The 55019-nt window shown below is 55.6% G+C and carries 60 protein-coding genes and 2 tRNA genes (2 of these 62 running past the window's edge); 32 read left to right on the top strand and 30 right to left on the bottom strand.

What is annotated here, in order from left to right:
* Both dtpA and gstA read left to right on the top strand, forming a co-directional pair.
* On the top strand, positions 1–746 hold the 3' portion of the coding sequence (dtpA, locus tag HB664_RS12520; RefSeq protein WP_033145330.1) for a dipeptide/tripeptide permease DtpA. Its footprint begins 763 nt before the window's first position; only the last 746 of its 1509 coding nucleotides appear in the window; its start codon lies beyond the left edge, outside the window; the stop codon is at positions 744–746.
* Positions 747–851: 105 nt separating this feature from the next.
* The gene (gene gstA, locus HB664_RS12515) at positions 852–1457 is read left to right on the top strand and encodes a glutathione transferase GstA (RefSeq protein ID WP_219939532.1); all 606 of its coding nucleotides are present in this window, start codon (positions 852–854) and stop codon (positions 1455–1457) included.
* Between the two features lie 60 nt (positions 1458–1517).
* On the opposite strand, the gene pdxY is transcribed toward gstA, so the two are convergent.
* From pdxY to anmK, 5 genes are all read right to left on the bottom strand, one after another.
* Positions 1518–2378, bottom strand: coding sequence for a pyridoxal kinase PdxY (gene pdxY / locus HB664_RS12510; protein WP_039262324.1), 861 nt, complete (start codon positions 2376–2378; stop codon positions 1518–1520).
* A 66-nt stretch (positions 2379–2444) separates the two neighbouring features.
* Positions 2445–3719, bottom strand: a complete 1275-nt coding sequence (gene tyrS, locus HB664_RS12505) for a tyrosine--tRNA ligase (protein ID WP_033145328.1) — start codon at positions 3717–3719, stop codon at positions 2445–2447.
* A gap of 125 nt (positions 3720–3844) precedes the next feature.
* Positions 3845–4501, bottom strand: a complete 657-nt coding sequence (pdxH, locus tag HB664_RS12500; protein ID WP_024909355.1) for a pyridoxamine 5'-phosphate oxidase — start codon at positions 4499–4501, stop codon at positions 3845–3847.
* A gap of 57 nt (positions 4502–4558) precedes the next feature.
* Positions 4559–4882, bottom strand: coding sequence for a C-type lysozyme inhibitor (gene mliC, locus HB664_RS12495; protein ID WP_023311369.1), 324 nt, complete (start codon positions 4880–4882; stop codon positions 4559–4561).
* A 93-nt stretch (positions 4883–4975) separates the two neighbouring features.
* On the bottom strand, positions 4976–6100 hold the full coding sequence (gene anmK / locus HB664_RS12490) for an anhydro-N-acetylmuramic acid kinase (protein ID WP_087822440.1): 1125 nt from the start codon (positions 6098–6100) through the stop codon (positions 4976–4978).
* Between the two features lie 255 nt (positions 6101–6355).
* Here anmK and slyB point away from each other — a divergent pair, with 255 nt between their 5' ends.
* A complete protein-coding gene (gene slyB, locus HB664_RS12485) occupies positions 6356–6823 on the top strand; it encodes an outer membrane lipoprotein SlyB (RefSeq protein WP_023311367.1) in 468 nt (155 codons plus the stop codon).
* Between the two features lie 199 nt (positions 6824–7022).
* Positions 7023–8384: a GGDEF domain-containing protein gene (locus tag HB664_RS12480; RefSeq protein WP_087822439.1), complete on the top strand. Its 1362-nt coding sequence runs from the start codon at positions 7023–7025 to the stop codon at positions 8382–8384.
* Positions 8385–8420: 36 nt separating this feature from the next.
* Here HB664_RS12480 and slyA read toward each other — a convergent pair whose 3' ends face one another.
* Complete coding sequence (gene slyA / locus HB664_RS12475) at positions 8421–8861, bottom strand: transcriptional regulator SlyA (RefSeq protein WP_033145325.1); 441 nt, start codon at positions 8859–8861, stop codon at positions 8421–8423.
* Positions 8862–9047: 186 nt separating this feature from the next.
* Between slyA and HB664_RS12470 the strand changes: the two genes are divergently transcribed.
* From HB664_RS12470 to HB664_RS12460, 3 genes are read left to right on the top strand one after another with little or no spacing between them, the layout of a single operon-like run.
* Positions 9048–9284, top strand: a complete 237-nt coding sequence (locus tag HB664_RS12470; protein WP_032657739.1) for a DUF1656 domain-containing protein — start codon at positions 9048–9050, stop codon at positions 9282–9284.
* 2 nt (positions 9285–9286) lie between these two features.
* The gene (locus HB664_RS12465; RefSeq protein WP_219939531.1) at positions 9287–10147 is read left to right on the top strand and encodes an HlyD family secretion protein; all 861 of its coding nucleotides are present in this window, start codon (positions 9287–9289) and stop codon (positions 10145–10147) included.
* On the top strand, positions 10147–12180 hold the full coding sequence (locus tag HB664_RS12460) for an FUSC family protein (RefSeq protein ID WP_375156332.1): 2034 nt from the start codon (positions 10147–10149) through the stop codon (positions 12178–12180). Before HB664_RS12465 ends, HB664_RS12460 begins: the two co-directional genes overlap by 1 nt.
* Here the strand turns inward: HB664_RS12460 and sodC are convergent.
* The 3 genes from sodC to HB664_RS12445 form a co-directional block, all read right to left on the bottom strand.
* Complete coding sequence (sodC, locus tag HB664_RS12455) at positions 12159–12677, bottom strand: superoxide dismutase [Cu-Zn] SodC (protein WP_045887807.1); 519 nt, start codon at positions 12675–12677, stop codon at positions 12159–12161. The two genes, HB664_RS12460 and sodC, sit on opposite strands and share 22 nt — an antisense overlap.
* 81 nt (positions 12678–12758) lie before the next feature.
* Positions 12759–13655, bottom strand: a complete 897-nt coding sequence (locus HB664_RS12450; protein WP_032657749.1) for an aldo/keto reductase family oxidoreductase — start codon at positions 13653–13655, stop codon at positions 12759–12761.
* 48 nt (positions 13656–13703) lie between these two features.
* On the bottom strand, positions 13704–13943 hold the full coding sequence (locus HB664_RS12445; RefSeq protein WP_008500587.1) for a DUF1289 domain-containing protein: 240 nt from the start codon (positions 13941–13943) through the stop codon (positions 13704–13706).
* A gap of 148 nt (positions 13944–14091) precedes the next feature.
* On the opposite strand from HB664_RS12445, the gene eptA reads away from it, so the two are divergent.
* The 5 genes from eptA (at position 14092) to rnt (ending at position 18763) form a co-directional block, all read left to right on the top strand.
* On the top strand, positions 14092–15717 hold the full coding sequence (gene eptA / locus HB664_RS12440) for a phosphoethanolamine transferase EptA (protein WP_219939530.1): 1626 nt from the start codon (positions 14092–14094) through the stop codon (positions 15715–15717).
* A 41-nt stretch (positions 15718–15758) separates the two neighbouring features.
* Positions 15759–16358 (top strand): TetR/AcrR family transcriptional regulator, encoded by a 600-nt coding sequence (locus HB664_RS12435; protein ID WP_047061657.1) that lies wholly within the window; start codon positions 15759–15761, stop codon positions 16356–16358.
* A 53-nt stretch (positions 16359–16411) separates the two neighbouring features.
* Positions 16412–17509, top strand: coding sequence for an alkene reductase (locus HB664_RS12430; RefSeq protein ID WP_219939529.1), 1098 nt, complete (start codon positions 16412–16414; stop codon positions 17507–17509).
* A gap of 100 nt (positions 17510–17609) precedes the next feature.
* Positions 17610–18017, top strand: a complete 408-nt coding sequence (gloA, locus tag HB664_RS12425; RefSeq protein ID WP_013096923.1) for a lactoylglutathione lyase — start codon at positions 17610–17612, stop codon at positions 18015–18017.
* A gap of 95 nt (positions 18018–18112) precedes the next feature.
* A complete protein-coding gene (gene rnt, locus HB664_RS12420; RefSeq protein WP_023311355.1) occupies positions 18113–18763 on the top strand; it encodes a ribonuclease T in 651 nt (216 codons plus the stop codon).
* Between the two features lie 44 nt (positions 18764–18807).
* Here rnt and grxD read toward each other — a convergent pair whose 3' ends face one another.
* Positions 18808–19155, bottom strand: a complete 348-nt coding sequence (grxD, locus tag HB664_RS12415) for a monothiol glutaredoxin 4 (protein WP_003832760.1) — start codon at positions 19153–19155, stop codon at positions 18808–18810.
* Between the two features lie 338 nt (positions 19156–19493).
* Between grxD and HB664_RS12410 the strand changes: the two genes are divergently transcribed.
* Both HB664_RS12410 and sodB read left to right on the top strand, forming a co-directional pair.
* Complete coding sequence (locus tag HB664_RS12410; protein ID WP_023311354.1) at positions 19494–20267, top strand: C40 family peptidase; 774 nt, start codon at positions 19494–19496, stop codon at positions 20265–20267.
* Positions 20268–20389: 122 nt separating this feature from the next.
* Positions 20390–20971, top strand: a complete 582-nt coding sequence (sodB, locus tag HB664_RS12405; RefSeq protein ID WP_219939528.1) for a superoxide dismutase [Fe] — start codon at positions 20390–20392, stop codon at positions 20969–20971.
* 38 nt (positions 20972–21009) lie between these two features.
* Here sodB and HB664_RS12400 read toward each other — a convergent pair whose 3' ends face one another.
* The gene (locus HB664_RS12400) at positions 21010–22176 is read right to left on the bottom strand and encodes an MFS transporter (protein ID WP_033145318.1); all 1167 of its coding nucleotides are present in this window, start codon (positions 22174–22176) and stop codon (positions 21010–21012) included.
* A 163-nt stretch (positions 22177–22339) separates the two neighbouring features.
* Entirely contained in the window at positions 22340–22429 is a 90-nt protein-coding gene (locus HB664_RS12395; RefSeq protein WP_008500596.1) for a YnhF family membrane protein, read from the bottom strand.
* A gap of 297 nt (positions 22430–22726) precedes the next feature.
* On the opposite strand from HB664_RS12395, the gene purR reads away from it, so the two are divergent.
* Positions 22727–23752 (top strand): HTH-type transcriptional repressor PurR, encoded by a 1026-nt coding sequence (purR, locus tag HB664_RS12390; protein WP_023335431.1) that lies wholly within the window; start codon positions 22727–22729, stop codon positions 23750–23752.
* A gap of 17 nt (positions 23753–23769) precedes the next feature.
* Here the strand turns inward: purR and punR are convergent, their stop codons facing one another.
* A complete protein-coding gene (punR, locus tag HB664_RS12385; protein ID WP_219939527.1) occupies positions 23770–24681 on the bottom strand; it encodes a DNA-binding transcriptional activator PunR in 912 nt (303 codons plus the stop codon).
* Between the two features lie 114 nt (positions 24682–24795).
* Here punR and punC point away from each other — a divergent pair, with 114 nt between their 5' ends.
* Both punC and cfa read left to right on the top strand, forming a co-directional pair.
* Positions 24796–25995: a purine nucleoside transporter PunC gene (punC, locus tag HB664_RS12380; protein WP_219939526.1), complete on the top strand. Its 1200-nt coding sequence runs from the start codon at positions 24796–24798 to the stop codon at positions 25993–25995.
* Positions 25996–26293: 298 nt separating this feature from the next.
* Positions 26294–27442, top strand: coding sequence for a cyclopropane fatty acyl phospholipid synthase (gene cfa / locus HB664_RS12375; RefSeq protein WP_069302699.1), 1149 nt, complete (start codon positions 26294–26296; stop codon positions 27440–27442).
* Positions 27443–27473: 31 nt separating this feature from the next.
* On the opposite strand, the gene HB664_RS12370 is transcribed toward cfa, so the two are convergent.
* Positions 27474–28118: a riboflavin synthase gene (locus HB664_RS12370; protein WP_023311347.1), complete on the bottom strand. Its 645-nt coding sequence runs from the start codon at positions 28116–28118 to the stop codon at positions 27474–27476.
* Between the two features lie 225 nt (positions 28119–28343).
* On the opposite strand from HB664_RS12370, the gene mdtK reads away from it, so the two are divergent.
* The 4 genes from mdtK to HB664_RS12350 all read left to right on the top strand — a co-directional run bounded on the left by mdtK (position 28344) and on the right by HB664_RS12350 (position 31742).
* Positions 28344–29717: an MdtK family multidrug efflux MATE transporter gene (gene mdtK / locus HB664_RS12365; protein WP_219939525.1), complete on the top strand. Its 1374-nt coding sequence runs from the start codon at positions 28344–28346 to the stop codon at positions 29715–29717.
* A 153-nt stretch (positions 29718–29870) separates the two neighbouring features.
* A tRNA-Val gene (locus HB664_RS12360) sits at positions 29871–29947 on the top strand.
* Between the two features lie 4 nt (positions 29948–29951).
* Positions 29952–30028 (top strand) — tRNA-Val (locus HB664_RS12355).
* Positions 30029–30146: 118 nt separating this feature from the next.
* Positions 30147–31742, top strand: a complete 1596-nt coding sequence (locus HB664_RS12350) for an FAD-NAD(P)-binding protein (protein ID WP_219939524.1) — start codon at positions 30147–30149, stop codon at positions 31740–31742.
* 28 nt (positions 31743–31770) lie between these two features.
* Here HB664_RS12350 and HB664_RS12345 read toward each other — a convergent pair whose 3' ends face one another.
* Positions 31771–32406 (bottom strand): carbonic anhydrase, encoded by a 636-nt coding sequence (locus tag HB664_RS12345; RefSeq protein ID WP_023311344.1) that lies wholly within the window; start codon positions 32404–32406, stop codon positions 31771–31773.
* Between the two features lie 72 nt (positions 32407–32478).
* Positions 32479–33261, bottom strand: a complete 783-nt coding sequence (locus HB664_RS12340; RefSeq protein WP_219939523.1) for an MBL fold metallo-hydrolase — start codon at positions 33259–33261, stop codon at positions 32479–32481.
* 125 nt (positions 33262–33386) lie between these two features.
* Between HB664_RS12340 and HB664_RS12335 the strand changes: the two genes are divergently transcribed.
* Positions 33387–33527 (top strand): hypothetical protein, encoded by a 141-nt coding sequence (locus HB664_RS12335; RefSeq protein ID WP_003857665.1) that lies wholly within the window; start codon positions 33387–33389, stop codon positions 33525–33527.
* Positions 33528–33619: 92 nt separating this feature from the next.
* Here HB664_RS12335 and HB664_RS12330 read toward each other — a convergent pair whose 3' ends face one another.
* Positions 33620–33787, bottom strand: coding sequence for a hypothetical protein (locus HB664_RS12330; RefSeq protein WP_014831607.1), 168 nt, complete (start codon positions 33785–33787; stop codon positions 33620–33622).
* Positions 33788–34032: 245 nt separating this feature from the next.
* Here HB664_RS12330 and HB664_RS12325 point away from each other — a divergent pair, with 245 nt between their 5' ends.
* Genes HB664_RS12325 through HB664_RS12310 form a run of 4 tightly spaced genes read left to right on the top strand, consistent with a single transcriptional unit; the run spans position 34033 to position 37127 of the window.
* On the top strand, positions 34033–34863 hold the full coding sequence (locus HB664_RS12325; RefSeq protein WP_120785284.1) for an ABC transporter substrate-binding protein: 831 nt from the start codon (positions 34033–34035) through the stop codon (positions 34861–34863).
* Between the two features lie 2 nt (positions 34864–34865).
* Positions 34866–35681 carry an amino acid ABC transporter ATP-binding protein gene (locus tag HB664_RS12320; protein WP_039262344.1) on the top strand — a complete coding sequence of 272 codons (816 nt, stop codon included), beginning with the start codon at positions 34866–34868 and terminating at the stop codon, positions 35679–35681.
* Entirely contained in the window at positions 35681–36457 is a 777-nt protein-coding gene (locus tag HB664_RS12315; protein WP_039262345.1) for an amino acid ABC transporter permease, read from the top strand. Before HB664_RS12320 ends, HB664_RS12315 begins: the two co-directional genes overlap by 1 nt.
* Positions 36441–37127, top strand: a complete 687-nt coding sequence (locus tag HB664_RS12310) for an amino acid ABC transporter permease (RefSeq protein WP_219939522.1) — start codon at positions 36441–36443, stop codon at positions 37125–37127. Before HB664_RS12315 ends, HB664_RS12310 begins: the two co-directional genes overlap by 17 nt.
* On the opposite strand, the gene fumD is transcribed toward HB664_RS12310, so the two are convergent.
* From fumD to HB664_RS12290, 4 genes are all read right to left on the bottom strand, one after another.
* Positions 37108–37317, bottom strand: coding sequence for a fumarate hydratase FumD (gene fumD, locus HB664_RS12305; RefSeq protein WP_008500615.1), 210 nt, complete (start codon positions 37315–37317; stop codon positions 37108–37110). The genes HB664_RS12310 and fumD overlap by 20 nt on opposite strands.
* Before the next feature lie 110 nt (positions 37318–37427).
* A complete protein-coding gene (locus tag HB664_RS12300; RefSeq protein WP_008500616.1) occupies positions 37428–38240 on the bottom strand; it encodes a MetQ/NlpA family ABC transporter substrate-binding protein in 813 nt (270 codons plus the stop codon).
* A gap of 23 nt (positions 38241–38263) precedes the next feature.
* Complete coding sequence (locus tag HB664_RS12295) at positions 38264–38932, bottom strand: methionine ABC transporter permease (protein WP_008500617.1); 669 nt, start codon at positions 38930–38932, stop codon at positions 38264–38266.
* Entirely contained in the window at positions 38925–39947 is a 1023-nt protein-coding gene (locus HB664_RS12290) for a methionine ABC transporter ATP-binding protein (RefSeq protein WP_048977436.1), read from the bottom strand. Before HB664_RS12290 ends, HB664_RS12295 begins: the two co-directional genes overlap by 8 nt.
* A 400-nt stretch (positions 39948–40347) precedes the next feature.
* Here HB664_RS12290 and HB664_RS12285 point away from each other — a divergent pair, with 400 nt between their 5' ends.
* The 4 genes from HB664_RS12285 (at position 40348) to lpp (ending at position 45220) form a co-directional block, all read left to right on the top strand.
* A complete protein-coding gene (locus tag HB664_RS12285) occupies positions 40348–41718 on the top strand; it encodes a cystathionine beta-synthase (RefSeq protein WP_219939521.1) in 1371 nt (456 codons plus the stop codon).
* A gap of 11 nt (positions 41719–41729) precedes the next feature.
* Entirely contained in the window at positions 41730–42875 is a 1146-nt protein-coding gene (locus tag HB664_RS12280) for a PLP-dependent aspartate aminotransferase family protein (protein ID WP_045401427.1), read from the top strand.
* A 377-nt stretch (positions 42876–43252) separates the two neighbouring features.
* Entirely contained in the window at positions 43253–44674 is a 1422-nt protein-coding gene (gene pykF / locus HB664_RS12275; RefSeq protein WP_029739779.1) for a pyruvate kinase PykF, read from the top strand.
* A gap of 309 nt (positions 44675–44983) precedes the next feature.
* Positions 44984–45220: a murein lipoprotein Lpp gene (lpp, locus tag HB664_RS12270; RefSeq protein ID WP_010430241.1), complete on the top strand. Its 237-nt coding sequence runs from the start codon at positions 44984–44986 to the stop codon at positions 45218–45220.
* Between the two features lie 60 nt (positions 45221–45280).
* Here lpp and HB664_RS12265 read toward each other — a convergent pair whose 3' ends face one another.
* The 9 genes from HB664_RS12265 to HB664_RS12225 form a co-directional block, all read right to left on the bottom strand.
* Positions 45281–46294, bottom strand: a complete 1014-nt coding sequence (locus HB664_RS12265; RefSeq protein ID WP_202769960.1) for a L,D-transpeptidase family protein — start codon at positions 46292–46294, stop codon at positions 45281–45283.
* 97 nt (positions 46295–46391) lie between these two features.
* A complete protein-coding gene (gene sufE / locus HB664_RS12260) occupies positions 46392–46808 on the bottom strand; it encodes a cysteine desulfuration protein SufE (RefSeq protein ID WP_063438351.1) in 417 nt (138 codons plus the stop codon).
* Between the two features lie 14 nt (positions 46809–46822).
* Positions 46823–48043 (bottom strand): cysteine desulfurase SufS, encoded by a 1221-nt coding sequence (gene sufS / locus HB664_RS12255; RefSeq protein ID WP_094935182.1) that lies wholly within the window; start codon positions 48041–48043, stop codon positions 46823–46825.
* On the bottom strand, positions 48040–49311 hold the full coding sequence (gene sufD, locus HB664_RS12250) for a Fe-S cluster assembly protein SufD (protein WP_219939520.1): 1272 nt from the start codon (positions 49309–49311) through the stop codon (positions 48040–48042). The genes sufS and sufD overlap by 4 nt, the downstream gene beginning before the upstream one ends.
* Complete coding sequence (gene sufC / locus HB664_RS12245) at positions 49286–50032, bottom strand: Fe-S cluster assembly ATPase SufC (RefSeq protein WP_014831592.1); 747 nt, start codon at positions 50030–50032, stop codon at positions 49286–49288. Before sufC ends, sufD begins: the two co-directional genes overlap by 26 nt.
* A gap of 9 nt (positions 50033–50041) precedes the next feature.
* A complete protein-coding gene (gene sufB / locus HB664_RS12240; RefSeq protein ID WP_039262105.1) occupies positions 50042–51532 on the bottom strand; it encodes a Fe-S cluster assembly protein SufB in 1491 nt (496 codons plus the stop codon).
* An 8-nt stretch (positions 51533–51540) separates the two neighbouring features.
* Positions 51541–51909: a Fe-S cluster assembly scaffold SufA gene (gene sufA / locus HB664_RS12235; protein ID WP_008500631.1), complete on the bottom strand. Its 369-nt coding sequence runs from the start codon at positions 51907–51909 to the stop codon at positions 51541–51543.
* Positions 51910–52222: 313 nt separating this feature from the next.
* On the bottom strand, positions 52223–52951 hold the full coding sequence (locus HB664_RS12230; protein WP_033145300.1) for a MerR family transcriptional regulator: 729 nt from the start codon (positions 52949–52951) through the stop codon (positions 52223–52225).
* A 188-nt stretch (positions 52952–53139) separates the two neighbouring features.
* Positions 53140–54360: a diguanylate phosphodiesterase gene (locus HB664_RS12225; RefSeq protein ID WP_143347182.1), complete on the bottom strand. Its 1221-nt coding sequence runs from the start codon at positions 54358–54360 to the stop codon at positions 53140–53142.
* Positions 54361–54696: 336 nt separating this feature from the next.
* On the opposite strand from HB664_RS12225, the gene ycgZ reads away from it, so the two are divergent.
* Both ycgZ and HB664_RS12215 read left to right on the top strand, forming a co-directional pair.
* A complete protein-coding gene (ycgZ, locus tag HB664_RS12220; RefSeq protein ID WP_023311324.1) occupies positions 54697–54936 on the top strand; it encodes a regulatory protein YcgZ in 240 nt (79 codons plus the stop codon).
* A gap of 4 nt (positions 54937–54940) precedes the next feature.
* A protein-coding gene (locus tag HB664_RS12215; RefSeq protein ID WP_143347184.1) for a hypothetical protein crosses the window boundary here: on the top strand, positions 54941–55019 show its 5' end (the start). Its footprint extends 242 nt past the window's final position; only the first 79 of its 321 coding nucleotides appear in the window; its start codon is at positions 54941–54943; the stop codon falls past the right edge of the window.

Genomic DNA, 55019 nt, shown 5'->3' with positions numbered 1-55019 from the left:
TGGGTATCGTGGTTATCTTTGCGAAAGAAGCGTTCGCCATGCAGGGTGCTGCCCGTCGCAAGATGATTGTGGCGTTCATTCTGATGCTGGAAGCGATTATCTTCTTCGTGCTGTACAGCCAGATGCCAACCTCACTGAACTTCTTCGCCATTCGTAACGTTGAGCACTCAATTCTGGGCATCGCGTTCGAGCCGGAACAGTATCAGGCGCTGAACCCGTTCTGGATCATGATTGGTAGCCCAATTCTGGCCGCTATCTATAACAAGATGGGCGACCGTCTGCCAATGCCGCACAAGTTTGCTATCGGTATGGTGCTGTGCTCCGGCGCGTTCCTGGTGCTGCCGCTGGGTACCAAATTTGCCACCGACGCGGGTATCGTGTCCGTTAACTGGCTGATCCTGAGCTACGCGCTGCAGTCTATCGGTGAACTGATGATCTCCGGTCTGGGTCTGGCGATGGTTGCACAGCTGGTGCCACAGCGTCTGATGGGCTTCATTATGGGTAGCTGGTTCCTGACCACTGCCGGTGCGGCAATCATTGCGGGTAAAATTGCGAACCTGATGGCTGTGCCGGAAAACGTCACTGACCCACTGGTCTCCCTGAACGTCTACGGTACCGTGTTCATGCAGATTGGTATCGCGACTGCGGTTATTGCAGTTCTGATGCTGCTGACCGCGCCGAAACTGAATCGTATGACTCAGGACGACGACAAGACGGCTGAAGCGACCAAAACCGCTACCGCGTAAGATTATTGAGAAACGACAGAACAGAAGCCGCTAATGTATTAGCGGCTTTTTTTTTGTCCGTTGGCGCACTAACATAGCTGAAACCTCAGCAAAAAGGAGTTACCGATGAAACTGTTCTACAAACCGGGCGCGTGCTCTCTTGCTTCCCATATCACCCTGCGCGAGAGCGGCAAAGATTTCACGCTGGACGGCGTTGATCTGATGAAAAAGCGTCTGGAAAATGGCGATGATTTTCTTGCCATTAACCCCAAGGGACAAGTTCCGGCGCTCTTGCTGGATGACGGTACTCTGCTGACCGAAGGCGTCGCGATTATGCAGTTCCTGGCCGATAGCGTACCCGATCGCCAGCTGCTGGCTCCGGTCAGTACCATTTCTCGTTATAAGACGCTGGAATGGCTGAACTACATTGCGACCGAACTGCACAAAGGTTTTACGCCGTTGTTCCGCCCGGATACGCCAGAGGAGTTCAAACCGACCCTGCGTGCGCTTCTTGAGAAAAAGCTGCAGTACGTTAACGAATCGCTGAAAAACGAACAGTGGATTTGTGGTTCGCGCTTCACGATTGCCGATGCGTATCTGTTTACCGTGCTGCGCTGGGCGCGCGCGGTTAAGCTGAACCTGGAAGGGTTAGACCATATTGCATCGTATATGAAACGCGTGGCAGAGCGTCCTGCAGTAGCTGCGGCGCTGAAAGCGGAAGGTTTGAATTAACCGAGCGGCCTGTGTTGCCGGGTGGCGCTAACGCTTACCCGGCCTACACGTTTTGGCCGGCTATAACCGGGTTGCGCTGAAATAGTGCTCCGGCTTCGCGATACGATCCTGTGCCGCAACCACCTGCAGTTCATATTCCTGCATCTCTTTCGTCGCAATCATGATTTCGTACACCGCCGCGGTAACGTGTTCCAGCGCGTCACGTATCGTCGCCCCCTGCAGTAATTTCACCAGCAGCAGACCACTCGTAACATCTCCGACCCCAACCGGCTGGCGCAGGCCGAAATCCACCAGCGGACGGCTAATATGCCAGGCGTCATCTTTCGTCACCAGAAGCATCTCAAAACGGTCCTGACTCAGCCCTGCGCGGGCGAGATGTTTTACCAGCACCACCTCAGGCCCCTGAGCGATCAGTTCGCGAGACGCGCTTACCGCCTCTTCTACGCTGTTAACCGGACGCTCGCAGAGAATTTCGAGCTCGACCAGGTTTGGCGCAATGATATCGCTGGCGGGCAGCGCGTGGCGGACGTGAAACTCTGCGACGCCTGGCGCCACGATACAGCCTTTCTCCGGATGGCCCATGACGGGGTCGCAGAAGTATTTTGCCGCCGGGTTTGCGGCTTTCACCTGACGTACGATGCCGAGGATATGCTCCCCCTGCTCCGCTGAGCCGAGGTAGCCGCTCAGCACGGCGTCACAGCGTCTGAGCTGGTCGATATCGGCAATTCCCTGCACAACCTCGGTGAGGTGCGAAGGTGGCATTACGCAGCCGGTCCATTTGCCGTATTGCGTGTGGTTAGAGAACTGCACGGTATTAAGGGGCCAGACGTTGACGCCGAGGCGACGCATCGGGAATTCCGCGGCGCTATTGCCAGCGTGTCCAAAAACAACGTGGGACTGAATGGCGAGGATGTTCTTCATTTTTTTCTTACCAAACCCTGAAAAAACAAAAGGGGCGTGGTTTCCCACGCCCCTGGAGACTGTTAATTATTTCCAGCAGACAAGGCAGTAGTTTTTCTTACCGCGACGCAGCAGCGTGTAGCGACCATACAGACGGTCACCGTCAACGAAGGTGTATTCCGGGTCAGCCTGTTTCTCGCCGTTGATGGTGATAGCGTTAGAGGCGATAGTTTTACGCGCCTGACCGCGCGAAGGCTGGAGCTCAGAGTCCACCAGCGCCTGCATCAGGTCAGCCCCTTTTTCCATCTCAACCATCGGCACGCCGTCCTGCGCCAGCTGTTCGAAGTCCGCTTCGCTCAGATCGCTCAGGGTACCGTTGAACAGGCTTGCGGTAATGCGTTTTGCCGCGGCCAGACCTTCTTCACCGTGAACCAGTTTGGTCACTTCGTCCGCCAGCACGTACTGGGCGCGCGGTGCTTTACCGCTGTTTTTGTCTTCTTCTTCCAGCGCGTTGATGTCTTCAATGTCCATAAAGGTGAAGAACTTCAGGAAGCGGTAAACATCGGCATCCGCCGTGTTGATCCAGAACTGGTAGAATTTGTACGGGCTGGTTTTCTTCGGATCGAGCCATACCGCGCCGCCTTCGGTTTTCCCAAATTTGGTGCCGTCTGCCTTGGTGATCAGCGGAACGGTCAGACCGAAGACCTGGTTCTGGTGCAGACGACGGGTCAGGTCGATACCGGAGGTGATGTTACCCCACTGATCGGAACCGCCAATCTGCAGGGAAACGCCGTGCAGCTTGTTCAGGCAGGCAAAGTCATAACCCTGCAGCAGGTTGTAGGAGAACTCGGTAAAGGAGATACCCTGGTCGTCACGGTTCAGACGCTGCTTCACGGCCTCTTTGTTAATCATCTGGTTAACAGAGAAGTGCTTGCCGATGTCGCGCAGGAAGGTCAGCACGTTCATGCTGCCAAACCAGTCGTAGTTGTTCGCGGCAATGGCAGAGTTTTCACCACAGTTGAAGTCGAGGAATGGTGCAACCTGTTTGCGGATCTTATCCACCCACTCCTGCACGGTATCTTCGGTATTCAGTTTACGCTCAGCGGCTTTAAAGCTTGGGTCACCAATCAGGCCGGTCGCGCCGCCCACCAGCGCAACAGGCTTATGGCCCGCCATCTGGAAGCGTTTCAGGCATAACAATGGAACAAGATGCCCCAAATGCAAGCTGTCAGCGGTGGGATCGAAGCCGCAATAGAGCGCGATCGGGCCTTGCGCCAGTCGCTCTGCTAACGCTTCCTCGTCCGTCACCTGGGCCACGAGGCCCCGCTCTTGCAATTGTTTAATCAAGTTACTGCTTGCCATCAAATTCTCCATGTATAAACGACTGCACCTTTGCCGGTACACGACTTTTCGCCTGATGCGAAAGGACAATAGAATAAAGCGCAAGCGCGGTGTGCGCTAGCGCTTAAATCAACAAATTTCGGGGATTACGGTGCCAGTCTGTCGATTTTCCAGCCGCCATTCTCGCGCTGGTATAAAAAGCGGTCGTGCAGGCGATGTTCGCCCCCCTGCCAGAACTCCATCTGCTCAATCGGGATGCGGAAACCGCCCCAGAAGCTTGGCAAAGGAATTTCACCCTGCTGGAACTTCTGTTTCAGCTCCAGGAATTTACTTTCCAGCACGCCGCGGGCGGAAATTCGGCTGGACTGTTTTGATACCCAGGCGCCAATCTGGCTGTCGCGCGGGCGGCTGTGGAAATACTTCACCACTTCCAGCGTCGAGAGACGTTCCGCCTTGCCGGTGACCATTACCTGACGTTCCAGCATGTGCCAGGGAAACAGCAGGCTGATACGCGGATTGTTTTCTAAATGGTGCGCCTTACGGCTACCGAGGTTGGTATAGAACACCAGCCCTTTCTCGTCATAATGCTTGAGCAATACGATGCGCTGATAAGGTTGGCCGTTTTCATCCACCGTCGCGACAACCATGGCGGTTGGGTCGGCGAGTTTCGCTTCGCAGGCCTGTTTCAGCCAGCGTTCAAAAAGCACGAGGGGCTCAGCGGGAAGATCCTGGCGACGCAGGCCGCCTTTAGTGTATTCACGGCGCAGATGCGCAATTTGCTGCAGTTCGTCGTTATCTGACATGGCGTTAGCTGACATTGAGAGTGGGTGGCGCTATTGTGCGCCGCCCCTGTAAAAATCTCAACGCTTCGGATTTTCGAGCTGGCAATTGTTCAGCACAATGCGGTCGCGTTTGTAGACCGTGGCGCTGTCACCTTTCGACCAGAAGACGTAGATACCGTCGGAATAACGTGCGCCGGAGGCTGACATCCCCTGCTTCAGCGTCAGCAATTTATTGTCATAAACAAAACTGGCTTCCTGACGTGGGTTATTCAGCTTGACGGTCAGCGGTTTTTCATCGCAGCGATACTCCAGCGTATCGGTCTGCATGCGCTCAAGAAGCTGGTTATAGACGCTGCATCCTGACAGCAATAAAGGCGCGGCAATAAGAAGAAGTTTTTTCATGGGCGTATTCCGAAGACTTTCCTGGTCCTGGAGGGCATGGCTGCCCTCCTGTTTCGTTCCATTCTAACGATGACGCGCCGCGCTGAATTTCAGTTAACTCTGATTATGACGAGGATTTGCCGGGAAAATCGCCCCGAGGACGCTCGCCTCACGCGCGCCGGTCACCGACGGCAAGTTGCCCGGCAGTCCGGCAATGGTGCGCCAGGCAAGCCAGGCGAAGGCCAGCGCCTCCATATCATCCCCGCTGATGCCTGCCTCGTCGGTCGTGGTGACTTCGGTACCCGACAGTAGCCCCGCAAGACGCGCCATCACCAGCGGGTTTCGGCTTCCTCCGCCGCACACCAGCAGGCGTTCACATCCGCCGCTGAGCAGAACCTGTTCGGAGATCGACACGGCCGTCAGCTCGGCAAGCGTCGCCTGGACATCCTGCGGCGCGAGCGCCGGGAATGGCGCCAGCTGACGCTCAAGCCAGCCCAGATTGAAGTATTCACGCCCCGTGCTCTTAGGGGCCGGCAGGGCAAAATAAGGATCGCTTAGCATCGACTGCAGCAGCGGAATAATCACTTTTCCCCCGCTCGCCCACTCCGCGTTTTTATCATACGGTTGTCCGCACTGACGCCAGATCCAGGCATCCATTAACATATTGCCCGGGCCGGTATCGTAGCCGCGGACGGGCTGTCCCGGGATGAGCATTGACAGGTTGGCAATCCCGCCAATATTGAGCACCATGCGACGTTCTGTAGGGTGCGCCAGTAACGCCTGATGGAACGCGGGTACCAGCGGCGCCCCCTGCCCACCAAGGGCGATATCGCGACGACGGAAATCGCCTACCACCGTCACGCCCGTCTTCGCCACAATCTGGTTGTTATCGCCGATTTGCAGGGTATGCGGGGCATCTCCGCCGGGCTCATGCCAGACCGTTTGTCCGTGACACCCGATGGCCACCACATCCTGCGGGCGAAGATGTTCTTTTTGCATCAAAGCCTGCACCGCATCCGCAAACAGCGCCCCCAGGCGAACATCAAGCTGTCCAAGCTGGGAAAGGGTCAACTGCTGCCCCTGACAGATACTCAGAATATCCTCTTTCAGTGAAATGGGGATTGGCCAGGTCAGGCTCGCCTGCTGTGCCACCATGTTTTCGTCAATGGCGGCCAGAACGACATCTACCCCATCCAGACTGGTGCCTGACATCACACCAATGTAGCGACCCGATTTCATGCGCTTTCCTTACGTTGCGTGGGCTAAGGTTATCCACTCAACCATAAACGGCGCAGCTTTGCCATCCGGCGATAATATTTTTTAACAATGTCAGACGGGTAACACGGGCGGATCCTGTTTATGTCTCGTTAAGTCAAATTCAAGTACAATTTTCTTATTGTTAGTGCAAAGATATGAACTATGGCTCCTTATGCCATATAATTTAGCCATAACGGATGCCCCCAATCGGGCGTTTTTGGTGAACAGGAGATTCAAATGATTTTACGTGTACTGGGCGTTTCGCTGATTGGTTTAACTCTGGCTGGCTGTGTGAATGACAGTTCACTTTCTGGCGACGTTTACAGCGCTTCTGAAGCGAAACAGGTTCAGAACGTGACTTACGGTACCGTTGTTAACGCACGCCCTGTACAGATCCAGGGTGGTGATGAAAGCAACGTGATGGGCGCAATCGGCGGTGCCGTGCTGGGTGGTTTCCTCGGTAATACCGTCGGCGGCGGTACAGGTCGCTCGCTGGCAACGGCCGCAGGCGCCGTTGCGGGTGGCGTAGCCGGCCAGGGCGTTCAGGGTGCGATGAACAAAACCCAGGGCGTAGAGCTGGAAATTCGTAAAGACGACGGCAGCACGATCATGGTTGTTCAGAAACAAGGCAGCACTCGCTTCTCTGCAGGTCAGCGCGTTGTTCTGGCAAGCAACGGAAGTCAGGTGACCGTTTCACCACGTTAATTAAAAATGGATGTGGCCATCAGGCCACATCCATTTACATTATTTATCACTCCCACAAATATATTTACAAAATACATTCACCCTACCCATTATTAACCACGCCATATATTGTTTCTGCGCAAAGTATTTAGCGTGCTAATTGATTACACTCTCCGCAATACCCTCCCCTTAATTCATTATAAAGTCATTAAAACCATATATGTTTGCGAATCGCCGTTCTGTAAAGGGCCGTTATATCTCGTTCTGTCTAGGTTGTATTGCTGTTATCGGCATATTACACGCCCTGTTTTCAAAAATTGCCGAATGGGTTCCTACCTTTTCGTCTCACTTGTTCCCTACGCTCACCATTTTTTTACTGGTGTTTGATCTGTTTATTGCCTGTTTTATGGCAATGAAATACTGGTGTGACCGAAAACGGTTGTATCTGGTATCGCTCGCTTTTGCCTTTGCCGGGTCGGCATCGCTGATGGTCGGAACGCTGTGCAGCTTTCCCGCCTGGCTGGACCTCTATCAGTTCAACGCGGTGAACTACAACGATGCGATGATCTTCTATATGTTCCGCCATCTCTTAATGGCGGTGCTAATAATCGTTTCGGCAATACTTTATACCACGCGCAATTGTCCCCTTTCGCGGCTGGCGCATATTGCTATTGTGAGCGGCGAGTTTCTCTTTACCGCTTTTACTGTAGGGTTGGCCTGGATGTATTCCAGTCATTCTTCCATTTTATCCATTGATCTTGTTGATAATGAAACCCGTGAGTTTATGGTTCTCTGGAGCCACTTTATTAATATTGCATTGATTGCACTCTGGGTGGTCACATTAGCCACGCTGATGTTTATTACGCGCATACGCAACTTATTCTGGGTGGGCGGTAATTTTCTGTGCGTCTGCTATATCGTCACGCTCTCAATGCTGTTAGTGGGTGGACATGTTGAAGATGTCTCCTGGTATCGCGCTCGCTTATTTGAAACCGTCGCCACGCTGATGATCATTTTTGTTCTGCTCTACGATGTTTTCAGGCTGTATCGCGACTCGCACGTTAAGTATCAGCAGTCTTACCAGAACTCCATTCGCGACCCGCTGACGCGCCTGTATAACCGCAGTTATTTTTATGAAACATTAAAGCAGGCGCTGGATATTGCCAAACCCAGCCGCCCGGTTTCCGTCATCGTAAGCGATCTCGATCGCTTCAAGCGCATCAACGACACCTACGGGCATCTTCAGGGCGACAAGGTCCTGCAGTTTGTTGCTAATCTGCTGATGGATTCCGTGCGCCCCCAGGATATCGCGGCCCGTATCGGTGGTGAGGAGTTTGTTCTGATGCTGGCCAACACCTCATCAGACGCGGCGTATCAGGTGGCGGAACGCATACGGTTAAATCTGAGCAGCTTCGATAACGCCAGCAGCGGCGGTCAACTACCGGAGCCAATCACCATCAGCATGGGGGTATTTACGGCAACGTCACCCGCAATAGCCGCAGAAACGTGCGTGGAAAATGCCGACAAAGCGATGTATGAAGCGAAGGAGACGGGCCGTAACCGCGTTGTCGTCTTTAAGTAAAAAAAAGGCCTTGCTGCTGCAAGGCCTTGTTGTTTGTCAGTCGCGCGACTGTAGCTCATGGATGTTTTGCTCAAGGCGCCCAATGAGGCTGATGAGCATTTCCAGCTCCGCCGGTGAAACGCCTGACAGGATTTCACCGCGCGTCTTAGTGATCACGGCTTCCATTTCCGTGATGATAGGCGCCGCTTTCTCGGTGAGTTTAATCCGCTTGGCGCGACGATCGCTGGCGCAGGTTTGCCGCGAGATCAACCCCTTCTCTTCCAGCTGGTCAAGCGTGCGCACCAGCGACGGTTGCTCAATCCCTATCGCTTTTGCCAGTTGAATTTGCGACTGTTCGGGCGGCAGCTGATGAATGTTGTGCAGCGTGACCCAATGCGTCTGTGTGAGTTCCAGAGGTTTCAGGCGATGGTCAATCAGAGCACGCCAGACGCGTACCAACCTTGCCAGATCAGAACCTAATGGCGATTCCAATTTCATCTCCTTATAATTAGCTTGCTAAGTTATTATACTGATTTTAGAATAGTGTGCAGCATTTGTATTGCCAAAACAAATGCAATACTGCATTCATCGAACTTAAAAGTATGACTTACACTGAATTGTGATGCTTCATCATACTAAGACAAGCCAACGCGGCATTCTGTTCACTGCAAAGGATTTCTGCCCGTGACGTTTTTTCATCGCTCAGAGGGTTTACCCCTTCAGGACCTGATCTTCGGTGCGTCAGTCTACTTTCCTCCTCTGTTTAAGGCCGTTCTGGTGGGCTTTATCCTCTGGCTCATCGCGCATCGCCTGCTTCGCGACTGGATGTACTCCGGCGAAATCTGGCATCCCATGCTGATGGATCTTTCCCTGTTTGCCCTTTCCGTATGCCTGGGCCTTGCCGTTTTGACTGTGTGGTGAATATGTCCCTGAAAACGCTAAAGTACTTTTCCACCCTTTTGGTCCTTGCCCTCGCGCTGGTTGCGGGCTGGTGGATGTGGAATTTTTATATGCAGTCGCCCTGGACGCGTGATGGCAAAGTCCGCGCTGAGCAGGTCAGCATTACCCCTCAGGTGTCGGGAAGTATTACGACGCTGTTGGTTAAGGATAACCAGTTCGTCAAAAAGGGAGACATTTTATTCCGCATCGACGACACCCCGTACCGCATTGCGATCTTGAACGCCCAGGCGCAGTTGGCTAAAGCCCAGTCGGATCTGGCAAAGGCCAACAACGAGGCCAACCGCCGCCGCCACCTGTCGCAAAACTACATCTCAGCGGAAGATTTAGACACCGCCAATATCAACGTCAAGGCGATGCAGGCTAACGTTAACGTGGCGGAGGCGACGCTGAAGCAGGCGCAGTGGCAACTGACCCAAACCGTGATTACGGCACCGGTCGATGGATGGGTGACCAACCTCTCCGCCCGCGTGGGTAACTACGCCACTACCGGCCAGCCGGTTTTTGCCCTCGTCGACAGCCACTCCTTCTACGTCGTGGGTTATTTCGAAGAGACCAAGCTTCGCCATATTCGCGAGGGATCGCCCGCCGCAATTACGCTTTACAGCGGCTCGCAAAAGTTACAGGGTCACGTATCCAGTATAGGCCGGGCCATTTACGATCAAAGCGTTGAAACGGATTCAGGACTGGTGCCGGACATTAAGCCGAACGTTCCCTGGGTGCGCCTGGCCCAGCGAGTGCCGGTTCGCGTAGAATTTGACCGTTTGCCGGAGGACATTACCCTGGTATCCGGCACCACCTGCACCGTCTCCATCGGAACCCGCTAGTGAAGCTGCAGGGGCTCGCCTGGCACAACACGCCGTGGATGAAAGCGACGCGTCCCCAGTGGCGCTACGCGCTGCGTAACGGCATTGCCATGTGCCTTGCGCTGACCGTCGCCTACTACCTGAACCTGGATGAACCCTACTGGGCGATGACGTCTGCAGCGGTGGTCAGTTTCCCAACGGTCGGCGGGGTAATCAGTAAAAGCCTTGGCCGTATAGCAGGCAGCCTGCTCGGCGCCACCGCGGCGTTAATTATCGCGGGCCATACGCTGAACGATCCGTGGCTGTTCCTGCTGAGCATGGCGGCATGGCTGGGATGCTGTACCTGGGCCTGCGCCCATTTTACCAATAACGTCGCCTACGCGTTCCAGCTGGCGGGCTATACCGCCGCCATTATCGCCTTTCCGGTGGTTAACGTGCTCGACACCACCGAGCTGTGGGATATTGCGCAGGCGCGCGTCTGTGAAGTGATTGTCGGGATCCTCAGCGGCGGCTTCATGATGATGATCCTCCCCAGCACATCCGACGGCACCGCGCTCATCACCGCGCTCAAAACCATGCATACCCGGTTACTGGAACACGCGAGCCTGCTGTGGCAACCGGATACCAGCGACGATATCCGCCTCGCGCATGAAAAGGTGATCGGGCAGATCCTGACGATGAATCTGCTGCGCATTCAGGCGTTCTGGAGCCACTACCGCTTTCGCCGCCAGAACACCCTGCTTAACTATCTGCTGCACCAGCAGCTGCGCATGACCAGCGCCATCTCCAGCCTGCGCCGGATGCTGCTCAACTGGCCGACGCCGCCTGAAAATACCCGAGCCGTGATTGAAGCGCTGCTCGCGGCCCTTGCGCGCCCGGATGCGGACATTTACACCGTAGCGCGGATTATCGCCCCGCTCGCCCCGGTTGATGAATACGACTATCGCCATCGCGCTTTCTGGCAGCGCCTGAATTACTTTTGTCGGCTGTACCTGCGCAGCAGCCGCTGGATTACGGCCGTCGAAAACGCGACCCCGTTGACGGAGTTCAACGTCCCCGGCAGCCCGGCACTTGCGCGCCATACCGACTATCTGGAAGCGCTGTGGAGCGGTTTTCGCACCTTCTGTGCGCTGATGCTGGTGGGGGCGTGGAGCATTACCACGCAGTGGGAGTCCGGTACGGCGGCCCTGACGCTTGCCGCCATCAGCTGCGTGCTTTACTCCGTCGCGGCCTCGCCGTTCAACTCGCTTACGCTGCTGCTGCGCACGCTGGTGCTGCTGTCGCTGTTCAGCTTCGTGGTGAAGTTTGGCCTGATGGTGCAGATAAGCGATCTGTGGCAGTTCCTGCTGTTCCTGTTTCCCCTGTTGACCACCATGCAGCTTCTGAAGCTGCAAATGCCCAAGCTGGCGGGCCTCTGGGGACAGCTGATTGTCTTTATGGGCTCGTTTATCTCCGTGACGAATCCACCTGTTTATGATTACGCCGATTTTCTCAATGACAACCTGGCGAAGATCCTCGGCGTGGGGCTGGCGTGGCTGGCTTTCGCGGTGTTACGTCCCGGCTCCGATGCACGCAAGAGCCGCAGGCATATCCGGGAGCTACGCAGAGGGTTTGTCGACCAGCTCAGCCGTAAACCGCATCTGAGCGAAAACGAGTATGAATCGCTGGTCTATCATCACGTCAGCCAGCTGAATAACAGCCAGGACGCGCTGTCCCGGCGCTGGCTGCTGCGCTGGGGCGTGGTGCTGTTAAACTGCTCGCACGTGGTCTGGCAGCTGCGCGCGTGGGAAACGCGTTCCGATCCGCTGTCGCAGGTTCGTGATGTTTGCATCTCCCTGCTGCGCGATGTAATGAGCGAGCGCGGTGTCCAGCAGCGGCCGCTGGAAGCCACGCTGAATGAACTGCAGCGGATCTGCGATACGCTGGCACAGCATCATCTGCCCGCAGCCCGTGATTTGGCCTCAATAATCTGGCGCCTGCACTGCTCGCTGTCGCAGCTGGAACAGGCACCGCCACCGGGAACGATTGGGGATCAGATCACGCCGCACGCATAGCGTGCTCCGCCGCCGCCAAGCGGTTTAGGCCGATCGGACATATTGTCGCCGCCGACATGGATCATCAGCGCCTTGCCTTTCACCTCATCCAGCTTTTTCAGTCGCGGCGCGACAACAGGATCGGTGGCTTTACCGTCGTTATTCACCACCAGCACAGGCAGATCGCCTAAATGCCCCATTCCATCCGGGCCTTCATGCTTGCCGGAATGCTGCGGATCGAGGTGCCCTCCTGCCGCTTCCGCCGCAGACGGTTTACCTTCTTTTAAAGCGGGCTGACAGCTGCCCTTGGCGTGAACATGGAAACCATGTTCACCGGGAGGGAGGGCTTTGAGGTTGGGGGCAAACTCCAGTCCTTTATCGGTTTCAGTGATTTTCACCGTTCCGATGGACTGACCCACACCCTGTGGGGTGACGAGATTCATTTCCACTTCGTCACTGGCTGCCTGCGCCCCTGCGCAAACAACCAGCGTGACCAGTGCCAGAGCAAAACGCTTCATAGTGACCTCCGCGGGTTATTTTTTGCCCCTTAAGTGTATACCAGGGGCAAAGATTTCACCGGAAAGTCACCTTCAGGCGCTTTATGGTACGTCGTAACCCAGCGCGGCCTTACGGATGCGGAACCACTGCTGACGGGTCATCTGCAGCTCTTCAGCAGCCAGTGCAGAACGCACACGTTCTATTTTGCCGGAGCCGATAATGGGCAGCGGTTTTGACGGCAGGCGAAGGATCCACGCGTAAACCACCTGCTCGATGCTCTCCGCGTTCAGTTCGCGGGCGATGGTTTCAAGCTCGTTGCGCAGCGGCTGGAATTCCTCATCATTAAACAAACGTCCGCCCCCCAGGCAGGACCACGCCATCGGGCGAATGCGCAGCTGCTGCAGCTGATCGAGCGTGCCATCCAGCAGCAGCGGCTGGTGTACCGGGGAGATCTCAACCTGGTTGGTGGCGAGGGTGAACGGCAGACGAGACTGAAGCAGCGCAAACTGTGCCGGGGTAAAGTTTGACACGCCGAAGTGACGCACTTTCCCACTCTGGTGCAGGTTCAGGAAGGCTTCCGCCACCTCATCGGCATCCATCAGCGGGTCGGGGCGGTGGATTAACAGCAGATCGATACGATCGGTCGCCAGATTGACCAGCGACTGCTCGGCGCTCTTGATGATATGCGCGCTGTCGGTGATGTAATGACCGAGGGCATGTTCAGGTTTTGCCGTGGTGGCAATCCCACACTTCGTGACGATCTCCATGCGGTCGCGCAGGGCCGGAACAAGCTTAAGCGCCTCGCCGAACGCGGCCTCGCACTGGTAGCCACCGTAAATATCCGCATGATCAACCGTGGTGATGCCTAAATCGAGGTGCTCTTCAATAAAGCTCGCCAGCTGGAGGGGGGACATATTCCAGTCCATCAGGCGCCAGTAGCCCATCACAAAACGGGAGAATTCTGGCCCCTGGGGGGCAAGGGTAATTCGCTGAACCATAACATTTTCCTCAAGGACGTAATGTCATGAGTATACGCAATTACCGTGTTAAAAAAGTGAAGGTTGCTGGGGTTCTTCAGTCTCACCCGCTTTGTTTGCGCGTATTTTGCGCAGAAGACGCTGTCGGCAGAGGCGTAACACCTCCTGCTTTTGCGTGTCGCTAAAGTTTTGCCAGTTAAAACGCTCATCGCGGGTACGCATGCACCCGCGGCAATATCCGCGTTCATCGACCTGACAAATACCCCGGCACGGGCTCTGGATGGGGAAAAACTCCAGCTGCTCTGCCACACTCACCTCCCGATAGCTACTCTCACCTACAGTGAAGACGTTAATCGCGCCGCGTGCAAGGCCGTATCACAGATTTGTGGCATTAAGGTTTCACTAATCTTCCCTCTCTATACTCGGCCCATCATGACAATAACGGGTTTACCGATCGATGTGGTTAATCAGAAAGTTACAATGTAACGACATTAAATTTACTCTGGGCTGTGCACTCTTTTTTACTCTGCTGAACGGGCTGTTTATCCAGCGCAGCTGGGCCATTATCGGCCCAGTGCATCTGCACGACTTCCTCTTTGCCGCCTCCGTCCCGCTGGTGCTGTTTTGCGGCTGGGTGATTGTCTTTAGCCTGCTTAACATCCCGTATCTCCGCAAGCCGCTGCTGATTGTATTGACGATCGGATGCGCCGCGGCGACCTATTTCATGTATACCTACGGCGCGGTGATCGATCAGAACATGATTGTGAACGTGTTCGAAACCAACTCTCAGGAAGCGACCGCCCTGGTGACCCCGCAGATGATTCTGTGGATTGTCATAGCCGGCCTCGTTCCCTCCGTGGTGCTGGCGTTGACCCGGATTCGTACCGGAAAATGGTGGTACGCGCTGCTGACGCGCGTTGCCGCGATGCTCGGCGCCCTGCTGGTGATTATCCTGATTGCCGCGCTGTTTTATAAAGATTACGCGTCGCTGTTCCGCAATAACAAAAGCATCGTCAAAATGGTCACCCCGGCGAACTATGTCAGCGCCGTGGTGAAGTACAGCAAGATGCGCTGGTTTGCCGGCGATCAAACGCTGGTGCGCATTGGTGAAGATGCCCATAAAGGGTCACTGATTACCGGTCAACAAAAGAAAACCGTTCTGGTGCTTGTCGTCGGCGAAGCCTCTCGCGCGGCAAACTACTCCCTGAACGGTTACGAACGCGAAACCAACCCGGAGCTGAAAAAGCAGGACGTGATTAACTTCCCGCAGGCCTCCTCATGTGGTACCGAAACCGCGGTTTCCGTTCCGTGCATGTTCTCCGGCATGACGCGCAGCAAATACGATGCCGACCTGGCTCACCATCGCGAAGGGCTGCTCGACGTGCTTAAGCATGCGGGTATCAACCTGCTGTGGCGCGACAACGACGGCGGCTGTAAAGGTGCCTGCGATCGCGTGCCCCATACCGACATGACGCAGTGGCAGCTGGATCAGTTCTGCAAAGACAAATCCTGTATCGACGATGTGAACTTCAACCGTCTGGACAACGTGCTGGATGGCGTGAAGCAAGATACGGTGCTGGTTATCCACCTGATGGGGAGCCACGGTCCGGCATACTATCGCCGTTACCCGGACAACTTCCGTAAATTCACCCCAACCTGCGACACTAATGAAATTCAGGATTGCGACCATCAGGCGCTGATCAATACCTATGACAACACTATCCTCTATACCGACAGCATGGTCAGCAAAACCATTGATGCGCTGAAAGCGCGCCAGTCGAGCATGAACACCGCGCTGATTTATCTTTCAGATCACGGTGAATCGCTGGGTGAAAGCGGTATTTATCTGCACGGCACGCCGTACATGCTGGCGCCGGAGCAGCAAACGCATATTCCGTTTATGTTCTGGCTGTCACCGGATTACGCGAAAAACTTTGGCGTCAACGAACAGTGTTTGCGCGACAATGCAGCAAAAAATGCGGTTTCCCAGGACAATTTATTCTCAACCGTATTGGGTATGATGGACGTGAAATCAACGGTTTATCAACCGCGGCTGGATATACTGAGCGCATGTCGTCAGTAAACTCGCTTGCATTAGACCGAACGGTCTATTAGAGTGCGGCCATGAGCAGAAATACTGAACACGATACCCGCGAACATTTACTGGCAACCGGCGAGCAGCTTTGCATGCATCGCGGGTTTACCGGTATGGGGTTGAGCGAGCTTTTAAAAACCGCTGAGGTACCGAAGGGGTCGTTTTATCACTACTTCCGGTCCAAAGAGGCTTTTGGCGTAGCGATGCTGGAGCGTCATTATGCTGGCTACCACCAGCGCCTGGCGACCCACTTTGCGTCGGGTGAAGGTAACTACCGGGATCGTGTTCTGAACTACTATCAGGAAACGCTGAACCAGTTCTGTCAGCAGGGCATTATCAGCGGATGCCTGACCGTTAAGCTGTCTGCAGAAGTGTGCGATCTTTCTGAAGATATGCGCACGGCGATGGATAAAGGTGCCCGCGGCGTTATCGCCCTGCTGGCCCAGGCGCTGGAGAAAGGCCGCGATGAAAAAACGCTGGCCTTTTCCGGCGAGCCGTTAACCCAGGCGCAGGTGTTATATGCGCTCTGGCTAGGCGCTAACCTGCAGGCAAAAATCTCGCGCAGTGCCGTGCCGCTGGAAAGCGCGCTGGCACATGTGAAAAACAGCATTACTGCGCCTGGCATTTAACAGGCGTTTTTATTTACCCAACTACTAGTCGACTGGTCTACTCAGGAGTCTTTATGTCCGCTGAAAAATTATTTACCCCACTGAAAGTAGGTGCCGTCACTGCGCCAAACCGCGTGTTTATGGCTCCACTTACCCGCCTGCGCAGCATTGAACCGGGCGACATCCCAACCCCACTGATGGGTGAATACTATCGTCAGCGCGCAAGCTCTGGCCTGATCATCACCGAAGCCACGCAGATTTCCGCTCAGGCTAAAGGGTATGCGGGTGCGCCGGGTCTTCACAGCCCGGAACAGATCGCCGCATGGCAGAAAATCACCGCGGGCGTTCACGCTGAAGAGGGTCGCATTGCGGTCCAGCTTTGGCATACCGGTCGTATCTCTCACAGCAGCATTCAGCCTGGCGGCCAGGCTCCGGTCTCCGCTTCGGCCCTGAGCGCAAATACCCGTACTTCCCTGCGTGATGAAAACGGCAATGCGATCCGCGTGGATACCTCTATGCCGCGCGCGCTTGAGCTGGATGAAATTCCGGGTATCGTGAACGACTTCCGCCAGGCCGTGGCCAACGCCCGTGAAGCCTGTTTTGACCTGATTGAGCTGCACTCCGCCCATGGCTACCTGCTACACCAGTTCCTGTCACCGTCGTCCAACCATCGCACCGACCAGTACGGCGGCAGCGTCGAAAACCGCGCTCGCCTGGTGCTGGAAGTGGTTGACGCCGTATGCCAGGAGTGGAGCCCGGATCGTATCGGGATCCGCGTCTCCCCAATCGGTTCTTTCCAGAACGTCGACAACGGTCCGAACGAAGAAGCCGATGCCCTGTACCTGATCGAAGAACTGGCTAAACGCGGCATCGCCTATCTGCACATGTCCGAACCGGACTGGGCAGGCGGTAAGCCTTACACGGACGCTTTCCGTCAGAAAGTGCGCGAGCGTTTCCACGGGGTGATCATCGGTGCGGGGGCTTATACCCCGGAGAAAGCCGAAGACCTGATCGGCAAAGGGCTGATCGATGCCGTCGCGTTTGGCCGCGACTACATCGCCAACCCGGATCTGGTAGCCCGCCTGCAGAAAAAAGCGGCTCTGAACCCGCAGCGCCCGGAAAGCTTCTACGGCGGCGGCGCGGAAGGCTACACCGACTACCCTTCTCTGTAATCTCGCCATTGTTCATTGATAGCGGCGATACTTCGCCGCTATACTAAAACATCGTTTCTGTTCAAAAAGACAGTCTATTCCATTGGTTAATGAGGAAATTATGCGCCTACTTCACACCATGCTGCGCGTTGGCGATCTGCAACGTTCCATTGATTTCTACACTAACGTCCTGGGCATGAAGCTGCTGCGCACCAGCGAAAACCCGGAATACAAATACTCGCTGGCGTTCGTGGGTTACGGCCCGGAAACGGATGAAGCGGTGATCGAGCTGACCTACAACTGGGGCGTAGACAGCTATGAGCTGGGTACCGCCTACGGCCACATCGCGCTGGAAGTGGACAACGCGGCCGAAGCGTGTGAACGCATTCGCAGCAACGGCGGTAACGTTACGCGCGAAGCGGGCCCGGTAAAAGGTGGCACCACCGTGATTGCGTTCGTGGAAGATCCCGACGGTTACAAAATCGAACTGATTGAAGCCAAAGACGCGGGTCGCGGTCTGGGCAACTGATCCCTCAGGGCGCAACATGCGCCCGTAGTTTTACTGCATCACCCTGCAAAATTTGCCATAATGCGCTCTGCTTTTTCCCCTTGTAAGAGACCCTGATGTCCGATAACGCTCAATTTAGCGGTCTGTGCGACCGTTTTCGTGGTTTTTATCCCGTTGTCATTGATGTAGAAACAGCCGGATTTAACGCTAAAACCGATGCGCTGCTCGAAATTGCCGCCATCACGCTGAAGATGGATGAACAGGGCTGGCTTACACCGGACACCACGCTGCATTTCCATGTTGAACCTTTCGAAGGGGCAAACTTACAGCCGGAAGCGCTGGCGTTTAACGGTATCGACCCGCACAACCCGCTGCGTGGCGCAGTCAGTGAATATGATGCGCTGCACGCCATTTTTAAAATGGTGCGTAAAGGCATGAAAGAGAGTAACTGCAGCCGCGCCATTATGGTGGCCCATAACGCCACCTTCGATCACAGCTTTACCATGGCCGCCGCGGAGCGCGCCGCGCTCAAACGCAACCCCTTCCATCCTTTTGTGACCTTCGACACCGCCGCGCTGAGCGGCCTGGCTCTGGGACAAACGGTGTTATCTAAAGCCTGCATCACGGCGGGTATACCTTTTGACGGCACGCAGGCGCATTCCGCTTTATACGACACGGAGCGCACCGCAGAGCTGTTCTGTGAGATCGTCAACCGCTGGAAGCGTCTGGGCGGCTGGCCGCTGCCGATGGGCGACAGCGAAGAATAAAAAAAAGCGACCTTATCAGGTCGCTTTTTTATTTGCGCAGAAAATTACTCTGCGTCCGGCTCTTCAGTTTTGTACTTCGCCGCCGTCTCTTTGATCAGCTGCTGCAGTTCGCCGCGCTGATACATTTCAATCAGGATATCGCAGCCGCCAACCAGCTCACCGTCTACCCACAGCTGTGGGAAAGTCGGCCAGTTAGCGTACTTAGGCAGCTCAGCGCGGATGTCCGGGTTCTGCAGGATATCAACGTAAGCAAAACGCTCACCACAGGCTGACAGCGCCTGAACCGCTTGTGCGGAGAAGCCGCAGCTTGGCAGCTTCGGAGAACCTTTCATATACAGCAGAATCGGGTTTTCAGCGATCTGGCGCTGGATTTTTTCAATAGTGGTGCTCATGTCTTGCTTCCTTTAACTTCTGTTACGGCATTCGTCTGACATTGTAGCGGTTCAGACTGGCATCGGAAAATAACATTTTTGTCACGTTTATACATTCTACCCCGAGTCACGAAAAGTTGCATTGCAAATGGTGTTTACCCCTGCGGCGGTCAGGGTTTTGCTTAGGGAGTGGGTAAATGTGCGACAGAACGATGAATTTTTTTGCACTTGCTAACGAAACACGATTGTAGATTGAAAAATGCTATTAACTTTCTGGGTTTTTATAGATTAGAATCGACGGGCTTTGTAAATCACACGCGGGTATTATTGATGACCTGCATTTATCAGGGGACTGCCCAGTGGCGCGGATAAATAAAATCTCGATCACGCTCTGTGCTTTACTGTTTACTTCACTCACTTTCACGCCAGTGGCAAACGCCTCTCAGCAGGCGCGGCATTCTGCTGTACAAAAAAACCATCTGGTGAAAGCCACAGAACGTAAGAAAAAAACCACCGCTAAGAACGACAAGAAAAAAACACCGGCTCAGACGAAACAGACCGCTTCCAGCAAGACGAAAACAAAACCTTCCCGCACTGCCCACTCCGCCAAAAGTAAAGCTTCGCAAACCGCCGCTAACCTCGTTACTGAAAAATGCATCACGCGTAAAGGCCACAAGGCGAAATGCACGAAGGTCACGAAAATAGCGGAAGTGCATAAAGTGCGCGTACAGAAAGCGCAAAAAACCGCGATGAACAAACTGATGGGGCAGATTGGCAAACCTTATCACTGGGGTGGCAGCTCGCCGCGTACCGGGTTTGACTGCAGCGGCCTCGTCTATTACGCCTATAAAGATCTGGTCAAATTCCGCATTCCTCGTACCGCCAATGAGATGTACCACCTGCGCGATGCCTCACCGGTTGACCGCGGTGAGCTGGAAAACGGCGATCTGGTGTTCTTCCGCACTCAGGGTCGCGGCACGGCTGACCACGTCGGCGTGTATGTCGGCAACGGGAAATTCATCCAGTCTCCACGCAGCGGCCAGGATATTCAGATCACTTCTCTCAGTGAAGACTACTGGGTACGCCACTACGTCGGCGCGCGTCGCGTGATGACGCCAAAAACCATTCGCTAATCCCTGCCCTGCCGCATCCGTGGCAGGGTAAGTTCCTCTTTTGCATACCCTTTCAATTTGCTATCCTGTCCATGTTGTCTGTGTGGTTATTGGCAACACAAAATACAATAAGGAGAGAAGCAATGTCGTTCGAATTACCTGCACTACCGTATGCAAAAGACGCCCTGGCACCGCACATTTCTGCGGAAACCCTGGAATATCACTACGGCAAGCATCACCAGACGTACGTCACCAACCTGAACAATCTAATCAAGGGCACCGATTTTGAAGGCAAAACGCTGGAAGAGATCGTCCGCAGCTCAGAGGGTGGCGTCTTTAACAACGCCGCTCAGGTGTGGAACCACACCTTCTACTGGCACTGCCTGGCGCCAAATGCCGGCGGTGAACCTGTCGGTGAACTGGCTACCGCTATCAATGCCTCATTTGGCAGCTTCGCGGATTTCAAAGCGAAATTTACCGATGCAGCCATCAAGAACTTCGGTTCTGGCTGGACGTGGCTGGTTAAAGAGGCGGATGGCAAACTGGCTATCGTGTCCACCTCTAACGCGGGCACCCCGCTGACCACCAGCGCGAAGCCGCTGATGACCGTGGACGTGTGGGAACACGCTTACTACATTGACTACCGCAACGCGCGCCCGAACTACCTGGAGCACTTCTGGGCACTGGTTAACTGGGACTTTGTCGCGAAGAACTTCGCCGCGTAAGAGACACGCAGAAGGGTTCGCCCTTCTGCGTTTTTGGTTTATTCCGCAGCGCAGGCTGCTTCAGGCTGTTTACGACCCGACATCATCACCAGCAGCAGGCCGAGCGCGGCAATAATCGCCCCCATCACCGGCACAAAGCTGTACCCCAGACCACCTGAAATCACGGCCCCACCGGCCGCCGCGCCCAGGGCATTACCCAGGTTAAACGCACCGATATTCACGGAAGATGAAAGTCCCGGCGCCTCGTGCGCCACACGCATCACGCGCATCTGCAGCGGCGGCACCACGGCGAAAGTGGCGGCTCCCCAGACGACCATCGCAATCGCGGCCCCAAACTCATTGCGCGCCAGCCACGGAATGGCAACCATGATGACAATCAGCAGGGTTAAGAAGCCCTTCAGCGTCCCGCTCACGGAACGGTCGGCAAATTTCCCGCCCAGATAGTTGCCGATCGAGAAGCCCACGCCAATCAGCACCAGCATCGCGGTAACGAAGAGAGGCGTTGCGTGGGTGATATCGTGCAGTACCGGTGAAATATAGGTGTAGAGGGTAAACATCGCCCCTGCCCCCAGCACGGTGGTGAGCAGCGCGGAGAGCACCTGCGGGCGCATCAGCACCGCCAGCTCTTTACGCACTTCCGGACGTTCTCCGGCGCTTCCTTTCGGCAGGGAGAAGAACAGCGCCACCATTGCAACCACGCCCAGCCCGGCCGTCGCCAGGAAAGACATACGCCAGCCGATCGCTTCTCCCAGCCAGGTTGCCGCAGGCACCCCGCCGATATTGGCAATCGTCAGCCCCATAAACATGGTTGCCACGGCGCTCGCCTGCTTGTGTTTTGGCACCACGCTGGCAGCCACAACCGAGCCCAGCCCAAAGAACGCGCCATGGTTAAGGCTGGTCAGAATGCGCGACAGCATCAATGTGGTGTAGTCCGGCGAAATGGCCGAAAGCACGTTGCCCAGGGTGAAAATCGCCATCAGGAAAATCAACGCATTGCGGCGCGCGCGGTGTGAAAGAAGAAGCGTCATCAGCGGCGCCCCGACCATCACGCCGATAGCGTAGGCGCTGATTAACATCCCTGCCGCAGGGATAGAGACATCTACGCCGCGGGCAATAACAGGCAGTAACCCCATCGGGGAGAATTCAGTGGTGCCAATCCCAAAAGCGCCAATCGCCAGGGCCAGCAGGGGATAATTGATTTTCATGCGTCAACTCCGGATGCCGTGTCATGTGGTGACACAGAACAAAGAAGCAGAAAGCATGACATCAATCACAAAAAATGAGAAGTTAACAAAATGGCAAAAGATTTTTGCCAGAGAAGTAACAATCCGGGGAGTCGGGAGGGAGAAGGCTCTCCCTCCGCGTAAATCAGTGCAGCGCAGCCGTCAGACCGGCCGCAACAATCAGAGCCAGCACAACAACGGTGGTAAACAGCGAAAACTTAAGATCGGAACTCATCAATTTTTCTCCTTTTAATCCCCACACGAAAAGTGAGCTTGCTCATTTTTGCACAGATTACGTCAAAAATCTTCCTGGATTTATACTGATAACCACTTTACCTCTTCCCCTTTTCATCAAGATAGGACAAAATTCCACGCTAAATTTATTAGCGTACCGGCCATTGACCCCCTCCTGACGTCCCGTGTCGTTTTCCCGGCGTGCCGCAATTCAAGATTGCGAGATAAGGGTGAGAGAAGGCAAACGTTTACCTTCAAGTTTTTCAGGAGCTTAGGATATGGTCTGGAGTGACATTTAATGGCAACAATTAAAGACGTAGCAAAACGCGCAAACGTTTCCACTACAACCGTATCACATGTAATTAACAAAACCCGCTTTGTGGCGGAAGAGACGCGCAACGCCGTCTGGGCAGCGATCAAAGAGCTGCACTATTCGCCAAGTGCGGTTGCGCGTAGCCTCAAGGTTAATCACACCAAATCCATTGGATTGCTGGCGACCAGCAGTGAAGCGGCCTATTTTGCCGAGATCATTGAAGCGGTCGAAAAGAACTGCTTCCAGAAAGGCTATACCCTGATTCTGGGCAACGCATGGAACAGCATTGAAAAACAGCGTGCCTACCTGTCGATGATGGCGCAAAAGCGCGTTGATGGCCTGCTGGTGATGTGTTCCGAGTACCCGGAATCCGTGCTGTCGATGCTGGAAGAGTATCGCCATATTCCGATGGTGGTGATGGACTGGGGCGAAGCGCGCGCAGACTTTACCGATTCCGTTATCGATAACGCCTTTGAAGGCGGCTATATGGCCGGTCGTTATCTGATCGAACGCGGTCATCGCGAGATTGGCGTGATCCCCGGTCCGCTGGAGCGCAACACCGGCGCGGGCCGTCTGGCCGGTTTTATGAAAGCGATGGAAGAAGCGTTGATCAACGTGCCGGAAAACTGGATTGTGCAGGGCGACTTTGAGCCGGAATCGGGCTACCGCGCGATGCAGCAGATCGTCTCCCAGCCGCACCGTCCGACCGCCGTGTTCTGCGGGGGCGACATCATGGCCATGGGCGCGCTCTGCGCTGCCGACGAGCTGGGCCTGCGCGTACCGCAGGATATTTCCGTGATCGGCTATGACAACGTGCGTAACGCGCGTTTCTTCACCCCGGCGCTGACCACCATTCACCAGCCGAAAGATTCGCTGGGCGAAACGGCCTTCAATATGCTGATGGACAGGATCGTCAACAAGCGCGAAGAGTCGCAGTCTATTGAAGTTCACCCGCGTCTTATCGAACGCCGTTCCGTTGCGGACGGTCCGTTCCGCGACTACCGTCGTTAATCGCTTTACGGGGCCAGCTATGCTGGCTCCCGTAACCATTCCCGGTTCAGCGTTTCGCTGTCTCCCAGATAATCCAGCAGCCAGGCCATCGCAGGCGAGACGTCATTTTGCTGCCATGTGAGGCAGCAGGCCGCATCCGGGAACGGATTCTCCAGCGTCAGCTCAACCCACTCTCTGGTATCGATGCGCGGACGCGCGAAATGAACGGGCACCATCGCGACGCACAGCCCGGCGCTGAGGCACGTCGCCGACGATTCCCAGTCAGGGGCCACCACCCGCCGCTGGTTGTCCAGAAGCCAGGTGATACGCTTGGGCAATGAACGGGACGTATCCTCCAGCACCAGCGACGGCCAGTTGCGCAGCGTGTCATCGCTGAGCGGCCCTTCCATCGCCGCCAGCGGATGGTCGCTTGCCACCACGCATTTCCAGCTCAGCATCCCCATATCGCGAAAAGCGTAACGTCCCCCGACCGGGATCGCCTGCGTAGCCCCAATCGCCATCTCTGCCCTGCCGTCCGCCAGCGCATCCCAGACGCCGTTGAACACCTCCTGCGAGACCCGCAGCTCGACGTCAGAGAAATGACGGTAGAAATCGACGATCATCTGCCGGGTGCGTTCCGGCTTAACGATGTTATCCACCGCGATGGAAAGATGCCCCCGCCAGCCGTTAGCGATCTGCTGACACTGTTCGCGGGTGATCTGCATTTTTTTGATAACAGAACGCCCTTCCTTCAAAAACCACGCGCCTGCGGGCGTTAATTCCACATCACGATGCCGCCGTTCAAACAGCGGAACCGCCAGCCACTCCTCCAGTTGGCGCACCGTGTAGCTTATTGCCGAAGGGACGCGGTGCAGCTCCTGCGCCGCACCGCTGAAGCTGCCGTTACGTGCAACAGCATCGACCACTTCAAGAGAATAATCTGACCACATTTTCTGCCTGCAAATTTTTTGAATGCACCCGCCAAATATTAGCGTTTCACAAGCGGCTTTGCACTCCCTACACTCAGCGCCAATGTATACCTGCCTCCTCAGGAGAATAAAATAATGCAACCCAGGAACGGTTTTTTAGCCTGGCTCGGCGGCTTGAGCGTGCTGGGCTTTTTGGCCACCGATATGTACCTGCCGGCGTTTGCCGCCATGCAGGAAGATTTGCAAACCCCGGCTGCCGCCATCAGCGCCAGCCTGAGCTTATTCCTCGCCGGCTTTGCCTTCGCACAGCTGCTCTGGGGACCGCTCTCGGATCGCTTTGGTCGTAAACCGGTGCTGTTGCTGGGCCTGGCCATTTTTGCCGTGGGCTGCCTGGGGATGTTATGGGTACGCGATGCCACCTGGCTGCTGGTGCTGCGTTTTATTCAGGCCGTGGGCGTCTGTGCCGCGGCAGTGACCTGGCAGGCGCTGGTCACCGACTACTATCCGGCTAACCGCACAAACCGTATTTTCGCTACCATTATGCCGCTGGTGGGCCTCTCACCTGCCCTCGCTCCCCTGCTGGGCAGCTGGATCCTCGCGCATTTCGACTGGCAGGCCATTTTCGCCACGCTTTTTGCCATTACCCTGGTATTGATGCTGCCGGCGTTCGCCCTTAAGCCAGCGCATAAAAAAGAAGCGCATGCAGACGCGAAGCCGATTACCTTCACTTCCCTGCTCAGCGCCAAAGCGTATCGCGGGAATGTCCTGATCTATGCCGCCTGCTCGGCAAGCTTCTTCGCGTGGCTCACCGGCTCGCCGTTCATTCTGCACGATATGGGCTACAGCCCGGCAGCCATCGGCCTGAGCTATGTTCCGCAGACCATCGCGTTCCTGGTAGGCGGGTACGGCTGTCGCGCGGCGCTGCAAAAATGGGAAGGTCAGCAGATGCTGCCGTGGCTGCTGGTGCTGTATGCGCTGAGCGTCATCGGGACATGGGCCGTTGGCTTTATTCCGGGTGCCGGTCTGGCCGAAATTTTGATCCCATTCTGCGTGATGGCCGTGGCGAACGGGGCGATTTACCCTATCGTTGTAGCCCAGGCGCTGCGTCCCTTCCCGCAGGCAACAGGCCGCGCCGCCGCGCTGCAGAACACCCTGCAGCTGGGGCTGTGCTTCCTGGCAAGCCTGGTGGTCTCCGCGCTGATTGCCACGCCGCTCCTGACCACCACCAGCGTGATGCTGGTGACCGTTGCGCTGGCGGTGTTGGGCTATCGCATGCAGGCCTCCGCGCAGCGTGAGCATGAAAAGAGTGCTCAGGTTGAAACGTCACATGCCTGATTGCGCCAGAAATCATGTTAATTTTCAGTGATTAGGTTGCTAAGAATTTTCTATTGAATCACCAAATTTTGAGGCCTATACTAAATTTGGTTCGATTAAATACGATAAATATTAAGTGTTAACGGGAGCCGGAGTGCTCCCGTTTTACCATGGAAGGCATTTCGGCAAGGGTTATCTCCCTTCCTCTGTTCTACGTCGGATACTAGCCTCGCGGTATTTACCGTGAGATTTCTCACAAACCAAAAAAAGCGTCTACGCTGTTTTAAGGTTCTGATCACAGTAGGGTGATGGAGAAGCTATGAGTTCATCGTGTATAGAAGAAGTCAGCGTTCCGGACGATAACTGGTCCCGGATCGTCAGTGAACTGTTAGGTCGAGCAGGCATCACTATCAATGGATCATCGCCATCCGATCCTCAGGTTAAACATCCCGACTTTTTTAAACGCGTGCTGCGAGAGGGATCGTTAGGCCTGGGAGAAAGCTACATGGACGGCTGGTGGGAGTGCGAACGTCTGGATACCTTTTTCGCCAGCGTGCTGCGTGCCGGTCTTGAAAATCAACTCCCTCGCAATCTGAAAGACACCCTGCGCGTCGCCTCTGCCCGACTGTTCAATCTGCAAAGTAAAAAACGCGCGTGGATCGTTGGTAAAGAACACTACGATCTTGGCAACGACCTGTTCAGCCGTATGCTGGACCCTTTCATGCAGTACTCCTGCGCCTACTGGAAAGAGGCGTCGACGCTTGAAGAGGCCCAGCAGGCCAAGCTGCGTCTGATTAGCGAGAAGCTGCAGCTCCAGCCCGGAATGCGCGTGCTGGATATCGGCTGCGGCTGGGGCGGGCTGGCGTATTTTATGGCGAAGCACTATGGCGTCAGCGTCGTCGGCGTCACGATTTCAGCGGAACAGCAAAAAATGGCGCGGGAACGCTGCCAGGGCCTCGATGTGGATATCCGGCTGCAGGATTACCGTGATCTGAACGAACAGTTTGACCGGATCGTTTCCGTCGGCATGTTCGAGCACGTCGGGCCGAAAAACTACGCTACCTATTTTGAGGTGGTGGATCGGAATCTGAAGCCGGACGGCATCTTCCTGCTGCACACCATCGGCTCTAAGCGAACCGACAATAACGTCGACCCGTGGATCAACAAATACATCTTTCCGAATGGCTGTTTACCGTCAGTCCGCCAGATTGCCAACGCCAGTGAATCCCATTTTGTAATGGAAGACTGGCACAACTTTGGCGCGGATTACGACACCACGTTGATGGCCTGGCATGCGCGTTTTCAGGAGACCTGGCCTGAGATTGCGGACAACTATTCTGAACGATTCAGGCGGATGTTTAGCTATTATCTGAATGCCTGCGCGGGGGCGTTTCGCGCACGGGATATTCAGCTCTGGCAGGTGGTATTCAGCCGTGGGATTGAACACGGATTACGTGTCGCACGCTAAAAAATAACCCCGGATACCCGGGGTTATTTTTTTATTCTTCTTCTGCGGCGGTCTTTATTATTGCCGCTTCTTTTGCTGCCAGCACGCGCTCAACCGTATCCACCACCGCCTGGGTTTGCGGATCGATTTCAATATTCACGCGATGCCCCAGTTTTTTCGCGCCCAGCGTGGTGCGCTGCAGCGTTTCAGGAATTAAATGCACGCAAAAACGCGTTGGCGTTACTTCACCCACCGTCAGGCTAATCCCGTCAATGCCAATAAATCCTTTATAGAGGATGTATTTCATTAATGAAGGATCCTGCATTTTAAACCAGATTTGACGGTTATTTTCCGAGGTCACGATTTTTGCCACTTCAGCGGTGGTCATGATGTGCCCGGACATCAGGTGGCCGCCAATCTCATCGCTGAACTTCGCCGCCCGCTCAACGTTGACGGTATCTCCCACCGCCAGCTCGCCAAGGTTGGTGATGCGCAGCGTCTCTTTCATTAAATCAAAGCTAATCTGGTTGCCGTTAATTTCGGTAACGGTCAGGCAGCAGCCGTTATGGGCAATCGACGCGCCTGTTTCAATGCCCTCAAGCATATATTCCGGCAGCTCAACAACATGAGTACGGAAATTAGGTTTTTCATCAATGGACACCACTTTGGCGGTGCCCTGCACAATACCAGTAAACATGCTTACAACTCCTGTTTTTTCCGGACGGTGGTGACACCGTTTAATCCCACCACAATAACAGTTGGAAAAAGAGGTTGCCAGCGGAGCGCATTTTCTGGCGATTTTTTCACTAGATAAATAGCTAAAGCCCGCTACAATAGCTGGCACCCCCCTGCATTTTCTTCTTGCTGCCCGTTTCGGCGGCTTTTTTAGTCTCTCAAATAACAACAAAATAAAGGTGTTCACGTGCAGAAGTACATGAATGAAGCGCGCCAGCTATTGGCACTGGCTATACCAGTGATCGTCGCGCAAGTGGCCCAGACCGCAATGGGATTTGTGGATACGGTAATGGCAGGTGGCTACAGCGCCACCGATATGGCGGCCGTTGCTATCGGCACGTCAATCTGGCTTCCGGCCATCCTGTTCGGCCACGGTCTGCTGCTCGCGCTCACGCCGGTTATCGCTCAGCTCAATGGCTCGGGTCGTCGCGAGCGCATTGCCCATCAGGTTCGTCAGGGTTTCTGGCTGGCAGGGTTTGTTTCCGTGCTGATCATGGTCGTGCTCTGGAACGCAGGCCACATCATTCGCGCTATGCATAACATTGACCCCGCACTGGCTGATAAAGCCGTGGGCTATCTGCGCGCCCTGCTCTGGGGTGCGCCCGGCTACCTCTTTTTCCAGGTGGCGCGTAACCAGTGTGAAGGCCTGGCGAAAACCAAGCCCGGGATGGTGATGGGCTTCATCGGTTTACTGGTCAACATTCCGGTGAACTATGTCTTTATTTACGGTCATTTCGGGATGCCGGAGCTCGGCGGCGTCGGCTGCGGCGTGGCGACGGCAGCCGTTTACTGGGCGATGTTCTTCTCCATGATCGCCTTTGTAAAACGCGCCCGTTCCATGCGCGATATTCGCAACGAGAAAAAATTTAGCACGCCGGACTGGAACATCATGACGCGTCTGGTGCAGTTAGGGTTGCCGATTGCCCTCGCCCTGTTCTTTGAGGTGACCCTGTTTGCCGTGGTCGCCCTGCTGGTCTCCCCGCTGGGCATTGTGAACGTGGCCGGACACCAGATTGCGCTGAACTTCAGCTCCCTGATGTTCGTCCTGCCGATGTCGCTGGCGGCGGCGGTGACGATCCGCGTCGGCTTCCGCCTGGGCCAGGGCTCAACGCTGGATGCGCAAACGGCCGCCCGGACCGGGCTGGGCGTCGGCGTCTGCATGGCTGTCTGTACGGCGCTCTTTACCGTTGCATTACGCGAGCAGATTGCCCTGCTCTATAACGACAACCCGGAAGTGGTCACGCTGGCATCGCACCTGATGCTGCTGGCCGCGATTTACCAGATCTCTGACTCCATCCAGGTGATTGGCAGCGGCGTGCTGCGCGGATATAAAGACACGCGCTCAATCTTCTTTATCACCTTCATCGCCTACTGGGTGCTGGGTCTGCCGTGTGGCTATATTCTGGCCCTGACGGACTTAGTGGTTGAGCGCATGGGGCCCGCGGGGTTCTGGATGGGCTTTATCATCGGCCTGACGTCGGCGGCGATTATGATGATGATGCGAATGCGCTTCCTGCAGCGCCAGCCATCAACGGTCATTTTGCAACGCGCGGCACGTTAACGACGCGGTAGCCGCCGCCCGGCGGCTACTTTCTCTTCACTTTGCGCGGTAATGAAGCAATCGCGTGAAATCAGAGAGAAAAATGCATTTTCCCTCTTGCCACCTCGGTGCTGTGCCGCTAATATTCGTCCCCGTTGTCGCCGACAACACGTTGCGTTCATAGCTCAGTTGGTTAGAGCACCACCTTGACATGGTGGGGGTCGTTGGTTCGAGTCCAATTGAACGCACCATTCTGCGTCCGTAGCTCAGTTGGTTAGAGCACCACCTTGACATGGTGGGGGTCGGTGGTTCGAGTCCACTCGGACGCACCATTTCAGTCCTGAAATGGTGCAAATCCTCTTCTGATATCCTGAATTTTCCTAATCCCTTATTTTCATCATTGTTCTCCTGCTACGCTTTTCTTATGGAAAAAAAACAGGAAGACCGTCGATGAAGAAAATCGCGATTATCGGCTCCGGCCCCACAGGGATTTATACTTTTTATCATCTCCTTAAAAACAGTAAGCCGCTCTCCGTTTCCGTTTTCGAACAGGCCGATGAAGCTGGCGTGGGTATGCCCTATAACGACGACGATAACTCTCGTCTGATGCTGGCGAACATTGCGAGCATTGAAATCCCGCCCATTTTTATGACCTACCTCGACTGGCTGAAGGATCAGAGCGAAGCTCATCTGGCGCGCTTTAAGGTCGATATAACCCGCCTGCATGACCGGCAGTTCCTGCCCCGGCTTCTGCTGGGCGAGTATTTTCGCGACAGCTTTCGTTCAATCGTGAAAGAGGCCAGAAAGCTGGGGTTTCAGGTTGATGTCCATGAATCTGCGAAGGTCACTGACATCATTCCCGCGACAACCGGCGTTACGCTTTCCATCAACGACAGCGCCTTTCCTGAACGCTTCGACCTTGCGGTTATCGCCACCGGCCACGTCTGGCCAGACGAGGACGAATCCACGCGCACGTTCTTCCCAAGCCCGTGGTCCGGTCTGATGGACGCCAGTATCCCTCCCTGCCGCGTCGGTATCATGGGGACATCGTTAAGCGGTCTCGACGCGGCCATGGCGGTAGTGATGCAGCACGGTGAATTTCGTGACGATGAGTTCGTGCTGGATAAAGGCAGCGACGCGTTGAAGATTGTCCTGATGTCCCGAACGGGTATTCTGCCGGAAGCCGATTTTTACTGCCCTATTCCTTATGAACCGCTGTCGGTCTTAACCGAATTTGTGGTTGAAAACGAGATTGCCAAAGGATCGAATGGCCTGCTCGACCGCATATTTACCCTGATGGTGAAAGAGCTTCAGCTCGCTGACCCGACGTGGTGTGAGAAAATATCCCTGCATAAGCAGAATGCGGACAGCATTCGTGAGGCCTGGTTTGAGGATCGTAAACGGCACGGCCCCTTCACTTGGGCGGAAGAAAATCTCAACGAGGTGGAGCGGAACAAACGCGAGCGGCGCACCGTAGCCTGGCGCTATACCGTGCTTCGGCTGCATGAGGTGGTTCAGGAGATTGTTCCCCACCTCAACGAACGGGACAGAGAGCGCTTTAAGCAAGGCCTGGCCCGCGTATTCATCGACAACTATGCGGCCATTCCTCCGCAGTCTATCCGCAGGCTGCTCGCGCTTCGCGAAGCCGGCATCATCAGCGTGGCGACGCTCGGTGACGATTACGCGCTGGACGTTGGCAGCGATCGAACGGTAATCACCACACAAGAGACCGTTTACCGTTTCGACGTGTTTATTGATGCGCGCGGGCAAAAGCCGCTCAAAACGAAGGACCTGCCCTTTCCGACGCTGCGCAAACAGCTGGAAGCCACGGGCGAAGAGATACCGGACGTCGGTGAGGATTACACCTTAAAAGCGCCTGACGCCGTTCGCGGGCGCATTGCCTTCGGCGCGATACCGTGGCTGATGCACGATCGTCCCTTCGTTCAGGGGCTGGCGGAGTGTGCAGAGATTGCACAAGCAATGGCGAAGGCGGCGGAAAAACCCGCGTCGGGATCGCGGCGCAGATTACCGTATATTGAGAACTGACAGGGCTTCCATGCCCTGCTGTCGCGGATTACTCGAAGAAGACTTCCGGGTTTTCAGACAGCGAAACGAAGGTTTTCGTCGCTTTATCCAGGGCGAGGATTTTGCCGCTTTCAATGTCGTACACCCAGCCGTGCAGTCGGATGGAGTTATTACGCAGGCCCACCGCGACGGACGGGTGGGTCTTAATGTTGCTCAGCTGCGCAAACACGTTCTCCTGCACCATCGCATTGACTTTATCGATCGGCTTATCCCAGGTTTTCTTCTCTACCACGGCTTTCGCCGCGTCAGAATAGCGCAGCCAGTGTGACACAGCAGGCATCGGCTCCAGGTTCGCGTTATCGGCAATCGCCTTCATCGCGCCACAGTTGGAGTGACCGCAAATCACGATATCCGTGACGCCCAGCGCCACCACGGCGTATTCGATGGTTGCAGACACACCGCCAGGCTCCGGCCCGAACGGCGGCACGATGTTGCCAGCATTACGAATGACAAAGAGTTGTCCTGGCTCTTGCTGGGTGACCAGTTCCGGGACCAGACGGCTGTCGGAGCATGAGATGAACAGCGCTTTGGGATTCTGGCTGGACGCTAAACTGCGGAAGAGTTCTTTACGTTGCGGGAAAATCTCTTTTTGAAAGCTGAGAAAACCTTCAATGATATGTTGCATAGCAATGTCTCTTTTATCTGTTTTAGTTTAGGCATGATCGAGATCACACTCGTAAAGTTTACCCATCGTGGTTTACTTCAGACAAGCAATATATTTCTGGCCCGACCGCTGAACAATCTCGTCCGCACTGGCCGGGATGTTCTGCCCTTCAAACGCGCCGTAAAGACGTTCAAACGTTCTGCCTTCGAGATGATTCACCACCGACGCCACGGCGCGGGCCGGCAGCGGGAGATAATTCGGGTAGCTCCACATAAACGAGACGGCGTCTTTACCCGGCGTGACCTGCAGAATATCGCCCACCAGCAATACCCCACCCCCCTCCTGCCAGTGCAGCACCGTTCCCCCGGCAAAATGCCCGCCCAGACGCAGCAAGGTGACCGACGGGAAAATCTCCAGCGCATCCCCCTCCCAGAAATGAATGGCCGGGCTGTCGCGCATGACCCACTCTCTGTCGCTGGCATGCAGGTAAACCGGCGCATCAAACGCCGCAGCCCACTCCTGCATGGTGGTGTAATAGTGCGGATGTGAAATAGCAATCGCGCTGATGCCGCCGAGGGCGGTAATGAGCGTTTTGGTTGCGGGGTCGAGGTTGGCGATGCAGTCCCAGAGAATGTTGCCGTGGGGCGTTTGCAGGAGCAGCGCCCGCTGGTTTATCGCAAACGCGGGCACCGTTTTGATCCCAAACAGCCGCGGCTCCAGCAGCTGCCATTTGTTGGTATGGGTGGCGGTGACGGTGTCGAAATCGGTCCATGCCTGGCCCGTGGCGGGCACGTACTGACGCTCATCATCGCAAATCGGGCAACTGTCCGGGCGGGCATCGTAGGCGGTTCCGCAGGTTTTACAGAGTGTAATCATGTGCTCTCCTCAGCGATAAAGCACTGAGTATGGCAGGGATTATCCTTATGTGCTGCGAGGTACATTGCTGGCTTTTTTTGCCCTATACTGTGCCAGTATCAAAAACTGAACAGAGCAGGTGCCACATGGAAATTGATCTCGATAACTTAGTCTTTAACGGTCTGGATGAAGCCGAAGAGCGTAATGCCGAACGTCTGGACGATGCAGACAAAAAAGCGCAGGCGATTGTCGCCGACGACGACTGCGGCGACGCCTGCAAGATCTAATAAAAAAGCACCGGGAAACCGGTGCTTTTTTATTTCACTCGTTAAACGTCACGCACACCTCGTTCCAGTACGTTTCGCGCGTGCGGCGCAGTTCAGCGTGACGTTTTATCATGGAACCACTCCGGGTCAATGTTGGCAACGTCGACGCCATACAGGCTGGCGACAGGCAGGATTGACTCAAGAACACGTTGCGCGCTGTTCTCCGCATTCACTGGTCGGGTCGCAAAAAACCGCCGTAACGTGCTGATCCATTTTTTCATCGTCTTACCCTCTCTCGCCGTGTCTGAGCTCAGTTAAGCACTCAAATGCCGCGCGGGGGAAATACCAAAATCCACTGTCGATGTGCAGGATTTGCAAATAGCATCCCGTTCTTTTCACTCTTCATTAACACGTTGTTCACTAATGCTTTTTTGCTCATAGCAAAGAACGATTTCTTATTTGGCGATAGCTTTCGCTTATGGGAGCGTAGCGGGGTAAAACAAAAACAACGGGATGGCGAATGACTATGGCAGCAAACATGAAAGGGTTTACCAAACGGACACTGGTTCTGGGATTACTGGCGGCGGGGAGCCTGCTTTCAGCGCAGGCACAGGCCGATCAGCTGGCGGATATTAAGGCCGCAGGGGTGGTGAAAGTGGCCACGTTTGACGCCAACCCGCCGTTTGGCTCTATTGATGCCAAAACGCACGAGATCGTGGGTTATGACGTGGACTTCGCCAAAGCGCTGGCAAAATCGCTCGGCGTGAAGCTTGAACTGGTTGCCACCAATCCGGCTAACCGTATTCCGCTGCTGCAGTCCGGAAAAGCAGATCTGATAGTGGCGGATATCACCATCACCCCGGAACGCGCGCAGGTGATTGATTTCTCGACGCCTTACTTTGTCACCGGCCAGCAGTTCCTGGTGCCGGCTAAATCACCGGACAAGCTTGATGACTACAGCCGGGCGCGTATTGGCGCGGTCAAAGGAACGACGGGCGAGCAGGCGCTGCACCAGCGTTTCCCGCAGTCACGCGTGCTCTCGTATGACGATATTCCGCTGGCGCTGACGGCACTGCGCAACGGTAACGTACAGGCCATCACCCAGGACAGCACCATTCTGGCCGGTCTGCTGGCGCAGGCGCCGGATAAAGCGAACTTTAAAATCCTGCCCGATCTGCTCAGCAAAGAAGAGATTGGCGTTGGGGTGAAGAAGGGTGAAACGGCGCTGCTGAAGGCCGTTAACGACGAGCTGATTAATCTCGAGAAGAACGGTCAGGCAGCAAAAATCTACGATGTCTGGTTTGGCCCAAACACGCCTTCCCCACAGCCTCGCGCCTTTAAAATAGAAGCCAGATAATTATGCTCTCAGGTTTATTTTCACACTCCGCGGCCGGTGCCGCGGATTTTTCACATCTGGAACAGGCCAGCGTCGAGTTTCGTCATGTGGACAAACGCTACGGTGACCATCAGGTTTTAAACGACATTAACCTCACCATCACGCCCGGTGAAGTGGTCGCCATCCTCGGCCCTTCGGGTTCCGGTAAATCCACCCTGATTCGTCTCATCAACCAGCTTGAAACCCTGAGCGGCGGGGAGATTCTGGTCGACAACAAGCCTACCGCAAAGCTCTCCGGTACCGGGCTGCGCCAGCTGCGCAGCCGCGTGGGGTTTGTGTTCCAGCAGTTCAATCTTTACGCCCACCTCACCGCCAGCCAGAACATTACCCTGGCGCTGGAGCACGTTCACGGCTGGAAGCCGCAGCCAGCTCAGGAGCGCGCGCTGGCCCTGCTGGAGAAGGTCGGGATGCTGGAAAAAGCCCACCATTTCCCGGCAGAGCTTTCCGGTGGACAGCAGCAGCGCGTCGCGATTGCCCGCGCCCTGGCCTCTTCACCGCAAATCATTCTGTTCGATGAACCCACCTCCGCGCTGGATCCGGAGATGATTGGTGAAGTGCTGTACGTGATGAAAGCCCTCGCCCACAGCGGGATCACGATGATCGTGGTGACCCACGAGATGCAGTTTGCCCGGGAAATTGCCGACCGGATTGTCTTTATCGACGGCGGGCAAATTCTGGAAACGGCGCCGCCGGCACAATTTTTCAGCCAGCCGTCGCATCCGCGCGCGCAGCGGTTCCTGCAGAAGGTGCTCAACCCGCTGCATCAGGAGCATCTGTAATGCCCGCGCTCGACTGGCAGGGGGTACTGACCGGACAGCCTCTGCAGTGGATACTCTCCGGATTCCTCACCACCCTGTGGGTCACGCTTGCCGGGATGCTGCTGGCCAGCCTGCTCGCACTGCTCTTTATGCTCCTGCGCCTTTCCGGCGGACGCCCCGGGAACGCGGTCGTCAGCAGCTGGGTGTCGCTGTTTCGCAATACGCCGCTGCTGGTGCAGCTGCTGTTCTGGTATTTTGCCGCCTGGAACGGGCTACCGCAGGCGTTCCGCGACGCGGTGAACGCGGATCACAGCTGGTCAATTCTGCCCGGCGACGTCTGGTGGTTTACGCCCGAATTTTTATGTTCTGCCTGGGGGTTGGGCGTCTTTACCTCGGCGTTTTTAATCGAAGAGGTGGAATCGGGGTTACGTTCCGTACCTGCCGGACAGCGGGAGGCGGCGCTCGCGCAGGGATTCTCCGCGTGGCGTCTGTTTCGTTACATCCTTCTGCCGCAGGGCCTGGCCAACGCCTGGCAGCCGGTTGTGGGCCAGTACCTTAATCTGATGAAGCTCTCCTCGCTCGCGAGCGGGATTGGCTTTGCCGAGCTGACCTATCAGGTCAGGCAGATCGAGAGCTATAACGCGCACGCGCTGGAGGCGTTTACCCTCGGTACCGCACTCTATCTGCTGACCGGCCTGGTCATGGGGCTGGTGCTGGTTCGCATCGGGCCTGACGCGAAACGTAAACGCCCAGGCGTCGCCACCACAGGGAGTGAAAAACATGATTGCCGGACTTAACGTCATCACCGATAACCTCGACTATCTGCTGTGGGGACGCGCGGCGACGGGTGAACCGGGGGGCGTATTGCTGTCGTTGATGATGGCGGCCGGGGCCGCCGTCATCGCCCTGCCCGGTGGGATAGTGCTCGCGTGTTTGGCCTGGCGCTTTACCGGGCTCGTGCGAAAGGCCCTCTTTTTATGGGCAGAGCTGATCCGCGGCATCCCGCTCATCTTCGTGATTTTCTGGATGTGGTATCTCCTGCCGCTTATGACCGGGGGCGATCTGCCGGGAGCGCTGACCGTCACGCTGGCCCTGGCCTGGTTTACCGCGGCAACGGTGATGCACTCGGTGCTGGCCGGGCTTAACGCGCTACCGTCCGGACAATATGAGGCCGCACTGTCACAGGGATTCAGCACGCAGCAAACCCTCCTGCGCGTGCTGCTGCCGCAGGCGCTGAGGAATATTCTGCCGTCGCTGATGGGGATTTTTATCAGCCTGCTGAAGGATACGTCGCTGGCGTTTATCGTGAACGTACCGGAACTGACCACGGTGGCGGGACAGGTCAACAACCGGGTGCAAATCTACCCGGCGGCCATTTTTATCTTTACGGGCGTGGTCTACTACCTGCTCTGCTGCTCGCTCGAACAGCTTGCGAAACGCTGGCGCATTACCCGGCCAGCGCTTTAACCACCGTTTCCATCGCTTCGGTTGTCAGTTCACTGCGCTTAACGCGCTGGTTCGCCAGCGCGGTACGCAGGACTCCGGCAATGACAATATGCTTTGGCTCCTGCCCTAAATCACGCATCTCAAGCACCACCTTCCCGACCACCCGGCACATCTCCTGGTACAGCGCTTCATCTTTGGTCACGTTACCCATCGTCATCACTCCATTGCCTGTTAAACGTTGAGCTTAAATGATTCTCCTGCCGGATACAAAAAAGAAGCCCGGCGAGAGACTCACCGGGCTTCATCTGTAAAATCAGTAAATTAGTTGTTTACTGGGATGACCGCGCCTTTGTACTTGGTGCGGATCCAGTCCTGAATCTCTTTCGAGTGCAGCACGTTCACCAGCGCAACGATATCTTTCTTCTTCTCGTCACCGCGATGCACGGTAATGATGTTGGCGTACGGGTTGTTTTCACCGCTCTCTACCGCAATCGGGTCGTGAACCGGATCCAGACCGGCGTCAATCGCGTAGTTGGCGTTAATCACCACCGCATCGCCTTCGTTGTTGTTGTACATCTGCGGCAGCAGAGAGGCTTCCACGTTCGGGGTGAACTTCAGCTTTTTCGGGTTCTCAACGATGTCGCTGATGCGCGCGGTCACTTTGTCGATGCCCGGCTTCAGCTTGATCACGCCCTCTTTCTCGAAGATGGAGAGAATACGCCCCTCTTCAGAAACCGCGTCACGCATGATGATCTTGCCACCTTCCGGCAGGTCTTTCAGCGACTTGTATTTTTTGGAGTAGATGCCGATTGGCTCAATGTGGATCGCGCCCGCACTGACGAAATCGTAGTCTTTATCGCCCGCATGATCCTTAAGCACGCTGTTCAGGTAAGGAATGTGCTGGAAATAGTTCGCGTCGATGTCATGACCCGCCAGCGCGGTGTTCGGCAGAATGTAGTCCTGGAACGGTTTAATCTCCAGGTCGATACCCTGCTTCGCCAGAATCGGCTTAGCCTGCTCCAGAATTTCGGCGTGCGGCGTGTTGGATGCGCCCACGGTCAGGGTGTCGGCCCAGGAGGCGAAGCTCAGGGCGCTCAGGGTTGCGGCGGCGATCAGTGTCAGTGTTTTTTTCATGATGTGGTTCCTGTGTGTATTTATTAGCGTTTATCTAACAGTGAAGTAATGACATCGCCGCAGAACTGGATAATGAAAACGATGATCAGAATGGTCACCGTTGCCACCAGCGTGACGTCACCATGGTTGCGCTGGAATCCTTCCAGATAAGCCAGATTTCCCAAACCACCGGCGCCAATCACCCCCGCCATTGCGCTGTAGCTCACCAGCGCAATGAGCGTCACCGTAATACCCGATACCAGTGCGGGTGATGATTCCGGCAGTAAAACCCGAAACACTAACGTGCTCAGTCGTGCGCCCATCGAGCGCGTTGCTTCGATGACGCCTTTATCCACTTCACGCAGGGCGATCTCCACCAGGCGTGCGTAGAACGGTGCCGCGCCCACAATCAGCGCCGGCAGCGCCGCGTTGGCACCAAGAATGGTGCCGACGACGGTCTTGGTGAACGGGATCAGTAGGACAATCAAAATGATGAACGGAATAGAGCGGAACACGTTCACAACAATCGAAATCACGCTGTAGACCGTGCGGTTATGGAACAGCCCGCCGCGCGCGGTTAAAAACAGCGCCAGCCCCAGCACGATGCCCAGCACAAACGTCGCCACGCCGGACAGCGCGGTCATGTACAGCGTCTCCAGCGTCGCCGCCCAGAGCTGATCCCACTTGAGATGCGGAAAGAGATTCTCAGCCATGTTTAATCACCTCGCCTTCAATATCGCTGTGCTGCAGGTCGGCGAGGATATTGTTCAGTTGTTCATCGGATGCCACGACATGTACCCAGAGCTGACCAAACACACCGTGGGCGGTTTGCGTCATTTTCCCGTGCAGGATGTTAAACGGCAGGCCGTAGCGCAGGGTCAGTTCACCCACGATCGGCTTATGGGTGCTATGCCCGGTAAAGGTCAGCCTGATGACCGTGCCTTCCAGATCGTTTGCCAGTTCGGTATTGAAGGTTTCTTCCTCGGCGTACTGGCTCACCTGACGGACAAACTGCTGCGTAATCGGCTGCTGCGGATGGGTAAAGACGCTCAGCACGTCGCCCTCTTCCACGACTTTACCGTTCTCCATCACCGCCACGCGGTCGCAGATTTTGCGCACTACGTGCATCTCGTGGGTGATCAGCACGATGGTCAGCCTGAAGCGGCGGTTAATATCCAGCAGCAGATCGAGGATCTGATCGGTGGTCTGCGGGTCGAGCGCGGACGTGGCTTCATCGCAGAGCAGCACGTCAGGGCTGTTAGCCAAAGCGCGCGCAATACCCACGCGCTGCTTTTGCCCGCCGCTCAGCTGGGACGGGTACGCATTCTCGCGCCCCTTCAGGCCGACCAGATCCACCAGCTCGGCGACGCGCGCCTTGATGCTGGCTTTCGGCACGCCGGCGATTTGCATCGAGAAAGCGATATTCTCGCTCACCGTGCGCGACCACAGCAGGTTGAAGTGCTGGAACACCATGCTGATTTTCAGGCGCGCCTGGCGCAGCGCTTCACCCTTGGCCGCAGAGATATCCTGCCCGTTAATGGTCACGCTTCCGGCGCTGGGTTTTTCCAGGCCATTCAGCAGACGAATCAGCGTGCTTTTCCCGGCTCCGCTGTAGCCGATAATTCCGTAAATCTGTCCCTGCTCTATCGTCAAATTGACGTTATCAACGGCAGTCAGCGCGACCTTTCCGTTGTCAAAAACCTTCGAAATATTCCTGAGTACGATCATTCTTATTCTTTATCCGTTTCGCGCATGGCTGTTTAGCAGTATGGATGTCCAAACGATAGTAAACAGGCGTTATCAGCTTTCAAATGAACAAAAAAGAATTTGTTATAACTTTCGGAAATAAACAGCGGATTTACAGGGTGGGAAGCATTTAGATCAATTTCAGCAATGATTATCTGCCGGATGCATATCTGCTGGCAGATGCCCGCTAAAAACGCTCATTTTTTCAGCATTTCCTGCCGATATAGCCATCCTCACATCCAGACAACTTTACGTCTTGCTGTCCTGACATCCAAAAATGGCATTTATATTCTTTTCTGTTCTAAAGAGCAGTGAATGGTTCTTTATTGCGAAAATTTCGCCGCTCTATCATCCCGTCATGACATCCAGAAAGGAAAACATCATGACGATTTACCATTCCGTCACCGAACTGATTGGCCGTACCCCGCTTATCCAGCTGCACAAGCTTGATACCGGTCCCTGCTCGCTGTTCCTGAAGCTGGAAAACCAGAATCCGGGCGGCTCTATTAAGGATCGCGTTGCGCTGTCGATGATTAACGAAGCGGAGCGTACCGGCCAGCTGGAGCCGGGCGGCACGATTATTGAGGCGACGGCGGGGAATACCGGTCTCGGCCTGGCCCTGATTGCCGCCCAGAAAGGCTACTCGCTGATCCTGGTGGTGCCGGACAAAATGAGCCGCGAGAAGATTTTCCACCTGCGCGCGCTGGGTGCCCAGGTGGTGCTGACCCGCTCCGACGTTAACAAGGGACACCCTGCCTACTACCAGGATTACGCCCAGCGCCTGGCCAACGAGCTGCCCGGCGCGTTTTACATCGACCAGTTCAATAACGAGGCCAACCCGCTGGCGCACCGCACCACCACGGCACCGGAACTGTACGAGCAGCTTGACGGGCGGATCGACGCTATCGTGGTGGGCGTCGGCTCAGGCGGTACGCTGGGCGGCCTGCAGGCGTGGTTCGCCGAGCACTCTCCGCATACGGAGTTCGTCCTGGCAGACCCGGCCGGATCGGTTCTCGCCGACCAGGTGGAAACCGGACGCTACCACGACGCGGGCTCCTGGCTGGTTGAGGGTATTGGCGAAGACTTTATTCCGCCGCTGGCCCACATTGAAGGGGTGAATCGCGCCTGGCGCATCACCGACCGCGAGGCCTTCACCACCGCGCGCGATCTGCTGAAAACGGAAGGCATTCTGGCGGGCTCTTCCAGCGGCACGCTGCTGGCGGCCGCGCTGAAATATTGCCAGGCGCAGACCACACCGAAGCGCGTGGTGACCTTCGCCTGCGACAGCGGCAATAAGTATCTCTCGAAGATGTTCAACGATGACTGGATGCGTCAGCAAGGGCTCATCACGCGCCCTCAGGCCGGCGATCTCTCTGACTACATCGCCCTGCGCCACGATGAAGGCGCCACCGTTACCGCCGCCCCGGACGACACGCTTTCCACCGTACTGGCACGCATGCGCCTGTATGACATCTCCCAGCTGCCGGTGCTGGAGAACGGCAAGGTGGTGGGCATTATCGACGAGTGGGATCTCCTGCGGCACATCGGCGGCGACGGCGACCGCTTCGCGCTTCCGGTGACGGCAGCCATGACGCGTCAGGTGGAGTTTCTTGATAAACACGCCCCGGAAAGCGCCCTGAACGCCATCTTCGACCGCGGTCTGGTGGCCGTGATTAATGACAACGACCGTTTTCTCGGTCTGATTACGCGCAGCGACGTTCTGACCGCCTGGCGCAACCGTCTTCAGCAATAAAGGAATCAATGATGAAAAATCTGGCCACCCTCAGCGTACACAGCGGCGAGTTCAACGACCAGCACGGCGCCGTCATGCCGCCGATTTACGCCACCTCGACGTTTGCGCAACCGTCCCCCGGCGAGCATACCGGCTATGAATATTCCCGCAGCGGCAACCCTACCCGCCATGCGCTGGAAACCGCCATCGCCGAACTGGAAGGCGGCACGCGCGGCTACGCCTTCGCCTCCGGTCTGGCGGCCATCTCCACGGTGCTCGAACTGCTGGACAAAGACAGCCATATCGTCGCCATTGATGACGTTTACGGCGGGACGTACCGCCTGATTGAAAACGTGCGCAAGCGCAGCACCGGCCTGCAGGTCAGCTGGGTTAAACCGGACGACTTAGCCGGTCTCGAGGCCGCCATTCGACCGGATACCCGCATGGTGTGGGTCGAAACGCCAACCAACCCGCTGCTGAAGCTGGCGGATCTGGCGGCCATTGCGGCGATCGCCCGCCGTCATAACGTCATCAGCGTGGCGGACAACACCTTCGCGTCGCCGGTGATCCACCGTCCGCTGGAGTCGGGTTTCGATATCGTGGTGCACTCCGCCACCAAATACCTGAACGGCCACTCTGACGTGGTGGCCGGGCTGGCGATTGTCGGGGACAACAGGGAACTGGCGGATAAGCTGGGCTATCTGCAAAACGCGGTGGGCGGCGTACTGGATCCGTTCAGCAGCTTCCTGACGCTGCGCGGTATTCGCACGCTTGCTTTGAGGGTAGAAAAGCACAGCACCAACGCGCTGGCGATTGCGCAATGGCTGGATCAGCATCCTCTGGTCGAAAAGGTGTTCTATCCCGGCCTGGAATCGCATCCGCAATATCAGCTTGCCCGCACGCAGATGGCCCTGCCCGGTGGGATGATTTCCGTCGTGGTAAAAGGGGATGCGCAACGCGCCACCGAGGTGATTCGCAACCTGAAGCTGTTCACCCTCGCGGAAAGCCTCGGCGGTGTGGAAAGTCTGGTGAGCCAGCCTTACAGCATGACGCACGCCTCGATTCCGCTGGAGCAACGCCTGGCAAACGGCATTGTGCCGCAGCTGATCCGTCTGTCAGTCGGGATTGAAGATCCGAAAGACCTGATTGCCGACCTCAGCCAGGCGCTGCAAAAATAAGCAAACCGCGGCAGGTCAATCACCTGCCGCCATAAGTTGTCATCATGGCTTAACGCCTTGATAACAATATTATGTGAAACTGCACAGATTATTTCTGAAACACCGTTTCCATTTTCCTTTTATCTTAAAATCAGCGTATAATGCGCGCCTAATCCCTGGTGAATGGTTTCAGCGCTTGGAATACAAAAAACAACGTACAACTTCTCCTCTCCATCGTTGGGCTGTCACTCAGGCACACTTTCTTCTGCACGCTCATTTGATGTCTCCTATCCTTAGTGCGTGTCATATACTCTTTTGCAACACAGGTTTGACTCCGCGGCGGTGCGCCCCCGGAGCGAGATTTCCATATCCTTCCCAACTTAAAGACTAAGACTGTCATGAAAAAGACGAAAATTGTTTGTACTATCGGCCCGAAAACCGAATCTGAAGAGATGCTGACCAAAATGCTGGACGCCGGCATGAACGTGATGCGTCTGAACTTCTCCCACGGTGATTACGCAGAACACGGTCAGCGTATCCAGAACTTGCGCAACGTAATGAGCAAGACCGGTAAAAAAGCTGCGATCCTGCTGGATACCAAAGGTCCAGAAATCCGCACTATCAAACTGGAAGGCGGTAACGACGTCTCTCTGAAAGCGGGCCAGACCTTCACCTTCACCACCGACAAATCCGTTGTTGGCAACAGCGAAATCGTTGCAGTGACCTACGAAGGCTTCACCAACGACCTGTCCGTCGGTAACACCGTGCTGGTAGACGATGGTCTGATCGGTATGGAAGTGACCGCCATCGAAGGCAACAAGGTTATCTGTAAAGTGCTGAACAACGGCGACCTGGGCGAAAACAAAGGCGTTAACCTGCCGGGCGTCTCTATCGCACTGCCAGCACTGGCCGAAAAAGACAAACAGGACCTGATCTTCGGTTGCGAACAAGGCGTTGACTTTGTTGCGGCCTCCTTCATCCGTAAGCGTTCTGACGTAGTTGAAATTCGTGAGCACCTGAAAGCGCACGGCGGCGAGAAGATCCAGATCATCTCCAAAATTGAAAACCAGGAAGGCCTGAACAACTTCGACGAAATCCTCGAAGCGTCTGACGGCATCATGGTTGCACGTGGCGACCTGGGCGTAGAAATCCCGGTTGAAGAAGTGATCTTCGCGCAGAAGATGATGATCGAGAAATGCGTTCGCGCGCGCAAAGTGGTTATCACCGCAACGCAGATGCTGGACTCCATGATCAAAAACCCACGCCCTACCCGCGCAGAAGCAGGCGACGTGGCTAACGCCATCCTCGACGGTACTGATGCCGTTATGCTGTCAGGCGAATCCGCAAAAGGTAAATATCCGCTGGAAGCGGTGTCCATCATGGCCACCATCTGCGAACGTACCGACCGCGTAATGAAAAGCCGTCTGGACTACAACAACGACAGCCGCAAGCTGCGCATCACCGAAGCGGTATGCCGTGGTGCAGTAGAAACGGCTGAGAAACTGGAAGCACCGCTGATCGTGGTTGCCACCCAGGGCGGTAAATCTGCTCGCGCGGTGCGTAAATACTTCCCGGATGCGACTATCCTGGCGCTGACCACCAACGAAACCACGGCTCGTCAGCTGGTGCTGAGCAAAGGCGTGATCCCTCACCTGGTGAAAGAGATCGCGTCTACGGATGATTTCTACCGTCTGGGTAAAGAAGTCGCTCTGGAGCTGGTTGATCGTGGTCTGGCACAGAAAGGTGACGTTGTGGTCATGGTTTCTGGCGCGCTGGTACCAAGCGGAACTACCAATACCGCATCTGTTCACGTGCTGTAATAATTCCCGAACGAATTAATTTTGATAAAAAGCGCCCTCCGGGCGCTTTTTTTATTCCTGGCATTAGCTAAAGTCATTCAAATTGCAAATCGGGTTTTTCTATTTAATTGCGAATTATCTAAGATGAATCCGATGATAAATGCCTTTTTTTACATAGATTTTTGCTCAAAAAGGGCCGATTCGATGCTTCTTTGAGCGAACGATCAAAAATAGGTGTATTCCCATCAAAAAAATATTCTCAACCCAAAAAACTTTGTGTAATACTTGTAACGCTACATGGAGATTAACTCAATCTAGAGGGTATTAATAATGAATCGTACTAAACTGGTACTGGGCGCGGTAATCCTGGGTTCAACTCTGCTGGCTGGTTGCTCCAGCAACGCTAAAATCGATCAGCTGTCTTCTGACGTTCAGACTCTGAACGCTAAAGTTGACCAGCTGAGCAACGACGTGAACGCAATCCGTTCCGACGTTCAGGCTGCTAAAGACGACGCAGCTCGCGCTAACCAGCGTCTGGACAACCAGGCTACTAAATACCGTAAGTAATAGTACCTGTTAATAAAATGGCGCACATTGTGCGCCATTTTTTTTGCCTGCGTCAAACGGCTACTGCGTCACCTTCTCCCCTTCATCTTCCGCTACCGCAGCGGACACCCGACTGTTCTGTACCGACAATACGCTATTGCTGGCCGACGGGCCGCTCCCTGACGACACGATAACCGGGATCCCGGCGCGGCGTGACAGGGCTTTCTCGATCAGAGTCTTATCGCTTCCCGCCTGAGAAACAAAGGTCGCAAAGTCGGCGGAGTGGGTAATGGGCGAGACCTGCGGGTTTTCTCCCTCAGCCTGCGCCAGCGGGCGATGGACTTCAATATAGCGTTTGCCATCCGGCTCCACGGAGAACTTCACGGGTTCATTGATAATCTGTACCCGCGTGCCAACCCGCACCTGTTCAAACAGGGCTTTAATGTCCGGGGCGTTCATCCGCATACAACCTGAGCTGACGCGCAGTCCAACGCTGTCCGGCGCGCTGGTGCCGTGGATGAGATATTCCCCGTTGCCGACGCCTAAACGCAGTGCGAAGCGTCCCAGCGGGTTATTTGGCCCGGCAGGTACCACCGGCGGTAATTTAATTCCCTGCTCAAGAGAGCGTGCTCTGATGCCCGGCGTGGGCGTCCAGGTGGGATTCGGGATTTTCTGGCTTACGCGCGTGGTCGTGACCGGTGTTTCCAGCCCCAGCTGTCCGATGCCGAGCGGGAAGACCTGAACGATGTTTTCTCCCGGCGGGAAGTAGTAGAGCCGCAGCTCAGCGAGGTTCACCACAATCCCCTCGCGCGGCGTGTCCGGCAGCAGCATCTGCGACGGGATGGTAATGACGGTTCCCGGCGCCGGGTTGACTGGCGCAATGGTATTGTTCGTTTCCAAAATCACCTGCGCCGCGGTATTAAACCGGCGGGCGATGGTCTGCAGCTTATTATCCCCTTCCTGTATCGTGTAGGTTTGATTTTGCCCAATCAGGCGACTGCCTGCGGGCGGCAACGGATAGTCCATCGCGCGGGCCGAATTAAGTGCGCCGAGCGAACTGAGGAGTAATAGAGTTATGAGAGACGCGCGCTTCATGCTGAGATTCCTTATTCACTGGCAGGACGCCAGAAAGCTGAAAAACCAGCGAGGCGGGAACCACCTCGCGAAACAGAATGAATGCTGTTCTGTAATTCTAGCTAAGGATTGCAGCTTTGGCGCGAATCGCGCGAATCATCGCTTCCAGTCCCTGGGAACGAGACGGGGTGAGGTGTTGGGTCAGGGCCATTTTTTCAAACCACGGGCGGACATCGAACGCGACAATGTCCTGCGCCGACATCTGGTGATAGAGAATAAAGACGACGGCAATAAGCCCTTTCACAATGGCCGCATCGCTGTCGCCGTGCAGTGCTATCGTGCCGTCGTCAGATTGCTCCATCACAATCCACACCTGGCTCTGACAGCCCTGAATAATATTTTCCGGGTTATGCGCCTCTTCACCGAGCGGCGGCAGACGCTGCCCCAGCTCGATGATATACAGGTACTTCTCTTCCCAGTTTGCGCAACGCCCAAAGTTGCGCAGCAATTTGTCTCTGTCCGGCAGTTCTGCCATCTTTCGCCTCTCCGTTAGCCCAGCAGCTGGTGAATACGCTTAAGCCCCGCCACCAGCCTGTCGACCTCTTCCGTTGTGTTGTACATCACCAGCGACGCGCGGCACATTGCCGGCACCTGGTAAAACGCCATCAGCGGCATGGCGCAGTGGTGCCCGGTACGGACCGCCACGCCGTAGTTATCGAGGAAACTGCCCACGTCATAGGCGTGATGTTTCCCGAGATTGAACGCAATCACCCCTTGTCGGTCGGCAGGCCCATAGAGGGTCAGATCCGGCACGCTGGCAAGCTCGGCAAGCGCATAGTGCATCAGCAGCTGTTCGTACTCCTGAATGCTTTCAAGGCCGATTGCGGAGACGTAGGAAACCGCCGCCCCCAGCCCGATAATCCCGCCGGTGTTGGGCGTACCCGCCTCAAAACGCCACGGTGCGCGCGCGTAGGTGGTGCCTTCCGTCAGGCTGACGGTGGCGATCATCGATCCGCCCCCTTCCCACGGCGGCATCGCCTGCAGGATATCTTCTTTCACGTACAGCACGCCAATCCCGGTAGGCCCATAGAGCTTGTGGCCTGAGAAGACGTAGAAATCGCAGTCCAGCGCCTGAACGTCAACCGCGTGGTGCATCACCGCCTGAGCGCCGTCAATCAGCACCTTCGCGCCGGCCTGATGGGCTTTTTCGACAATCTCTGCCACTGGGTTTTCCGTCCCGAGCACGTTAGAGACCTGGGTGACCGCCACCAGCCGCGTGCGGTCATCCAGCAATGCGTCGAGCTGCTCGAGCTGCAGCGTCCCGTCAACGTTGAGCGGAATGACCCGCAATTGCGCACCAACGCGCTCGCAGAGCATCTGCCACGGCACGATATTGGCGTGGTGCTCCATCTGGGTGATGATAATGTTATCCCCCGCGTGGACCTGCGCGTTGCCCCAGCTGTTAGCGACAAGGTTGATCCCTTCGGTAGTTCCGCGCACGAAGACCAGCTCTTCAGGCGATTTTGCATTGAGGAAGGCGGCAATTTGCGTGCGCACGTTTTCCATACGCTGGGTCGCCTCGGCGCTCAGGGTATGAATACCGCGATGCACGGCGGCGTAGCCGTGGCGATAAAACTCGGCTTCCGCATCCACGACCGGGTTCGGCTTCTGCGCGCTGGCCGCGCTGTCCAGATAGGCCAGAGGAAGACCGTTTACTTCACGGGTCAGAACCGGAAAATCTGCCCGTACTTTCTCGACGGGAAAACTCATGCTTCGCCTCCAGGCAGACGCTGACCGATACGCGCCAGCACCTGCTGTTTCAACTGACCATCGTTCAGCGCTTCCGTCAGTTCGGCGGCAAACGCATAGATAATCATTTTCTGCGCCGCCTGCTGGTCGATACCGCGGGAACGCAGGTAGAACATCTGCTCGTCGTCGATGCGCCCGACCGTCGCACCGTGGCTGCACTTCACGTCGTCGGCGTAGATCTCCAGCTGCGGTTTGGTGTCCACTTCCGCCAGGCGACCTAACAGCAGATTGTTGTTGGTCATCTGCCCGTCAGTTTTGATGGCGTGCTGCGCCACGTTAATCAGTCCGTTAAATACCGCGCGCCCTTTATCACTCACGATAGTTTTATGCAGCTGGCGGCTGTTGCAGTAGCCCTTGTTGTGCTCAAGCCAGGTGCGCGTGTCGCACACTTCAGATTTAGCCGGCATCGCCAGGCTGTTGATGCGCAGCGTGGTGTTTTCACCGTTAAGCTGCGTGCTGGTATTGTGGCGCAATACCGACCCACCGAGCAGGAAGCTGTGGCTGTACGCCGCGGCATCCTGACCCAGCACAATGTCGTTATGGGCAAAGTGGTGGCTCTGCGCATTCTCAAACGCCAGCTTGACGTGGTGAAGCTGGGCATTGGCGGCAACGTTCATCGTCAGACGCGATCCGGTAAAGTGCCGGATATCGTTGAGGCTGACGTAATGTTCGATTACCGTGGCTTCCGCCCCCTCCGCCAGCTCAAGATGGTGGCGATAGTGCGCGGTGTTGATTTCGTCGCCGTCCAGACCCTGGGTGATGTGCATCAGCAGCAGCGGTTTTGCCGGACGCTGGTTACGCTTCACGCGGATATGCGTCACGCTGCGGGCCAGGCTCTCGGTCAGGTGGAGGAAAACCTCAGGCTGAACCGGGGCGCTCAGGGGCTGGCGATCGTCGTTTATCTCAATCTCAAATCCGCTCCCCTGAAGGGCGTCGCTCAGCTCCGGACGGAACTCACCGTCGACAAACACCAGGCGCACGGCATCCACGTTTACGGCCAGCGCGTCACGCTGCGCCGGGGTGAGATCCGCCAGGCGGGTCACAAACTCGGCGTTCAGCAGGCCATCAAGCGGGGTGTATTTCCAGTTCTCATGCTTACGCGTCGGCAGGCCGAGACGCAGCATCTGCTGCAGATGCTGCTGCGCCTGCTCAGAGCGCGTGCCGCCCTGGGCTTCAAACAGCCGGTGCCACTGCTGGAGCACATTACTGCTGTTCGGTAAGCCAGCCATAGCCCTGCTCCTCCAGTTGTTTAACCAGCGTGAAATCACCGGATTTCACAATACGCCCCTGGTAAAGCACGTGAACGTAATCAGGCTTAATGTAGTCCAGAATGCGCTGGTAGTGGGTGACGATAATGAACGAACGCTTGCCGTCACGCAGGGAATTCACGCCGTCAGCGACAATCTTCAGGGCGTCGATATCCAGACCGGAGTCGGTCTCATCCAGAATGCACAGCTCGGGCTCCAGCACCGCCATCTGCAGAATGTCGTTACGCTTTTTCTCGCCGCCGGAAAAGCCAACGTTCACCGAACGGGTCAGCAGATCTTCCGGCATCTTCAGCAGCTTGATCTTCTCTTCCATCAGGTCCTGGAAGTCAAAGCGATCCAGCGCCTCCAGGCCGCGATACTTGCGCACCGCATTCAGCGCCGTCTGCAGGAAGAACTGGTTGCTGACGCCCGGAATTTCGACCGGGTACTGGAAGGCCATGAAGATGCCCTCTCCCGCGCGGTCTTCCGGCGACATCTCAAGCAGATCTTTGCCGTTAAACTCCACCGAGCCGTGGGTTACCTCATAATCTTCGCGCCCCGCCAGCGTCGCAGAAAGCGTACTTTTCCCGGAGCCGTTCGGCCCCATGATGGCGTGAACTTCACCCGGCTTGACGTCAAAATTGAGGCCACGCAGGATGGCTTTGTCTTCTACGCTGACCTGTAAATCTTTAATGCTTAACATGTGCTTTCCTTAACCGACGCTGTGTTCAAGACTAATGGCGAGGAGTTTCTGGGCTTCAACGGCAAATTCCAGCGGCAGTTCAGAGAACACGTCCTTACAGAAGCCGTTAACGATCATCGAGATGGCGTCTTCTTCGCTGATCCCGCGCTGCAGGCAGTAGAAGAGCTGATCTTCCCCAATCCGCGACGTCGTCGCCTCGTGCTCAAGCTGGGCCGTGTTGTTACGGCACTCGACGTACGGGAAGGTATGCGCCCCGCAGTCAGCGCCAATCAGCATCGAGTCACACTGGGTAAAGTTTCGCGCATTGGTGGCCGTCGGCATGATTTTCACCAGCCCGCGATAGCTGTTCTGGCTATGCCCGGCAGAGATCCCTTTCGAGATGATGGTTGATTTGGTGTTTTTACCGATGTGGATCATCTTGGTGCCGGTATCGGCCTGCTGATGGCCGCTGGTCAGCGCCACCGAGTAAAACTCGCCGATGGAGTTATCCCCGCGCAGAATGCAGCTCGGGTATTTCCAGGTGATGGCAGAGCCGGTTTCTGACTGGGTCCACGACATCTTGCTGTTTTCGCCTTCGCACAGCGCGCGCTTGGTGACGAAGTTCAGGATACCGCCGGTATTGCCGTCGCCCGGGAACCAGTTTTGCACCGTGGAGTATTTCACCTCGGCATCTTTGTGGATGATGACCTCCACCACCGCCGCGTGCAGCTGGTAGCTGTCGCGGACCGGGGCGGAGCACCCTTCGATATAGCTGACGTAGCTGCCTTCATCCGCAACCAGAATCGTGCGTTCGAACTGGCCGGTTTTTTCGGCGTTGATACGGAAATACGTCGACAGCTCCATCGGGCAGCGCACGCCTTTCGGCACATAGATAAAGGTGCCGTCAGAGGCTACCGCCGCGTTGAGCGCCGCAAAGAAGTTGTCGTTAGAAGGCACCACGGTCCCAATGTATTTTTTCACCAGTTCCGGATGATCGTGAATCGCTTCGCCGAAGGAGCAGAAAATGATCCCCTGCTCTGCCAGCTTCTCGCGGTAGGTGGTTGCCACCGAGACGGAGTCGAAAATGGCGTCTACCGCCACCTCTTTCCCCTCACGCACGGGCACGCCAAGCTGGTTAAAGGCTTCTTCCACCTCTTTGCTGAGGAAACTGTTCTCCGCACCGGTTTGCTGCACCGCGCCGGGCTGCGAGGCGCAGGTATCGTCACAGCTGCCGCAGGAGGGCGCGGAGTAGTAGCTGTAATCCTGATAGTTCAGCTTGTCGTAGTGCGCTTTCAGCCAGTGCGGTTCTTCCATCTCCAGCCAGGCGCGGAAGGCGCTCAGGCGGAACTCCAGCATCCACTCGGGCTCGTTGCGTTTCGCCGAGATCGCCCGCACGACATCTTCGTTGATGCCTTTCGCCAGCTCATCGGTCTGCAGCTGGGTGAAGAACCCCTCTTTATAGTTGAGGTGCCCACCGCCCCAGGTATTTACATCACTCGTTGCTTCAGTATTACGAGACATAGTACCGCCTATACCCCAAAGCTTTCGCCGCAGCCGCATTCGTTCTGGGCTTTCGGGTTATGAAATTTGAATAACTGGTTTAAGCCTTCGCGGACGTAGTCCACTTCGGTACCGTCAATAAACGGCATGGCCTGCAGCGCGACGTACAGTTTCGCGCCGTCCGTCTCGAACACCAGGTCATCTTTCTCGGGTTCGGTGACGGTATCGAGCACGTAGCCGAAACCCGCGCAGCCGGTCTGTTTGACGCCCAAACGCACGCCGAGGATCTCGGGCTTTTTCGCCACCAGCTCGTGAATATGTGCCGCCGCCGCTGGCGTGAGCGTTAAGCCGCGCCAGGCAAAATCGGCAGGATTAAAGGTTTCTGAATGCAGTTCCATAGGTCCACCTCATCTGATAAGCCATCAGGGCATAACACCATGTTAGTGATAACGATTATCACTTCAACCCTCTGTCAGCAGGGGCATTCGGCTAAACCGCCCTTTTTGCCTACTTTTATTAAGCATAGACCCTGTGAGAGGATGCAGTCAGGATGGATGTATTTGTTCAATGCATTGATTAATAATGCATTTCGTCGTGGTATTTATGACAGGGAAGAGAAAAGTAAAATATGCATCGGAAATGCCTATTTTTGAGATAGCTTTTGTTCAGAAAAGGACAAAAACAAAAAAAGGCCCTCAAGGCCTCTGTTAATCAGTGATGAAATGAGACAGCAAACCCCTGTTCACGCCAGTGGTCGAGCTGTTCCTGCTGGCGAGGCGTTGGGGATTTCCCCGTCCAGACGAAGATTTTTTGCCCAGGGAACAGTTCAGGACGCGGCGAATCAATAGGTTCCGCCAGGACGTCAATGTGCCATCCCTTCTGCGATAAGCGCGCGGCTTCCAGCCACAGGTGGGTGCGGTCATCGCATTCCCAGCCAATCAGGAGGGCGTCTTTACCAGCTTTTTTGCGGGATTCCGCCAGGCTTGCAATCGCGAATTCGATCAGGACGCCGTCAAACAGGCTCGCCATGTGACGCACGGTGTTTTGATCCTGATTCATGCGCTGACGAACGGGAGAAATAATATTGTCAATCAGCGCATCTATCGCGTGATCGCGGCGGAATTCGCCCATTTTGGCGCGCAGCTTTGCCGGGCTGGCGTAACGCAGAACGGTCATCATTTCTTCCTGGAACGAGACCCAGTTGCCCTGAGTCAATACTTCTTTGTTTTCCAGCAAGGCTTTGACTTTTCCGACCGAGACGCCGCTTTTCATCAGGCGCTTGATCTCTTCTATGCGGAGGATATCTTCATCGTCAAACTGACGATGACCTCCTTCGCTGCGCTGCGGCTTCAACAATCCATAACGGCGCTGCCAGGCACGCAGCGTAACGGGGTTGATACCGCATCGTTCGGCCACTTCGCCGATACTGTAATAGGCCATTAACTCCCTCACGCTCAGAACTTCCATACCTAACTGCACCAACCTTATCAGATTGTACACACCATTTGTATAACTAAGACCGCATTTTGCTCAGGTGAATGGGCTACTCCTCCCTTCACCTGTTAATACATTGTTGTATAAAAATTACCATTCGTACAGTTAACTCTGCCGTAATGTGTACAGCTTTATCAGAAGTCGAACTTTTTCTCCGGCCACGCAATCGCGGGAATACCGCCGTGTCGCGGGCTGGCAAAAAGATGCCCCTGGAACTGGGAAATCCCGGCGGACTCCAGCCACATCCATTCTTCAGCCTTCTCTACTCCTACCGCGCAGAACTGGATCTCAAGCGAGGAGCAGCATTTAATAATCGCCTGAATAATGGCCTGTCGGGGGCCACTTTTATGCACGTTCGCGACCAGATCGCGATTAATCTTAATTCTGTCCGGCTGGAACTGCGCCAGCAGCTGCAGCCCGGCAAAACCGGCGCCAAAGTGATCGATCGTCACGCTGATACCCGCGCTTTTTAACTGCCTGACCGAATCCGTGAATTCATCAAAACGGGAAATGGCTTCGCTCTCGGTGAACTCCACCACAATTTGCTCGGGTACAAACCCATTGGCTTCAATCGCGGTGAGCAGGAAATCCACGGCGTTGGGAATGTTGACCAGCGTCATGGGCCGCAGATTGAGGGATAACGTCTGGTCCTGGAGCCCCAGCGCGCTGGCCATGGAGAGCGCCACCTGCTTGCTGTGTAAATCAGAGGCATACACCTCGTCACGCGGCAGATTGGCAAAGTAATCTCCCGGTGCGCCGCCGTCAGGCGTGCGGAGAAGCGCCTCCCAGGAGACGACCTGCTGCATAAACGGATCGACTATCGGCTGGAACGCAAAGCTGCAATCCGCCCCTTTCGCGACCACTTCGGGCTGCGCGGACAGGCGCGTTTCCTCGCGAACGAACTCCCAGGAATCCGCAGGCGGCAGTTCAAAATAGTTCGCTTTTTCCGTGGCCTCGACAAAGGTGCGGAAAAACTGCAGCGGGCGGTCATTATACGTCAGCTGATAGCGTGTCGTCCCCCTGTTGAGCACCTGCTGCAGCACTTCGTCCCTGTCGAAGTGGCGCAAATCAAAAAGCTCCATGCCCACGTTGCCAAAACGCCGGACAGGTCCGTGATCGCGCATCAGCTCCACCACGTTATGGTGGCGCGGGTCGTTGCAGATCTGCTCATAGATAGCAGAGACGTGTTCCACTGGCCCTTCAAGCAGCTGAAAAAAATGTGTGCCGTTAAACAGCAGGATCCCCGTGATATTGGATTGCCGGTTTTTACTATTTGCAGCAGCGACCATTGCTTCCAGCGCTTTAACTGGAACGTCCTCGCAGATATGACTGCGGTAAATGATGGTTGTGAGCATGCTATTCCTGGGGTTAGGGTTTTGGCCACAAAAAGGTGGATAAGTATCATTTATAGCACATTCATTGCCTGACAAATAATTTACATCTCAATCATTTACGGCAGTTAATGAAACATTTTTCTGCGCTGTACAACTTACCAGTGTCAGACCTTTTTGTACAATATATCCTGTAACATTACCGGTCCACAACATACTCATAAGCAAATGAAAATAAAGTACTTTATAAAAAATATCATAAAAATATTAAAAATCTGTACATTTTAAGTGTACAGATTTAGAAATTGTGTATACCTTAATTGTAACGTTAGTGATTACAAAATTTTACAGGAGCGAAACATGCAGCAGAAAGGTTACGTCGCAGATTCCGCAGCAGCAATCGCACAGTACTTCGAAAAAGCCGTGCTTCCTACCCAGCAGGAGACGCTGGGCCAGGTCGTTGTTGAAATTCTCAGCGACGGGCGAAATCTGAATCGCAAATCGCTCTGTACCAAACTGCTCAGCCGCCTCGAAAAGGCCGATGGCCCGGAAGAGGAAGAGCATTACCACAAGCTGCTTGGTCTGCTCTTCGAACGGTAAGGATATGAAGAGCAGTAACGCAGACAAACTGATCGACACGCTTATCGGTGAAGCCGTTCTCTCTCTTTTGAAAGAGCGGGGGC

The organism is Enterobacter sp. DNB-S2, from assembly GCF_019443845.1.
GTDB lineage: Bacteria > Pseudomonadota > Gammaproteobacteria > Enterobacterales > Enterobacteriaceae > Enterobacter > Enterobacter asburiae_B.
This window is presented reverse-complemented; position numbering and strand designations above follow the sequence as displayed.

What these genes read in the sequence shown, in the direction of transcription:
- gstA (WP_219939532.1), top strand. Translation starts at nt 852, where the DNA reads ATGAAACTGTTCTACAAACCGGGCGCGTGCTCTCTTGCTTCCCATATC.
- pdxY (WP_039262324.1), bottom strand. Translation starts at nt 2,378, where the DNA reads ATGAAGAACATCCTCGCCATTCAGTCCCACGTTGTTTTTGGACACGCT.
- tyrS (WP_033145328.1), bottom strand. Translation starts at nt 3,719, where the DNA reads ATGGCAAGCAGTAACTTGATTAAACAATTGCAAGAGCGGGGCCTCGTG.
- pdxH (WP_024909355.1), bottom strand. Translation starts at nt 4,501, where the DNA reads ATGTCAGATAACGACGAACTGCAGCAAATTGCGCATCTGCGCCGTGAA.
- mliC (WP_023311369.1), bottom strand. Translation starts at nt 4,882, where the DNA reads ATGAAAAAACTTCTTCTTATTGCCGCGCCTTTATTGCTGTCAGGATGC.
- anmK (WP_087822440.1), bottom strand. Translation starts at nt 6,100, where the DNA reads ATGAAATCGGGTCGCTACATTGGTGTGATGTCAGGCACCAGTCTGGAT.
- slyB (WP_023311367.1), top strand. Translation starts at nt 6,356, where the DNA reads ATGATTTTACGTGTACTGGGCGTTTCGCTGATTGGTTTAACTCTGGCT.
- HB664_RS12480 (WP_087822439.1), top strand. Translation starts at nt 7,023, where the DNA reads ATGTTTGCGAATCGCCGTTCTGTAAAGGGCCGTTATATCTCGTTCTGT.
- slyA (WP_033145325.1), bottom strand. Translation starts at nt 8,861, where the DNA reads ATGAAATTGGAATCGCCATTAGGTTCTGATCTGGCAAGGTTGGTACGC.
- HB664_RS12465 (WP_219939531.1), top strand. Translation starts at nt 9,287, where the DNA reads ATGTCCCTGAAAACGCTAAAGTACTTTTCCACCCTTTTGGTCCTTGCC.
- sodC (WP_045887807.1), bottom strand. Translation starts at nt 12,677, where the DNA reads ATGAAGCGTTTTGCTCTGGCACTGGTCACGCTGGTTGTTTGCGCAGGG.
- HB664_RS12450 (WP_032657749.1), bottom strand. Translation starts at nt 13,655, where the DNA reads ATGGTTCAGCGAATTACCCTTGCCCCCCAGGGGCCAGAATTCTCCCGT.
- eptA (WP_219939530.1), top strand. Translation starts at nt 14,092, where the DNA reads ATGTGGTTAATCAGAAAGTTACAATGTAACGACATTAAATTTACTCTG.
- HB664_RS12435 (WP_047061657.1), top strand. Translation starts at nt 15,759, where the DNA reads ATGAGCAGAAATACTGAACACGATACCCGCGAACATTTACTGGCAACC.
- HB664_RS12430 (WP_219939529.1), top strand. Translation starts at nt 16,412, where the DNA reads ATGTCCGCTGAAAAATTATTTACCCCACTGAAAGTAGGTGCCGTCACT.
- gloA (WP_013096923.1), top strand. Translation starts at nt 17,610, where the DNA reads ATGCGCCTACTTCACACCATGCTGCGCGTTGGCGATCTGCAACGTTCC.
- rnt (WP_023311355.1), top strand. Translation starts at nt 18,113, where the DNA reads ATGTCCGATAACGCTCAATTTAGCGGTCTGTGCGACCGTTTTCGTGGT.
- grxD (WP_003832760.1), bottom strand. Translation starts at nt 19,155, where the DNA reads ATGAGCACCACTATTGAAAAAATCCAGCGCCAGATCGCTGAAAACCCG.
- sodB (WP_219939528.1), top strand. Translation starts at nt 20,390, where the DNA reads ATGTCGTTCGAATTACCTGCACTACCGTATGCAAAAGACGCCCTGGCA.
- HB664_RS12400 (WP_033145318.1), bottom strand. Translation starts at nt 22,176, where the DNA reads ATGAAAATCAATTATCCCCTGCTGGCCCTGGCGATTGGCGCTTTTGGG.
- HB664_RS12395 (WP_008500596.1), bottom strand. Translation starts at nt 22,429, where the DNA reads ATGAGTTCCGATCTTAAGTTTTCGCTGTTTACCACCGTTGTTGTGCTG.
- purR (WP_023335431.1), top strand. Translation starts at nt 22,727, where the DNA reads ATGGCAACAATTAAAGACGTAGCAAAACGCGCAAACGTTTCCACTACA.
- punR (WP_219939527.1), bottom strand. Translation starts at nt 24,681, where the DNA reads ATGTGGTCAGATTATTCTCTTGAAGTGGTCGATGCTGTTGCACGTAAC.
- punC (WP_219939526.1), top strand. Translation starts at nt 24,796, where the DNA reads ATGCAACCCAGGAACGGTTTTTTAGCCTGGCTCGGCGGCTTGAGCGTG.
- cfa (WP_069302699.1), top strand. Translation starts at nt 26,294, where the DNA reads ATGAGTTCATCGTGTATAGAAGAAGTCAGCGTTCCGGACGATAACTGG.
- HB664_RS12370 (WP_023311347.1), bottom strand. Translation starts at nt 28,118, where the DNA reads ATGTTTACTGGTATTGTGCAGGGCACCGCCAAAGTGGTGTCCATTGAT.
- HB664_RS12350 (WP_219939524.1), top strand. Translation starts at nt 30,147, where the DNA reads ATGAAGAAAATCGCGATTATCGGCTCCGGCCCCACAGGGATTTATACT.
- HB664_RS12345 (WP_023311344.1), bottom strand. Translation starts at nt 32,406, where the DNA reads ATGCAACATATCATTGAAGGTTTTCTCAGCTTTCAAAAAGAGATTTTC.
- HB664_RS12340 (WP_219939523.1), bottom strand. Translation starts at nt 33,261, where the DNA reads ATGATTACACTCTGTAAAACCTGCGGAACCGCCTACGATGCCCGCCCG.
- HB664_RS12335 (WP_003857665.1), top strand. Translation starts at nt 33,387, where the DNA reads ATGGAAATTGATCTCGATAACTTAGTCTTTAACGGTCTGGATGAAGCC.
- HB664_RS12330 (WP_014831607.1), bottom strand. Translation starts at nt 33,787, where the DNA reads ATGAAAAAATGGATCAGCACGTTACGGCGGTTTTTTGCGACCCGACCA.
- HB664_RS12325 (WP_120785284.1), top strand. Translation starts at nt 34,033, where the DNA reads ATGGCAGCAAACATGAAAGGGTTTACCAAACGGACACTGGTTCTGGGA.
- HB664_RS12320 (WP_039262344.1), top strand. Translation starts at nt 34,866, where the DNA reads ATGCTCTCAGGTTTATTTTCACACTCCGCGGCCGGTGCCGCGGATTTT.
- HB664_RS12315 (WP_039262345.1), top strand. Translation starts at nt 35,681, where the DNA reads ATGCCCGCGCTCGACTGGCAGGGGGTACTGACCGGACAGCCTCTGCAG.
- HB664_RS12310 (WP_219939522.1), top strand. Translation starts at nt 36,441, where the DNA reads ATGATTGCCGGACTTAACGTCATCACCGATAACCTCGACTATCTGCTG.
- fumD (WP_008500615.1), bottom strand. Translation starts at nt 37,317, where the DNA reads ATGGGTAACGTGACCAAAGATGAAGCGCTGTACCAGGAGATGTGCCGG.
- HB664_RS12300 (WP_008500616.1), bottom strand. Translation starts at nt 38,240, where the DNA reads ATGAAAAAAACACTGACACTGATCGCCGCCGCAACCCTGAGCGCCCTG.
- HB664_RS12295 (WP_008500617.1), bottom strand. Translation starts at nt 38,932, where the DNA reads ATGGCTGAGAATCTCTTTCCGCATCTCAAGTGGGATCAGCTCTGGGCG.
- HB664_RS12290 (WP_048977436.1), bottom strand. Translation starts at nt 39,947, where the DNA reads ATGATCGTACTCAGGAATATTTCGAAGGTTTTTGACAACGGAAAGGTC.
- HB664_RS12285 (WP_219939521.1), top strand. Translation starts at nt 40,348, where the DNA reads ATGACGATTTACCATTCCGTCACCGAACTGATTGGCCGTACCCCGCTT.
- HB664_RS12280 (WP_045401427.1), top strand. Translation starts at nt 41,730, where the DNA reads ATGAAAAATCTGGCCACCCTCAGCGTACACAGCGGCGAGTTCAACGAC.
- pykF (WP_029739779.1), top strand. Translation starts at nt 43,253, where the DNA reads ATGAAAAAGACGAAAATTGTTTGTACTATCGGCCCGAAAACCGAATCT.
- lpp (WP_010430241.1), top strand. Translation starts at nt 44,984, where the DNA reads ATGAATCGTACTAAACTGGTACTGGGCGCGGTAATCCTGGGTTCAACT.
- HB664_RS12265 (WP_202769960.1), bottom strand. Translation starts at nt 46,294, where the DNA reads ATGAAGCGCGCGTCTCTCATAACTCTATTACTCCTCAGTTCGCTCGGC.
- sufE (WP_063438351.1), bottom strand. Translation starts at nt 46,808, where the DNA reads ATGGCAGAACTGCCGGACAGAGACAAATTGCTGCGCAACTTTGGGCGT.
- sufS (WP_094935182.1), bottom strand. Translation starts at nt 48,043, where the DNA reads ATGAGTTTTCCCGTCGAGAAAGTACGGGCAGATTTTCCGGTTCTGACC.
- sufD (WP_219939520.1), bottom strand. Translation starts at nt 49,311, where the DNA reads ATGGCTGGCTTACCGAACAGCAGTAATGTGCTCCAGCAGTGGCACCGG.
- sufC (WP_014831592.1), bottom strand. Translation starts at nt 50,032, where the DNA reads ATGTTAAGCATTAAAGATTTACAGGTCAGCGTAGAAGACAAAGCCATC.
- sufB (WP_039262105.1), bottom strand. Translation starts at nt 51,532, where the DNA reads ATGTCTCGTAATACTGAAGCAACGAGTGATGTAAATACCTGGGGCGGT.
- sufA (WP_008500631.1), bottom strand. Translation starts at nt 51,909, where the DNA reads ATGGAACTGCATTCAGAAACCTTTAATCCTGCCGATTTTGCCTGGCGC.
- HB664_RS12230 (WP_033145300.1), bottom strand. Translation starts at nt 52,951, where the DNA reads ATGGCCTATTACAGTATCGGCGAAGTGGCCGAACGATGCGGTATCAAC.
- HB664_RS12225 (WP_143347182.1), bottom strand. Translation starts at nt 54,360, where the DNA reads ATGCTCACAACCATCATTTACCGCAGTCATATCTGCGAGGACGTTCCA.
- ycgZ (WP_023311324.1), top strand. Translation starts at nt 54,697, where the DNA reads ATGCAGCAGAAAGGTTACGTCGCAGATTCCGCAGCAGCAATCGCACAG.